Origin of the sequence: Streptomyces sp. NPDC102467 (assembly GCF_044765445.1) — a bacterium.
Taxonomy (GTDB): domain Bacteria; phylum Actinomycetota; class Actinomycetes; order Streptomycetales; family Streptomycetaceae; genus Streptomyces.
The window spans coordinates 1-56,255 of the sequence record NZ_JBIWKA010000007.1 but is presented as its reverse complement, the minus strand read 5'-3'; the positions used below and the strand labels follow the sequence as shown (position 1 = coordinate 56,255).

The window sequence follows — 56,255 nt, the reverse complement described above, 5'->3', positions numbered from 1 at the left end:
ACATCGGCTTTCTCGCGAACACTGGGATCACTTCGGAAATGATTCCGAAGAATGGTAGGGCGATGATGTACACCTCTGGATGGCCGAAGAACCAGAAGAGGTGTTGCCATAGCAGCGCGCCGCCGTTCGCGGCGTCGAACACATGGGCACCGAACTTGCGGTCCGCCTCCAGGGCGAACAGCGCGGCGGCAAGCACCGGGAAGGCCAGCAGGACCAGCACACCGGTCAGCAGCACGTTCCACACGAAGATCGGCATGCGGAACATCGTCATGCCAGGAGCGCGCATGCAGATGATGGTGGTGATGAAGTTGACCGAACCGAGGATCGTGCCGAAGCCGGAGAAGGCCAGACCCATGATCCACATGTCGGCGCCGATGCCCGGCGACCGGACGGCGTCCGAGAGCGGGCTGTAGGCGAACCAGCCGAAGTCGGCCGCACCCTGCGGGGTGAGGAAGCCACCGACCGCGATCAGCGAGCCGAACAGGTACAGCCAGTAGGCGAACATGTTCAGCCGCGGGAACGCGACGTCGGGGGCGCCGATCTGCAGCGGCATGATCCAGTTCGCGAAGCCCGCGAACAGCGGCGTCGCGAACATCAGCAGCATGATCGTGCCGTGCATCGTGAACGCCTGGTTGAACTGCTCGTTCGACATGATCTGCGTGCCGGGGCGGGCCAGTTCGGCGCGCATGAAGAGCGCCATGACTCCGCCGATGCAGAAGAACGCGAACGACGTGACCAGGTACATCGTGCCGATCGTCTTGTGGTCAGTGGTGGTCAGCCACTTGATCACAGTCGCGCCGGGGCTCTTGGGCCGAGCCGGCAGCTCTTTCTCGTACGAGTCAGCTGCCGCGGCACCCTTGGGATCGTTGAGGATGCTCACAGGTTGTTCGTCTCCCGGTTCTTCTCGTGGTCCGTCTGGGCGATGCCAGACGGGACGTAACCGGTCTGCCCCTTCTTGGCAAGGTCCTTGAGGTGCTGCTCGTAGCGCTCAGGAGAGACGACCTTCACGTTGAAGAGCATCCGGGAGTGGTCGACGCCGCACAGCTCGGCGCACTTGCCCAGGAAGGTCCCCTCCTTGTTGGGGGTCACCTCGAACGCGTTGGTGTGGCCCGGGATCACGTCCTGCTTCATGAGGAACGGCACCACCCAGAAGGAGTGGATGACGTCACGCGAAGTGAGGACGAAGCGGACCTTCTCGCCCTTGGGGAGCCAGAGCGTGGGGCCGGGGTTGTTGGTCTGCGGATTCCGCTCGCCAGGAGTACCGACCTCGTAGACACCGCCGGCGTTCGCCGGGAAGTCGTCCACGAAGCGCGACGGGATGCCCGCGAGCTCCTTGGACGTCTTCGCGTCGCCGCTGACACCGGGCACGTTCTCGACGTAGTTGAAGCCCCAGCTCCACTGGTAGCCGACCACGTTGATGGTGTGCGCCGGCTTGTCGTCGAGCTTGAGAAGCTTCGACTCGTCGCGCGCGGTGAAGTAGAAGAGGACCGACACGATGATCAGTGGAACAACCGTGTACAGGGCCTCGAGCGGCATGTTGTACCGCGTCTGCGTCGGAACCTCGATCTTGGTCCGGCTGCGCCGGTGGAAGATGATGCTCCACAGGATCAGCCCCCACACCAGCACGCCCGTGGCGAGCGCTGCCGCCCACGAGCCCTGCCAGAGGGAGAGGATCCGGGGGCCCTCTTCGGTAACCGGGGTGGGCATACCAAGACGAGGAAAGTCCTTGTATGTGCAACCTGTAGCGGTCACCAGGATCAGGCCCGCAGTCAGCACCTGCGGCAGCTTCCGCCGCATCGGGCGCCGCGACGAGCGGTCGGAGCCGTTGGGACTCACGTAGCGCCTTCCCGAGAGTCTCGCCCGCGCTGGTTGGCTACGGCCGTCTCGCTGGTCGCTCGCCGCCCTGGCACACGGGCAGGGGTTTGGATGTTTATGCGGACCAAACCCTACTGGACGCTATTTGGGGTCGCGCGGGGAGGGTGCCTAACGCGCCGCGGGTCACTCCGAAGGGTGGGATCCGGCCCGTTGGGGGTTTCTGACGGGGGGTCGGTGCGCCATGCGGGGTGGGGGATTCGTCGAGTGGCGGCTGCCGGTCCGTCGTGGTTGCTCGCGCCCGCGCGGCGGAGCCGCAGATCGATACGGCCCCGCGCCCCTTCGGGGGCGCTCCAGATGGGGCGCTTTAGCGTTGAGGCGTGGCTTACTTCGATGTGGCGTCGTCCGCTCCCCTTCATCCCGTTGCCCGGCAGGCGCTGCAGGCGTCCCTTGACGACGGGTGGGCCGATCCGTCCCGGCTCTACCGGGAAGGACGAAAAGCGCGGCTTCTCCTTGACGCCGCGCGCGAGGCGGCCGCGGAGGCGGTGGGATGCCGGCCCGACGAGCTCGTGTTCACCTCGTCGGGGACGCGGGCCGTGCACGAGGGAATCGCCGGCGCACTCGCGGGACGTCGGCGTGTCGGGCGCCACTTGGTGGTGTCGGCGGTGGAGCACTCGGCGGTACTCCATTCGGCGGCGGCCCTGGCCGGCAGCGGCGGCGCGGTGACCGAGGTGGGCGTGGGGCGGGAGGGCGCCGTGTCCGTTTCGTCGTACGCCGATGCCGTGCGGCCCGATACCGCTCTGGCCTGTCTGCAGTCGGCCAACCATGAGGTCGGGACGGTCCAGCCGGTCGCCGAGGTGGCCGAGGCGTGCCGGGCCGAGGGGGTGCCGCTGTTCGTGGACGCGGCGCAGTCGCTCGCCTGGGGGCCGGTCGAGGGCGGCTGGTCACTGCTGGCCGGGAGCGCCCATAAGTGGGGCGGCCCGGCCGGGGTCGGGGTGCTCGCCGTACGGAAAGGCGTGCGGTTCGCCCCGCAAGGGCCCGCGGACGAGCGGGAGTCCGGGCGGGCCGCCGGGTTCGAGAACATCCCGGGCGTGGTGGCCGCCGCCGCTTCGCTGCGGGCCGTACGTGCCGAGGCGGCCGAGGAGTCGGCGCGGCTGCGCGCGCTGACCGAACGGCTCCGGGCCCGGGTGCCCGAGCTCGTGCCGGATGTGGAGGTCGTCGGGGACCCGGTGCGACGGCTGCCGCACCTCATGACGTTCTCCTGCCTCTACGTCGACGGGGAGACGGTGCTGCACGAGTTGGACCGGGCCGGTTTCTCGGTGTCGTCCGGGTCGTCGTGCACCAGCAGCACGCTGACGCCCAGCCATGTGCTGCGCGCCATGGGGGTGGTGAGCGAGGGCAACGTACGGGTGTCGCTGCCGCTCGGGGTTCCGGAGGCGGAGGTCGAACGGTTCCTGGAGGTGTTGCCGGGCCTCGTGCGAGGGGTGCGGGAGAAACTCGGAGCACCCGTGGTGGGCGGGGACGGGGACGCCGAGGCGGTGACCGTCGACGCGGTCGGCATGACCTGCCCGCAGCCGGTCATCGAGCTGGCCCGCGCGATCGGCCGCGTCCGGGTCGGCGGCACGGTCACGGTCGTCGCCGATGACGAGGTAGCCGCCGTCGATATCCCGGCGTGGTGTTTTACGCAGGGGCACGAGTACGTGGGTTCCTCGCCCAGGCCTGACGGGGCCGTCGCTTATGAGGTGCGGAGGGGCTAATGAGGGACGCGGGGCTGTGTCGGTATGCGGCTCCGCCGCGGGGGCGCGACCGACCGACGAAAAGCCGCGGTCGCGTCTGCTCATGTACCGAGCAGACGCGACCGCGGCTTCGTTGTGGCTGAGCGCGCAGTTCCCCGCGCCCCTTACGGGGCTCTCTCAGCCGAGGTAGGACTCGACCTCGACCGCGGCCTCGTCGCCGTACTCCTTGCGGAAGCGGTCCATGAACGGCGCACGCTTCAACTCGTACTCCTGGGTGCCGAGAGTCTCGATGACCAGGGTCGCGAGCATGCAGCCGACCTGGGCGGCGCGCTCGTGGGAGACGCCCCAGACCAGCCCCGAGAGGAAACCGGCGCGGAACGCGTCGCCGACGCCGGTCGGGTCGACCTTGGCGTGCTCCTCCGGGCAGCCGACCTCGATCGGGTCCTCGCCGACCCGCTCGATTCGCACGCCGCGCGCGCCGAGGGTGGTGACGCGGTGGCCGACCTTGGCGAGGATCTCGGCCTCGGTCCAGCCGGTCTTCGACTCGATGAGGCCCTTCTCGTACTCGTTGGAGAAGAGGTAGGTGGCGCCGTCGAGCAGGAGGCGGATCTCGTCGCCGTCCATGCGCGCGATCTGCTGCGAGAAGTCGGCCGCGAAGGGAATGTTCCGGGAGCGGCACTCCTCGGTGTGGCGCTTCATCCCTTCCGGGTCGTCCGCGCCGATGAGCACCAGGTCGAGGCCGCCCACGCGGTCGGCGACGGTCTTCAGCTCGATGAGACGGGCCTCGCTCATCGCGCCCGTGTAGAAGGAGCCGATCTGGTTGTGGTCGGCGTCCGTGGTGCACACGAAGCGGGCCGTGTGCAGGGTCTCGGAGATACGGACCGAGGCGGTGTCCACGCCGTGGCGGTCCAGCCAGGCCCGGTACTCGTCGAAGTCGGAGCCGGCCGCGCCCACCAGGACGGGGCCGGTGCCGAGCTGTCCCATGCCGAAGGCGATGTTGGCGCCGACGCCGCCCCGGCGGACGTCGAGATTGTCGACGAGGAAGGAGAGGGAGACCGTGTGCAACTGGTCGGCGACGAGTTGGTCGGCGAAACGGCCGGGGAAGGTCATCAGGTGGTCGGTGGCGATGGATCCGGTGACTGCGATTCGCACGGCGAGGTCACGCTTCCTGAGGGGAAAGGGATTGACAGTTCACGCTATCGGGTCGGACGGCCTGCTCTGAAGTGCGAAAACTACCCGATAGTAGGGCTTTTTTCGTACGACCTGTCGTGCCTACGGTGCGGCCATGACGTACGACGTGTCCTTCATGGTTCAGGACGGACTCGCCGCGCTGCGCGGCGACTGTGCCCGGATGGTTCCGCACTGGGTGCTGCCGCGCGCACCCTGGGAGTTGGACAGGCCGGTGTCCGTGGCCGATGCATCCGGCATCCACGGCGTCGTCGTGCCCGCCGCGTCCGCCCGGCTCATCGACGCCATGGCAGATTTCGGCGACTGACGGCGCCCGGAAGGGAACCGCACGCCCCCTCGTCACGTCCCATCGCTGTCCCTGTAGTTGTCCCTCATAGAGGGGATGCGGGATACGACGCGGCAGCGAAGGAGCGATGCGGTGAGCACCGAAGAGCAGACACAGGATCAGCGCCGGCGGCGGCGCACGCTGGCCGTCGCCTCGGTCGCGGCGGCTGTGCTGCTCGCCGGTGGCGGTGGAGCGTACCTCGCGACGAATGCGTCGGGGGGCGGCGAGGACCGCGCCGGTGGGCCCAGCGGCGACGGCACTCCCCCGCCGCTCGCCCTGGACGGGTACGCGCAGGGCGGCAGTCCTGGCACGACGAACGGGATCGCGCCGGGTGAGCCCGACCCGAACGGCACGCGCTATCGGGCCTCCGGTGCTCTGCCGGACGGTCCGGGCGAGGCTCCCGTCTACCGGGCGGAAGGCGAGGTGACCGCCGCCGAGGTGGCCACGCTCGGCAAAGTTCTCGACGTCGGCGGCACGCCACAACTGAAGGACGGCGCCTGGCGGTTGGGCCCGGCCAAGGACGGTTCGGGGCCCTCGCTCCAGGTGAACCGGAAGACGCCGGGGACCTGGACGTACGCCCGGTACGCGCCGTCGGCCGGCGCCAAGTGCGGCAGCGGGACGAAGTGCGCGGACCCGGCGGGCGACGGCAGCGGAAAGGACGCGGTGAGCGAGGCCGTCGCGAAGAAGACCGCGGCGCCGGTCCTCAAGGCCCTCGGCCAGGACGACGCCAAGCTGGACGCGACGCAGCTCATGGGCGCCATCCGGGTGGTGAACGCCGACCCGACGGTGGGCGGGCTGCCGACGTACGGCTGGTCGACCGGGATCCAGATCGGCTCGGACGGTCAAGTGGTGGGCGGCAGCGGCCAGTTGAAGTCGCCGGTCAAGAGTGACACGTATCCGACGATCGGGGCGAAGGAGACGATCGGGCGGCTGAACAGTACGGCCGCGGGTGATCGCGGGTCGGTCGGCGGGTGCGCGAGCGCGGAACCGCTGGGCTCGGGCACCCCGGACGCGAAGCAGGGCGCGGAGCAGGGCACCAAGCAGGGCGCCGGGTGTACGCCGTCGTCGCCTCGGCCGCCCGCGTCCGCGACGGTCGCCGTCAGGGAGGCCACGTTCGGGCTCGCCGCCCACTTCGTGGAGGGGCAGCAGGCGTTGGTGCCGTCGTGGCTGTTCCGGGTGAAGCCGGGCGGGGCCGGGCAGGAGTTCACCGTGACGCATCCCGCGGTGGAGCCGAAGTTCCTGGTGGCGCCGGGGAGTTCGACGTCTCCCTCGGCATCCGCGTCGGCCTCGGCGTCGACGGGGGCCGGGGCGGACAAGCGCAATGTGCCGGTCGAGGGATACGGCGCCGACGGGCGGACACTGACGCTGCACTTCTCCGGGGGCGTGTGCGCGAAGTACGCGGCGTCCGCGGACGAGTCCGGGGGGCAGGTCACCGTGCGGGTGGCGTCCACCGAGAAGAAGGGCACGGTCTGCATCCAGCTGGCGAAGTTCTACACGCTGCCCGTCACGCTGGACTCGTCGCTGGGTGACCGCAAGGTCGTGGGGACGGACGGCTCCGCCGTGCCGCCCGCGCAGAAGAACGGGCCGGGCGGGGCCGCTCCGGCGCCGCGGGACTGAGACCCGCAACCGACACGGACCGGCACGACGAAGGGCGGCCACCCCTGGAGGGGTGGCCGCCCTTCGTTCGCGCTGTTTAGCTGAACGAGTCGCCGCAGGCGCAGGAGCCCGTGGCGTTCGGGTTGTCGATCGTGAAGCCCTGCTTCTCGATGGTGTCGACGAAGTCGATGGACGCGCCGCCCAGGTACGGGGCGGACATGCGGTCGGTGACGACCTTGACGCCACCGAAGTCCTTGACGACGTCACCGTCGAGCGAGCGCTCGTCGAAGAAGAGCTGGTAACGCAGGCCGGAGCAGCCGCCGGGCTGAACGGCCACCCGCAGAGCCAGGTCCTCGCGGCCTTCCTGCTCGAGCAGCGCCTTGACCTTGGCCGCGGCGTCGTCGCTCAGGATGATGCCGTCGCTGACGGTGGTGGTCTCGTCCGATACGGACATCTACATCTCTCCCGGGTTGTACGGAGACTGCTTGCCGACCATTGCAACCGGCAAAGGCCCGGATCCATTCCGGATCGTCGGGGCGTTTCGCGCTTCTCTTTCATGCTCGCACACCCGGGGCGAACAGGGCACGGGGTGGCCGGGGCGGATTGCGTCACATCGACGACATCCACGTCGTCAAACTGACATGAAGCGGCTATGATAGATAACGTCAATTCGACGAGAAGTCGCTCTGCTGGCAAGAAGCTGACAAGAAAGGGTGCGTGACGTGACCACGGCCCAGACCCCTCAGGCACCCGTTGACCTGGACGTTTCACCTACGCCGCTGGCGCTGCTGCTGCTCGGCCGGGAAGCCGACGCCGCGAGCGAGCGCGGTGTCGAGTGCCCCGGCGACCTGCCCTCCCCCTCCGACCCGGACCTGGTGGAGCGCGCTCGCGCGGCCAAGGAGAAGCTCGGCGACAAGGTGTTCGTGCTCGGGCACCACTACCAGCGCGACGAGGTCATCCAGTTCGCGGACGTCACCGGCGACTCCTTCAAGCTGGCACGGGACGCCGCCGCGCGGCCCGAGGCCGAGTACATCGTCTTCTGCGGTGTGCACTTCATGGCCGAGTCCGCCGACATCCTGACCGGGGACGAGCAGAAGGTCGTACTGCCGGACCTGGCCGCGGGCTGCTCGATGGCCGACATGGCCACCGCGGAGCAGGTCGCGGAGTGCTGGGACGTGCTGACCGACGCCGGGATCGCCGAGTCCGTGGTCCCCGTCTCGTACATGAACTCGTCCGCGGACATCAAGGCGTTCACGGGCAAGCACGGCGGCACGATCTGCACGTCGTCCAATGCCGAGCGGGCCCTGAACTGGGCGTTCGAGCAGGGCGACAAGGTGCTCTTCCTGCCCGACCAGCACCTGGGCCGCAACACCGCGGTGCGCGATCTGGGCCTGTCGCTCGACGACTGCGTGCTCTACAACCCGCACAAGCCGAACGGCGGCCTGACCGTCGAGGAACTGCGCGCCGCCAAGATGATCCTGTGGCGCGGGCACTGCTCGGTGCACGGGCGGTTCTCGCTGGAGTCGGTGAACGACGTGCGCGAGCGCATACCCGGCGTGAACGTGCTCGTGCACCCCGAGTGCAAGCACGAGGTCGTCGCCGCAGCGGACCAGGTCGGGTCGACCGAGTACATCATCAAGGCGCTGGAGGCCGCGCCCGCCGGGTCCAAGTGGGCCATCGGCACCGAGCTGAACCTCGTACGGCGTCTCGCCAACCGGTTCGCGCCGGAGGGCAAGGAGATCGTCTTCCTCGACAAGACGGTGTGCTTCTGCTCGACCATGAACCGGATCGACCTTCCGCACCTGGTCTGGACCCTGGAGTCGTTGGCGGACGGCAAGCTCGTGAACCGTATCGAGGTCGACCGCGAGACGGAACAGTTCGCCAAGCTGGCGCTTGAGCGCATGCTGGCTCTTCCGTAGCCCCGTAAGGGGCGCGGGGAACTGCGCGCCGCAGGACCACCGGGCCGCGGGCCGCGACGTACCTCAACCCGCCCGGCACCGGGGCGAGCGCCTGATCAAGCGCTCGCCCCGCGCTGGGGTGCCGCCTTGCCCACCCGCCGCCCATGGCGGCAGATCGCCCAAGGCGGGGGGGCGTCAGACCCCGGCCGGCTCCGACTCCTGGGAGACGGACTGGGCCGGAACCCCGGCCTTGCGCTCCCGCTTCGCCGCGCGCTTGGCGGCCCGCCGCTCCTTGCGGAGCTCCAGCATCGCGTAGAGCGTGGGCACCAGGAGCAGCGTGAGCAGCGTCGACGTGATCAGGCCGCCGATCACGACCACCGCGAGCGGCTGCGCGATGAAGCCGCCCTCGCCGGTGACGCCGAGCGCCATCGGGAGCAGGGCGAAGATCGTGGCCAGGGCCGTCATGAGGATCGGCCGGAGACGGTGGCGACCGCCCTCGACCACGGCCTCGACCACGCCGAACCCCTGCGCGCGGTACTGGTTGATCAGGTCGATCAGGACGATCGCGTTCGTCACGACGATGCCGATGAGCATCAGCATGCCGATCATCGCGGGGACACCCATCGCGGTGCCCGTGATGACGAGCAGTCCGATCGCGCCGGTCGCCGCGAACGGGATCGAGACCAGCAGGATCAGCGGCTGGGCCAGCGAGCGGAACGTCGCCACCAGGAGGATGAAGACGATCGCGATGGCCGCGAGCATCGCCAGGGCCAGGTTCTTGAACGCGCTGTCCTGGTCGGAGGTGACACCGCCGATCGTGGCCGTGGCGCCGGCCGGCAGATCCAGCTTGTCGATCTTCGACTGGAGGTCGGTGCTGACCGCACCCGTGTTGTCACCGGTCGGCTTGGCCGTGATGGTGGCCGCGCGGGCGCCGTCGATCCGGGTCATCGAGACCGGACCGTCGACCAGCCGCACCGTGGCGATGTCGCCGAGCTTCACGCCGCCCGGACCCATCGGCAGCTTCTTCAGGCCGTCCATGGTCGTGGCCGGCTCGGCGGGCATCACGACGACATCGCGCTCGGTGTCGTCGAGGATCGCCTTGCCGCTGGTGGTGCCGCGCACCGCCTGGGCGACGGCGGCCCCCAGCGTGGTGTCGTCGAACCCGGCCGCGGCCGCCTTGGAATTGGCCCTGACCGAGATCCGCGGCACCGACTGCGACAGGTCGCTGGTGACGTCCGTGACGTCGTCGAGCCCGGCGACTGCCTTCTGGACCTGCTCCGAGGCCTTGTTCAGCACATCGCCGTCGGCGGCCTTCACGACCACGCTGAGGTCCTGGCTGCCGAAGCCGTCACCGGCCGAGATCGTCGTCGTGCCGGCGTCGGACAGCTTGTCGAGCTCGCGCTCGATGCGGTCCTGCGTGTCCTCGTAGGACGCCTTGTCCTTCAGCGTCACCTGGTACGAGGCCTGGTTGGTGTCGGTGCCGCCGCCGAAGGCCGCCATGAAGCCGGACGAGCCGATGGTGACCTGGTAGTCCTTGACCTCGTCGATGCCCTGGAGCACCTTCTCGACCTTGCGCGCGGAGGCGTCGGTGGCGGCCAGGCTGGTGCCGGGCTTCAACTCCTGCTTGATGGACAGGACTTCCTGCTCGCCCTGGTCGAAGAAGTTGGTCTTGAGCAGCGGCGCCATGCCGAACGTGCCGACGAGGACGACCACCGCGATGGCCAGGCTCGTGAGGCGGCGGCGCGTCGCGAAGCGCAGTACGGGAACGTAGATCCGCTGCAGCCAGGAACGGGCCTCCTTCTCCTCGGCCTTGCGGCGCGCCTCCTCCGGGTCGATGCCCTGGATCCCCTTGGGCGCCCGCAGGAACCAGAAGGAGAGGACCGGGACGACCGTGAGCGAGACGAGGAGGGAGGCGATGAGCGCGGCTGTCACGGTGATCGAGAACGAGCCGAACAGCTCGCCCACCATGCCGCCGACGAGGCCGATCGGGAGGAAGACCGCCACCGTGGTGAGGGTGGAGGAGGTGACCGCCCCGGCGACCTCGCGGACCGCCTTGAGGATCGCCTCGTGGCGTTCCTCGCCGTAGCCGAGATGGCGCTTGATGTTCTCCAGGACGACGATCGAGTCGTCCACGACGCGGCCGATCGCGATGGTCAGCGCGCCGAGCGTGAGCATGTTGAGCGACAGGTCGCCGATCCACAGGACGATCAGCGCGAGGACCACGGACAGCGGGATCGAGACCGCGGTGACGAGGGTCGAGCGCAGCGACGCCAGGAAGACCAGGATCACGATGACCGCGAAGAGCAGGCCGAGCGCGCCCTCCGTGGTCAGCCCCGAGATGGACTTCGAGACGGCCGGGCCCTGGTCGCTGACGACCGTCAGCTTCGCGCCGGAGCCGAGGTCCTTGCGCAGGTCGGGCAGCTTGTCCTTGACCGCGTTCGAGATGGAGACCGCGGAGCCGTCGTGGTCCATGGTGACCGCGACCGCGAGGCTGGGCCGTCCGTCGGTGCGGGTGATGGAGTCGGCCGTCGCGGGCCGCTGCTTCACCTCGGCGATCGCGCCGAGCCGCACGGGCTTCTTGACGCCCTGGCCGGTGACCATCAGGTCCTCGATCTGGCGGACCGAGGTGAAGCCGCCACCGACCTGGACCGTACGGTTCTTGCCGTCCTCGGCGAAGGAGCCCGCGGGCAGCGTGGCGCCGCCGGCCTGCAGGGACTGACTCAGCGTCTGGACGCCGACACCGGCCGCGGCCATCTTCTTGTCGTCGGGCGTGACGTCGACCTGGAGGTCGCGGACGCCGTCGACGCTGACCTGGCCGACGCCGTCGATGTCCTTGAGGGACGGGACGACGGTCTTGTCGAGCTGGTCGGCGAGCGCCTGCTGGTCCTTGTCGGACGTCACGGCGAGCACGACGGTCGGGATGTCGTCGGTGGAGCCCGCGACGACCTGCGGGTCGACGTCGTCGGGCAGTTGGGCGCGGGCCCGGTTGACGGCCTGCTGGACGTCGGCGACGAGCTGCTTGGAGTCGCTGCCGTTGCCGAAGTCGAACTGGGCCATCACCACCGCGTTGCCCTCGGAGGCCGTGGAGGTGATGCCGGAGATCCCGTCGACGGCGTCGATGGAGTTCTCCAGCGGCTCGACGACCTGCTTCTCCACCACGTCGGGGGACGCGCCCTGGTACGGGGCCAGGACGGAGACCATGGGCAGTTCGATGGTGGGCAGCAGCTGCTGCTTGAGCTGGGGTATCGCGATGGCGCCGAAGGCGATGGCGATGATCGACACCAGCCCGATCAGGGCGCGCTGAGCGAGGCTGAATTTCGACAGCCAGGACATGGGCTGGGGTTCTCCAGGGCGTCTAGCGGTGGTTGACGGCCCATGACGCGGACATGCGCAGGGGCCCGCTCACACCCTCGCCCACGGGACCCGTCGAATGCGTCGCTCCCAGGTCCCGTTCTTATACGGCGCCTACTGCGGCCGTAGTACGTACGGCGGTGGGATCACTCCACCCTTGGACGGACCAGGCCCGATTCGTAGGCGATGACGACGAGTTGGGCGCGGTCGCGGGCGCCGAGCTTGGCCATGGCGCGGTTCACGTGGGTCTTCACGGTGAGCGGGCTGACCTCCAGGCGCTCGGCGATCTCGTCGTTCGAGAGGCCGCCTGCGACCTGGACCAGGACCTCGCGCTCGCGTCCTGTGAGCGCGGCGAGCCGCTCCGCGTGGCCGCCGCCGACGCGCGCCGCGTCGTCCGAACCGTCGCCCTGCGCGAGGAACTTGGCGATCAGGCCCTTGGTCGCGACGGGCGAGAGCAGGGCGTCCCCCGCGGCCGCGATGCGCACGGCGCCGAGGAGTTCCTCGGGTTCGGCGCCCTTGCCGAGGAAGCCGGAGGCGCCGGCCCGCAGCGACTGCACCACGTACTCGTCGACCTCGAACGTCGTGAGCATCACGACGCGTACGTGGGCGAGTTCGGGGTCGGCGCTGATCTCACGGGTCGCGGCGAGGCCGTCGGTGCCGGGCATCCGGATGTCCATGAGGACGACGTCGGGCCGCTCGGAGCGGGCGAGGCGGACCGCCTCCGCGCCGTCGGACGCCTCCCCCACCACCTGCATGTCGGACTCGGAGTCGACCAGCACACGGAAGGCGCTGCGCAGCAGGGCCTGGTCGTCGGCGAGGAGCACCCTGATCGTGCTGATGGTGCCGGTCGTCATGGTGTGGCATCCCCTGAGGTGGTGGTGCGGGCGTCGACCGGAAGGATCGCATGGACGCGGAAACCGCCGCCGTAGCGCGGTCCCGCGGTGAGGGTGCCGCCGAGTGCGGTGACCCGCTCGCGCATGCCGAGCAGGCCGTGGCCGCCGTTCTCGTCGAGCCGGTCGGGGGGAGTGGGGGTGGCGCCGGGTCCGTTGTCGAGGATCGTGACCTCCACGTCGCGCCCTACGCGTACGACGCTGACCTCGGCCTTCGCGTCGGGGCCCGCGTGCTTCTGTACGTTCGTGAGCGCTTCCTGCACGACGCGGAAGGCGGCCAGGTCGACGGCGGCGGGCAGCGCCGGGGCCGACTCGGTGCGGGCCACCTCGACGGGCAGGCCCGCGTGCCGGAACGTGGCGACGAGGTCGTCGAGGCGGACCAGCCCGGGGGCCGGTTCCGTCGGGGCCTCGGGGTCGCCGGTCTGGCGCAACAGGCCGACGGTGGCGCGGAGTTCGTTGAGCGCGGAGCGGCTGGCCTCGCGGACGTGCGAGAGCGCTTCCTTGGCCTGGTCGGGCCGCTTGTCCATGACGTGCGCGGCGACCCCGGCCTGGACGTTGACGAGCGCGATGTGGTGGGCGACGACGTCGTGCAGATCGCGGGCGATGCGCAGCCGCTCCTCGGCGACGCGCCGCCTGGCCTCTTCCTCGCGCGTGCGCTCGGCCCGCTCGGCGCGCTCCCTGATGGCGTCGACGAAGGCACGCCGGGAGCGGACCGCGTCCCCGGCGGCCGCGGCCATGCCGGTCCACGCGAAGATGCCGAGGTTCTCCTGGGCGTACCAGGGCAGCGGGCCGACGAACATGGCGATGCCGGTGAGCACGGCCATGGTGGCGAGGCCCACGCGCCAGGTGGTGGGGCGGTCGGTGCGGGCGGCGACGGTGAAGAGCGCGATGACGGCGGACATCACGACGGGGGCGCGGGGTTCGCCGGTGACGAGTTCGACGATGGAGACGGCCGAGGTCGCGCCCAGTACGTACATGGGGGCGATCCGCCGGAAGATCAGCGCGGCGGCGCCGAGCACCATCAGGAGGAGGCTGAGGCCGTCCGGCGCGTGGGCGCCCCAGATGTACGCGCCGTCGGGGCCGTGCGGGTCGACGAAGGAGCCGGCGACCATGGCGATGAGGACGCCGAGGGCGACGATGGCGTCCAGGGCCAGGGGGTGCGCCCTGGCCCACCGTACGAGGGGGGTCACCGGGCTCACCGTAGCCGCCCCCTTCGCCGCGGTGCTGATCAGCCCGGGATGAGGCCGTCGTCGCCGAGCATGGAGCGCACCTCTTCCAGGGTCGCGTCCGGCGCGGGGAGGATCAGTTCCGAGGGCTCCAGGGCGTCGTCGGGGAGCGGCTCGCCGAGGTGGCGGACGGCGTCGAGGAGTGCGGCGAGCGTGCGACGGAAGCCCGCTTCGTCGCCGCTCTCCATCTCGCCGAGCAGTTCGTCGTCCAGCGTGTTGAGCTCGGTGAAGTGGCTGTCGGCCAGCTTCACCTGGCCCTCCCCCATGATCCGTACGATCATGACGCCCTCCTCGGGGCTGTGGCTGCTACTGCTCGTCGAAGCTACTGCTTGTCGAAGCGCGGAGTGTCCTGCGGCTGCTGCGGCTGCTGACCCTGTCCGGCGCCGCCCTCGATCGCCTGCTGCGACGACGAGGAGCCTCCGGCCAGCTCGGCCTTCATGCGCTGCAGCTCCAGCTCTACATCCGTACCACCGGAGAGGCGATCGAGCTCGCTCTGGATGTCGTCCTTGGCGAGGCCGGAGGAGTCGTCGAGGGCGCCGGACGCGAGCAGCTCGTCGATGGCGCCGGCCCGCGCCTGCAGCTGGGCCGTCTTGTCCTCGGCCCGCTGGATCGCCATGCCGACGTCGCCCATCTCCTCGGAGATGCCGGAGAACGCCTCGCCGATCCGGGTCTGCGCCTGCGCCGCGGTGTAGGTCGCCTTGATGGTCTCCTTCTTCGTACGGAAGGCGTCCACCTTGGCCTGCAGCCGCTGCGCCGCGAGGGTGAGCTTCTCCTCCTCGCCCTGCAACGTCTGGTGCTGCGTCTCCAGGTCCGTGACCTGCTGCTGGAGTGCCGCGCGGCGCGAGAGCGCCTCACGGGCCAGGTCCTCACGGCCGAGCGCGAGCGCCTTGCGGCCCTGGTCCTCCAGCTTCGAGGACTGGCCCTGCAACTGGTTCAGCTGCAGTTCCAGGCGCTTGCGGCTCGTCGCCACGTCGGCGACGCCGCGGCGCACCTTCTGCAGGAGCTCCAGCTGCTTCTGGTACGAGTAATCAAGGGTCTCGCGCGGGTCCTCGGCCCGGTCAAGGGCCTTGTTCGCCTTCGCGCGGAAGATCATCCCCATACGCTTCATGACACCGCTCATGGGCTTCGCGCGCCCCCTTCTGACAGTTCCGACCGGCCGTTCAAGCTCCAGCACTGCGACAGAATCCACAGTACGGGTCCTGCATCTATTACCGCACTGTTCAGGTGCGGATGCGCTCATCCCCAAGGACGACTGCGTCCGGCTCCGCTCCGGCGTAAGGAGTAGGTGTGCCCCTATGTGCACCGATGGATGTGCCCCTGGATGTGCCCCTATGGACGCGCGGTGTTGCCGGATCGTTCCCCACGGGCCTGTGGTCCATGCACGACCACCGCGTACCCTTGGCTTTTGTGTTCCGTAGCCGATCCAAGGATGACAAGGCCCCCGCCGCCAAGGCCCCGGTGACCTCCTCCTCCACGCAGACCCGTGACCCGCAGGCGCCCAAGGGCCGCCCCACGCCCAAGCGCAGCGCGGCTCAGTCGCAGCGCCGCAGCGTGGCCAACACCAAGATGTCGCCGAAGGAGGCCCGCTCCCGGCAGCGCGACGAGCGCCGCACCGCGATGGAGCGCCAGCGCACCGCGCTGGCCAACGGTGACGAGCGTTATCTGCCGGCCCGCGACAAGGGCCCCGTGCGCAAGTACGCGCGCGACTTCGTCGACTCGCGTTTCTGCATCGCCGAGTACTTCCTGCCGATGGCGGTGATCATCCTCGTCCTGAGCATGGTCCGCGTCGGCTCGCTGCAGAACATCGCGCTGCTGCTGTGGCTGTTCGTGATCGTGGCGATCGTGATCGACTCGGTCATCACCGCCTTCCGCCTGAAGAAGCTGCTGGCGGAGAAGTTCCCGAACGAGCGCCGCAAGGGTGCCGTCGCGTACGCCCTGATGCGCACGCTCCAGATGAAGCGCCTTCGTCTGCCCAAGCCGCAGGTCAAGCGCGGGGAGCGGCCCTGAGCACCGAGGCCTTCGCCGGCGACGCGCCGAGAGCCTGGCTGGCGAAGCTGGACGGCGTTCGCAACGTCGTCCGGCAGGAGCTGGTGGCCCGGCAGCTCGACGAGCAGATAGCCGGGCGGTTTCCCGTCGGGCAGCGGCTGCGGGTGCTCGACGTGGGCATGGGCCAGGGCACGCAGGCGCTGCGCCTTGCCCGCGCCGGGCACAAGGTGACCGGCGTCGAGCAGGACCCGGGCATGGTTTCCGCGGCCCGGCAGGCGCTGGCCGCGGAGCCCGAGGGAGTACGCGAGCGGGTGCGGGTCGTCGAGGGCGACGGCCGGGACACCGGGGTCCACTTCCTGCCCGGCAGTTTCGACGTCGTGCTGTGCCACGGCGTCCTGATGTACGTCGAGGACCCGGACGCGCTGCTCGCGGGCCTGGCGCGGATGCTGGCCCCGGGCGGCCTGCTCTCGCTGCTCGTACGGAACGCGGACGCGCTCGCCATGCGGCCCGGTCTGGCCGGCGACTGGGTCACCGCGCTCGGCGCCTTCGACTCGACGAAGTACCACAACCGCCTCGGGCTCGATGTACGGGCGGACCGCCTCGACACCCTGACGGCGACGCTCGCCGGGATCGGCGCGCCGCTGCACGCCTGGTACGGGGTGCGGGTCTTCACGGACCAGGCGGGTGACGGAACCGAGCCGCCGGAGCGTGGGGAGCTGCAGACGCTGCTCGCCGCGGAGGAGCGGGCCGGGCGTACCGAGCCGTACCGGCGGGTGGCGGCGTTGATGCACCTGTGCGGAGTGCGCGGCTGATGTGCGGAGTGCGCGGCTGACGCCTGTTCGGCGGCGCAGGGCGGGCGACCGTCCTGCGCGAACGTGACAATCCGGGCATGAATGTCTCCTCCCCGCGTGTTCGCCGCACCCCCTTTGTCTTCCCGGCCGCCGCGCTGTGTGCCGCGGCGCTCGTATCCGGCTGCTCGGGCTCCGGTGCGTCCGGTCCGCCCGACACCACTACGCAGGCCGCGCCCGCGGCGGCCGACAGCCTTCAGGACGACTACCAGAAGGTGATCAAGGAAGTCCTGCCGTCGGTCGTCCAGATCCAGGCCTCCTCCGATCTCGGCTCCGGGGTCGTCTACGACGATCAGGGGCGCATCGTGACGAACGCGCACGTGGTCGGCGACGAGAAGACGTTCAAGGTCACCACGTCCAACAGCACGGACGAACTCACGGCGAAACTCGTCTACGCGTATCCGGAGCAGGACCTCGCCGTCATCAAGCTGGACAAGGTGCCGGACGGGCTGAGGGCCGCGAAGTTCGGGGACTCCTCGAAGGTGGAGGTCGGGCAGATCACGCTGGCGATGGGGTCGCCGCTCGGGCTCTCCTCCAGCGTCACCCAGGGCATCGTCTCGGCGACCGGCAGGACCGTGAGCGAGGGCCGGTCCGGCGGCGGCACCGGGGCCACCATCGCCAACATGGTGCAGACGTCCGCCGCGATCAACCCGGGCAACAGCGGTGGCGCGCTGGTGAACCTGGACGGTCAGGTCATCGGCATCCCGACACTCGCGGCGACCGACCCCGGCCTGGGCAACAGCGCGGCGCCCGGCATCGGCTTCGCCATTCCCGCGTCCATGGCCACGACCGTCGCCGACCAGGTGATCAAGGACGGCAAGGTGACGGACTCGGGGCGGGCCGCGCTCGGCATCACGGGGCGCACGGTGCTCGACGACGGCTACCGGTCGGCCGGGGTCGCCGTGGTCTCCGTGACGGACGGCGGCGGCGCGAAAGAGGCGGGGATCGAGGCCGGGGACATCATCACCCGGTTCGGCTCCACCGACGTGTCGACGATGCAGTCGCTGTCCGAGGCGCTGGCCGCGAAAAAGCCGGGCGACAAGGTGTCGGTGACGTACACCCGGGACGGGACGCGCAAGCAGGCGGACGTCACGCTCGGCAAGATCTGAGGCCCGCGCACGATCCGAGGCCGGCCGGAACAGGCGGCGGGGTCTCCCCCGCCCCCGCCCGACCCGCTCCCGCCCTGAATGCGCGTCAGCTCTCCGCGGCCGTGTCTGCTGCGTCTTCCGCGTGCAGGCTCATCGGGCCGTAGATCACCGTGCTGTCCTCGGACAGGGTGACCTGGTCCGCGCCGCCCTCCACCAGTTCCTTCCACTGCTCGCCGATCCAGGACTCGGCGTCGCCCTGCGTCGTGAACTCCTCCGGCTGCACCGCCGGAGACACCTCTGTCCCGTCGGACTTCTCGAACCGCCACGTCCATGCCGCCATGTCAGTCAGCCTCCCGGTACCGGATGTCCTGCATGTCTCTGGAACCTGCATGTCTCTGGAAAGCCTAGCCGGGCGCGCGGCTCTCGCGGTGGCGCGGGAGGATCTTCCCGTGGAACTGACTCTGCTCGGAACCGGCGCCCCCGAAGGGCTGCCCCGCCCCGACTGCCCCTGCGCGGCCTGCGCGACCGCTCTCGGCCCGGACGCCCGCGCCGCGACGGCCCTGCTGATCGACGGGACCGTACTGCTCGACCTGACGCCGGGCGCCGCGTTCGCCGCCGCCCGCGCGGGGCACAGTCTCGGCGGCGTACGGCAGGTGCTGCTCTCGCATCCGCACGACGGGCCCGCGGTGGAGGTGCCGGCCGGGCTGCCGCGGCCGGGGCGGGTGCCGGACGGGCGGGAGCTCGCGCTGCTCACCGGGCACCGGGTGCGGGCGCTGGCCCTGGACGCGCCGGGCACCGGGTACGAGGTGACGGGGCCCGAGGGCGGGCGGCTGCTGTATCTGCCGCCGGGTGCCGCGCCCGCGGGGCTCGAAGGCGTGCGGGCGCCGTACGAGATGGTCGTCCTGGACGTCATCGGGCGGCCCGACGCGCTGGCGCGGCTGCGGTCCGTGGGCGCGGTCGGGCCGACCACCGACGTGGTGGCCGTGCACCTGGACCACGACGTGCCGCCGGGCCCCGAGCTGGCCCGACGCCTTGCGGCCGCGGGCGCGCGGGCCGTGCCGGACGGGACCACCCTGACCGTGGGGGTGTACGAGGACGTGCCCGATGTACCGCGCAGGACGCTGGTGCTCGGCGGGGCGCGGTCCGGGAAGTCCGTGGAGGCGGAGCGGCGCCTGGAGGCCTTCCCCGATGTGCTGTACGTGGCCACCGGCGGGACGCGCGGCGGGGACTCGGAGTGGGCGCACCGGGTCTCCGCGCACCGCGAGCGGCGGCCCGGGTCGTGGCGCACGGCCGAGACCTGCGATCTTCTGCCGCTGCTGGCCGACGGGACGGACCCGGCTCCGCTGCTCGTCGACTGCCTGTCGCTCTGGCTGACGTACGCGATGGACGAGGTGGGGGCATGGGACGACGCCGAGTGGGCCGGCGGGGGCGAGAAGGCGCTGCGCGCGAAGGTGGCCGAGCTCGTCGACGGCGCCCGGCACACCCGGCGGGTCCTCGTCGCCGTCTCGAACGAGGTCGGCTCCGGGATCGTGCCCGCCACCGCGTCCGGGCGCCGCTACCGCGACGAACTCGGCCGGCTGAACGCCGCGTTCGCGGGCGAGTGCGAGCAGGTGCTGCTCGTCGTCGCCGGACAGGCGCTCGCGCTGCGCGGCTGACGGCGGGGCGGCGGGGGGTTCAGGAGGCGTCCGGGTTGCGGCGCGCGATGACCCGGTACGCGTTGGAGAAGCGGGTGCGGCTGAGCAGCGGGGCCAGCACTTGGTCGGCGGCGTAGCACGCGACGAAGGCGGGGGCCGCCAGGTACATCAGCGCCTGGCGCAGCCTGCGCCGGACGCGGCCCGGGGCCTTGGTGCGCCACGGGTCGTCGGCGTCGGGCAGGCAGTGGCCGAGGAGCAGGGCGCAGGCGGCCGACAGGTCCAGCGGGAGGTGCGGTTCGCGGCGGTCGACGGCGACGACCGTGTAGCCGAGCGCCGTCAGCTCGGTGCGCAGGTTGGCCAGCGGGATGAGATGCAGGTGCTGCGGCTGGAAGTACGAGACCCACCACTTGCCGAGCAGCTTCGCGTAACGGCTCTCCGGGTCGGGGACCTCGATCATCAGGTGGCCGCCGGGGCGCAGGACGCGGTGGGCCGCCTTCAGTTCCTCGCGCGGATCGACGGAGTGCTCCAGGTGGTGGAACATGCTCATCGCGTCGTAGCGGCCGGCCAGTTCGGTGGCCAGGTCCGGCAGCGTGCCGCGGTGGGCCTCCTCGACGCGGCCCCGTCTGCGGCCCTCCTCGACGCCCGGGCCGATGTCGAGGCCGTCGAACGCCGTGTAGGGCAGCACCTCCTTGGCGACCGCGGGGAAGTGCGCCCGGCCGGTGCCGACGTCCAGCCAGCTCTCCGGCTCGATGAACGCGCTCAGGGCGCGGGCGGCCCGCAGATAGCGCTTGGTGGAGCTCTGCGGGCCGAAGATCTTCTCGGCCTGGTCGGCGCAGAGCCCGTCGTAGAAGTCGCGGTAGTAGAAGTCCAGGCCCTCGGGGGTGAGCCGCGGGTTCTGGAACGAGTGGGCGCAGGACCGGCACTGGTCGATGGTGAAGGTGCCCGGCTTGTGCTGGAGCAGGTCGGTAGTGCGCAGCCGGGTGCGCAGCCTCGTGGAGCCGCACCAGGGGCAGTCGCGGCGACGGGGCTCGTGGAAGCGCTCGGTGCCGCGGGCGAGTTCGGTGAGGTAGCCGGGGCGCCGATCGGCCACGGCCTGGTCCTTCGGGGACATTTCTTCGTCAACTCCTGGTACCGCGTGGGAGGTTCGGTGCTGGGCGCGGGCAGCACCGGGCACCGACAACTCCCCGCCGCGACCGCCGCGATCACCGTTGAACGACCATCCGAATGAGTACGACAATCCGATACAAACACGAATACAAGGGACCATCGGCGCCCTCGCCATGACGCTCCGGAGTCGGTGCACCGCATGGCGTAACGGAGCGTCAGAAAGCGGTCCGGGCGGGGCCGTAGTGACGGACGGGACGGCAGGGGCCGGCCGTCGTCGCGGCCGGTACTGTTCGACGAATGAGCTCGCTTAATCTCGACGACTTCACCGACCTGATCGAGCGCCCCGACGGCGGGACCCGCCGCGACGCCGAGGAGCGCAGGGCCCGGCTCGCCGTGCCGCCCGGCGCCCTCGGCCGCCTCGACGAACTGGGCGAGTGGCTCTCCGCCGCCCAGGGGTCCGTGCCCGTGCGGCCGGTCGCGCGGCCGCGCGTGATCCTTTTCGCCGGCGACCACGGTGTCGCCGAGCTCGGTGTGTCGAAGCGGGCCGCGGGCTCCGCGGCCGCGCTGGTCCGCGAGGCCGCCGAGGGCGCGAGCACCGGCGCGGTGCTCGCCCGCCGGCTCGGCGTCGGCGTCCGGGTCGTCGACATGGCGCTGGACTGCGAGCCGGACGAGGTGCCGGGGGATGTCGCGGGCCACCGGGTGCGGCGCGGCTCGGGGCGCATCGACATCGAGGACGCGCTGACACCGCAGGAGGCCGAGGCGGCGTTCCGCGCCGGTATGGCGATCGCCGACGAGGAGGCCGACTCGGGTACGGACCTGGTGGTGCTCGGCGACCTCAGCGTGGGCGGCACCACGGCGGCGGCCACCCTCATCGCGGCGCTGTGCGGTACGGACGCCTCCGTCGTCACCGGGCGCGGCGGCGACCCCATCGACGACCTGGCCTGGATGCGCAAGTGTGCGGCGGTGCGGGACGCGCTGCGCCGGGCCCGGCCGGTCCTGGGCGACCAGTTGCAGCTCCTCGCCACGGTGGGCGGCGCGGATCTCGCGGCCGCGACCGGGTTCCTGCTCCAGTCCGCGGTACGCCGTACGCCGGTGATCCTGGACGGCGTCGTGTCGGCGGCCTGCGCGCTGGTCGCACAGCGGGTCGCGTTCCGCGCGCCGGACTGGTGGCTGGCCGCGCACGTCAGCGGCGAACCCGCGCAGGCCAAGGCGCTGGACCGGATGGCCATGGAGCCGCTGCTCGACCAGGGCGTGCAGGTGGGTGGCGGCACGGGCGGGCTGCTCGCGCTGCCGATGGTGCAGGCCGCCGCGTCCCTGGCCGCGGAGCTTCCCGAGGCGGCACAGCCGAAGGACGACAGCAGTGACATTGACAGAGACGGCGACGGCGACGGCGACGAGGGCAGCGACAGCAAGAGCGGCGGCGTGACGGAGTAGAGACCGCCGCGCCGGGTCGGTGCCGCTCCGCACGGCGACGCCGACCCCCTATCGCCCCAAATCGCCCATATGCTCCCTGCCATGGGCGATACACGGACAAGCACACCGACCTCACGGCGCGCCGCGGGCTTTACCGTCTGGTATCTCCGGATCGTCACGTTCATCAACCTGCTGAGCGCCGTGTGGGTCTCGTTCGGCCAGGACCTGCGCCGCCACAACGCGGAGAACTACTTCACCCCGTACCTGCTCGCCGCGGGCTTCTCCTCCGCCGTCGTCACCTGGTTCCTGGCGATCACGATGCGCCGCCGCAAGCGCGCGGCCTGGATCCTCAACCTCGTCCTGAGCGGCCTGTTCCTGCTGCTGTTCGCCTTCGTGATGTGCTTCCCGGAGGTCCGGCAGTACGCGCAGAACTGGATCTCGCTCGTCCTGACCGCCGCGTTCGTCGCGGCCCTGCTCGTCGGCCGCCGGGAGTTCTACGCGAAGGGCGACCGCTCGAACCCGAAACGGGCGGCGGCGGTCGCGGTCGGCGGCCTCCTCGTCACCTCGCTCTTCGCGACGTTCCTGGTCACGGTCACCAACCACGCCCACGACGAGCACCGTTCGACCTTCCTGGACCGCTGGCGCTACGGCACCCTGCGCCTCATCTCGGTCGCCACGAACGACTCCCACTACCCCGGCATCACGACCCCGAACTGGGTCAACGTCGTCATCAACATCCTCTCGACGGCCCTGCTGATCGCCGTCGTCTACGTCGCGTTCCGCTCCCGCAGGGCCGTCGACTCCCTCTCCCCCGAGGACGAGTCGAAGCTGCGCGGCCTGCTCGACAAGGGGGGCGAGCGCGACTCGCTCGGCTACTTCGCGCTGCGCCGCGAGAAGAGCGCCGTGTGGTCCCCGACGGGCAAGGCCGCGGTGACGTACCGGGTGATCGGCGGGGTCTCGCTGGCCTCAGGCGACCCGATCGGCGATCCGGAGGCCTGGGGCGGCGCCATCGAACCCTGGCTCGCCGAGGCACGGGTGCACGGCTGGATCCCGGCCGTGATGGGCGCGAGCGAGGAAGCGGGCACGATCTACGCGCGGCACGGACTCGACGCCCTCGAACTCGGCGACGAGGCCATCGTGGAGACAGCCGACTTCACGATGGAGGGGCGGGCGATGCGTACGGTCCGGCAGGCCTACAACCGCGTCAAGCGCGCGGGGTACACGGTCCGCATCCGCCGCCACGAGGACATTCCCGAGGACGAGATGACGTACCTTCTCCAGCGCGCCGACGACTGGCGCGACGGAGCCACCGAGCGCGGCTTCTCGATGGCGCTCGGCCGGCTCGGCGACCCGGCCGACGGACAGTGCGTGATGCTCGAATGCAGCGCTGGGGAGGGCGAGTTGAGAGCAGTACTCTCGTTCGTCCCCTGGGGGCCGCGGGGTCTCTCCCTCGACCTGATGCGGCGTGACCGGGACTCCGAGAACGGGCTGATGGAGTTCATGGTCATCGAACTCCTGCAGCGCGCCCCTGAGATCGGGATCACACAGGTCTCGCTCAACTTCGCGATGTTCCGCTCCGTCTTCGAACGCGGCTCGCGACTCGGCGCGGGCCCGGTGCTGCGCCTGTGGCGCTCGCTGCTCAGCTTCTTCTCCCGGTGGTGGCAGATCGAATCGCTGTACCGGGCCAACGCCAAGTACCGGCCCATCTGGGAACCCCGCTTCCTGCTCTTCGAGAAGAGCGCCGATCTGCCGCGCATCGGCATCGCGTCGGCCCGCGCCGAGGGCTTCCTCGACGTACCGGGCCTGCCGAAATGGCTGCGCCGCAGACGTCTGAACCCCCGCTGATGAGCGGCGCCGTACGCGCCTGGGCGCGCGAGGAATGGGGGTCGCTGTACGGCGTCGTACGCGAGCGGCTGCGCGCGCGCAGCTGGCGGGCGATCCCGCTGACCCTGGCCGCCGTGTGCCTGACGGCGGTGTTCCAGTACGTGCAGAACCAGCCCTGGGGCTACCGGTTCGTGCAGGACATCGGCTCGGTGCGGGCCGAGGACCCGCTGTGGCTCGCGCTGCTGCGCACGCCCCTCTCCCTCTTCGTCCCCGCGCTCGACCTGCCCGTGTGGGGCGCGCTCGCGCAGATCCTGCTCGTGTTCGGCATCGCGGAACTCTGCCTGGGCCGCTGGCGCACCCTCGTCATCGCCTACGTGGTCACGCTCGCCGGGACGCTGTACGCGCGGCTCGGCATCGCCCTCGGCCCGGACGGCCCGCTGGGCCTGCCGGCGTCCGACGCGCGGGTCGTGGACACCGGCCCGTCGGCGGCGGTCGTCGGGCTCGCGGTGTACGTGTGCTGGCGCCACCGGGCGTGGTGCACGGGCGCGCTGGTCGTCGCGACGATGGTCGTCGAGTGCGTGGTCGAGCCGAACCTCGCGGGCAAGGAGCACCTGGCCGCGATCGGCGCGGCCCTTGCCCTGTGCGCCCTCACGGCGCTACGTCACCGGCGCGGCCCCGTGCGGTTCGGGGCCCCGCCGACGAGATCCTGAAAGCCGCGGGCGATCCGGTTCCAGCGGCGCGCGTGCCGGTACGCCCGCAGGCTCGCCCTGGCCCGGGCCCGGTGCCGCCGCTTGTAGAACCTGCGCGCCCAGTACGAGCTGGGGCGCGCGAGCCGGACGGCGCCGAACAGCGCCACGAACGGCACCAGCACGCCGATGACCGCGAGCCGCGGTTTCCCCTTGAGCAGCGCCACGAGCACGAACGAGAAGTTGGCGAGGAGCGTCGAGATGAGCGTGGCCCGGTCGTGCTGTTCCTGGGCCGTCATGTCGTTGACGCCGAGCGGTGAGAAACCGCCGATGACGAGCAGGCCGAGCGCCCCCGCGAGCACCACCACCTCGACGCTGCGCCGGCCCTGCTCGGTCCAGTACACGTCGTCCAGGTGCAGGATCAGCGCGAACTCGTCGAGCACCAGACCCGCGCCGACCCCGAAGACGACGGCGCAGACGCCGGCCGTGACACCGTGCCGGCCGCTGCCGACCGCCCCGAACCCGCCGACGACCGTGAGCACGATGCCTGGCACGACGTGGTGGATGTGCAGGCCGCCCGGGCTGATGTCGCGGAAGGGACCGCGGCCCGCGCGGATCAGCCGCGTGACGGTGCGCGTGATCAGGAACGTGGCCAGGAAGGACACCAGGGCGAGGAGCAGGGGCAGCTTGCCCGGCTCCGCGATGTTCCGGTGCCACCAGTCGCCCATGGGCCCATCCTGGGGTCGGCGCACGGGCCCCGCCCGTCGACGCGTCCACCCCGGGTAACCTCCCCCGGTGTCCGCAACAAGCTCCCGCGCCTCCCTGACCGACGGCATGCGTTTCGCCTTCGGCACCCTCACCGTCCTGCACGTGACCGTCACCCGGTGGGACCGGGACGCCGCCCGCGCCGGCATGCTGTGCGCCCCGCTCGCCGGCCTGGTCGTCGGGCTCGCCGCGGCCGCGCTCGGCGGGGCGCTCACCTTGCTCGGCGCGGGCGCGCTCCTCGCGGCGGTCGCCTCCGTCACCGTGCCGGCCGTACTCACCCGGGGCCTGCACCTCGACGGGCTGGCGGACGTGGCGGACGGCCTGGGCAGCGGCAAGCCCGCCGAGGACGCGCTGCGGATCATGAAGCAGTCGGACATCGGCCCGTTCGGGGTCGTCACCCTGGTGCTGGCACTGCTCACGCAGATCGCGGTACTGGCCCAGCTCTACGCGGAATCCTGGTGGCGGGGCGCGCTCGCGGCGACGGTGTGCGCGGTGACCGCACGTCTCGCGCTCACCCTCGCCTCCCGCGCGAACGTCCCGGCAGCCCGCCCGGAGGGTCTCGGCGCCGCGGTCGCCGGGACCGTACCGCGGCGGTCGGCGCTGATCGCGGGCGCGGTGGTCGTGGCGGTGGCGGCGGCGTTCTCACCGCAGGCCGCGCTCGCCGTCGTCCTGGGCTGCGGCGCGGCCGAATTGCTCCTGCGGCACTGCCGCGCACGGTTCGGCGGAGTGACGGGCGACGTGTTCGGAGCCCTGGCGGAAACGGCGGCGACAGCAACCCTGCTGACCCTGGCCATCCTCTGAGCGATCAAGCCCCTCCGGCGATCGAGGAGCGGGGTCCGGGGCAGAGCCCCGTGACAGCACCTCAACGGGGCTCACGCCACACCACCGGCGTAGGCTCAAGCCGGGCTCACCAAACCCCGCAACACGAAAGAGGGACCTCACCACAGTGACTGCTCTGACTCTCAGCACCGCCGCGGCCACCGGCCTGCGCGCCGACGCGATCGTCGTCGGTGTCGCCAAGGGCGAGAAGGGCCTCGTCGTCGCGCCCGGCGCGGAGGCCGTGGACAAGGCGTACGACGGCAAGCTCGCCTCCGTCCTGGAGGCGCTCGGCGCCACCGGCGGCGAGGGTGAGGCGACCAAGCTCCCCGCGCCCTCCGGCTCCAAGGCGCCGGTCGTGCTGGCGGTCGGTCTTGGTGCGCTGCCCGAGAAGGATGAGGTGTTCGACGGCGAGACGCTGCGCCGCGCCGCGGGTGTCGCCGCCCGCGCGCTCGCCGGTTCGAAGAAGGCCGCGTTCGCGCTGCCGATCGAGGACGCCGAGGACGCCGGTGTGATCGCGGAGGGCGCACTGCTGGGCGCGTACTCCTTCGACGCCTACAAGGAGTCCGCCAAGGACCCGAAGAACGGCAAGGCGCCCCTCGCCGAGATCGCCCTGCTCGGCGGCAAGCCGCGCGACAAGGCGTACAAGGCGGAGATCGAGCGTGCCTCCGCGCTGGCCGAGGAGCTCAACCGTGCCCGCGACCTGATCAACACCCCGCCGAACGACCTCAACCCCGAGGCCTTCGCCGCCGTCGCCCAGGCCGCGGCCAAGGAACACGGCATCAAGGTGCAGATCCTCGACGAGAAGGCGCTCACCAAGGGCGGCTTCGGCGGCATCCTCGGCGTCGGCGCCGGTTCCTCGTCGGCCCCGCGGCTGGTGAAGCTCTCGTACACGAGCTCCAAGGCAGACAAGAACACGAAGCACCTCGCCTTCGTCGGCAAGGGCATCACGTACGACTCGGGCGGCATCTCGCTGAAGCCCGCCGGTCACAACGAGACGATGAAGTGCGACATGGCCGGCGCCGCCGCCGTGTTCGCCGCCGTCGTGACCGCGGCCCGGCTGAAGCTCGACGTGAACGTCACCGGCTGGCTGGCGCTCGCCGAGAACATGCCGTCCGGCTCCGCCACCCGCCCCGGTGACGTGCTGCGCATGTACTCGGGCAAGACGGTCGAGGTGCTCAACACGGACGCCGAGGGCCGCCTGGTCCTGGCCGACGCCCTCGCGAAGGCCTCGGAGGAGAAGCCGGACGCGATCATCGACGTGGCGACGCTGACCGGCGCGATGGTCCTCGCGCTCGGCAACCGCACGTACGGGATCATGGCCAACGACGACGCTTTCCGTACGTCGGTCCACGAGATCGCGGAGGAGGTCGGCGAGCCGTCCTGGCCGATGCCGCTCCCCGCCGACCTGCGCAAGGGCATGGACTCGCCCACCGCCGACATCGCCAACATGGGCGAGCGGATGGGCGGCGGCCTGGTCGCCGGTCTGTTCCTCCAGGAGTTCGTCGGCGAGGGCATCACGTGGGCCCACCTCGACATCGCGGGCCCGGCCTTCAACGAGGGCGGCCCGTTCGGTTACACGCCCAAGGGCGGCACCGGTTCCGCGGTCCGTACGCTGGTCCGCCTCGCGGAGCGCACGGCCGCGGGCGACCTCGGCTGACCCGCGCACGACGGTGACGGACGGCCCCGGTGCACGGCACCCGGGGCCGTTCGCTTTCGACGGAATCCGCAGGATCTGTCGCATCTGCCACACCTGATTCCGGTGTAACCGCGGTCTCAGAGCCCGGCCCGACGTCCCGCATGCCTTCGACAAGTGCGAGGATGGGGGGCGGCAGGACAGGGCCCCCACCACAGGGCCGAATAACGAGCGGCCGAATACCAGCCGCCGCCCGGTCGCAGGAGACCGGCGTACGGCGCACATGCATGGAGGACGTGACGTGGCGAACGACGCCAGCACCGTTTTCGACCTAGTGATCCTCGGCGGTGGCAGCGGCGGTTACGCCGCGGCTCTGCGTGCCTCGCAGCTGGGACTCGACGTCGCCCTGATCGAGAAGGGCAAGGTCGGCGGCACCTGCCTGCACAACGGCTGCATCCCGACGAAGGCCCTGCTGCACGCGGGCGAGATCGCCGACCAGGCCCGCGAGAGCGAGCAGTTCGGCGTCAAGGCGACCTTCGAGGGCATCGACATCGAGGCCGTCCACAAGTACAAGGACGACGTCATCTCGGGCCTGTACAAGGGCCTGCAGGGGCTGATCGCCTCCCGCAAGGTGACGTACATCGAGGGTGAGGGCAAGCTCTCCTCCCCGACGTCCGTCGACGTGAACGGCCAGCGTGTCCAGGGCCGCCACGTCCTCCTCGCGACCGGCTCCGTGCCGAAGTCGCTGCCGGGCCTGGAGATCGACGGCAACCGCATCATCTCCTCGGACCACGCGCTGAAGCTGGACCGCGTCCCGCAGTCCGCGATCGTGCTGGGCGGCGGCGTCATCGGCGTCGAGTTCGCCTCCGCGTGGAAGTCCTTCGGCACGGAGATCACCATCGTCGAGGGCCTCAAGCACCTCGTGCCCGTCGAGGACGAGAACAGCTCCAAGCTTCTTGAGCGCGCGTTCCGCAAGCGCGGCATCAAGTTCAACCTCGGCACCTTCTTCGACAAGGCCGAGTACACGCAGGACGGCGTCCGCGTGACCCTCGCCGACGGCAAGACCTTCGAGGCCGAGGTGCTGCTGGTCGCCATCGGCCGCGGCCCGGTCTCCCAGGGCCTCGGCTACGAGGAGCAGGGCGTCGCGATGGACCGCGGCTACGTCCTGGTCGACGAGTACATGCAGACCAATGTGCCCACGATCTCGGCCGTCGGTGACCTCGTCCCGACGCTCCAGCTCGCGCACGTCGGCTTCGCCGAGGGCATCCTGGTGGCGGAGCGTCTGGCCGGTCTGAAGACCGTTCCGATCGACTACGACGGCGTGCCGAAGGTGACGTACTGCCACCCCGAGGTCGCCTCCGTGGGCATCACCGAGGCCAAGGCCAAGGAGATCTACGGTGCGGACAAGGTCGTCGCTCTGAAGTACAGCCTTGCGGGCAACGGCAAGAGCAAGATCCTGAAGACCTCGGGCGAGATCAAGCTCGTCCAGGTCAAGGATGGTGCCGTGGTCGGCGTCCACATGGTCGGCGACCGTATGGGCGAGCAGGTCGGCGAAGCCCAGTTGATCTACAACTGGGAAGCGCTGCCCGCCGAGGTCGCCCAGCTCATCCACGCCCACCCGACGCAGAACGAGGCCATGGGCGAGGCCCACCTCGCCCTTGCGGGCAAGCCGCTGCACTCGCACGACTGAGCAGCGTCCGCACCCGCGTCACCTGCGTCGCACATGGGCGCGACGACCGACCGACCACAGACTTCCGCAACTCGGCACCCGTAGTTGCGTATTCGTAAGGAGCAACAGAAACCATGTCGGTTTCCGTATCCCTTCCGGCGCTCGGTGAGAGCGTCACCGAGGGCACTGTCACCCGCTGGCTGAAGGCGGAGGGCGAGCGCGTCGAGGTCGACGAGCCGCTGCTCGAGGTCTCGACCGACAAGGTCGACACCGAGATCCCCTCGCCCGCCGCCGGTGTCCTGGCCTCCATCAAGGTCGCCGAGGACGAGACCGTCGAGGTCGGCGCAGAGCTGGCCGTCATCGACGACGGCTCCGGCGCCCCGGCCGCGCAGGAGGCGCCGCAGGAGCAGGCCGCTCCGGCCGCCGAGCCGGCCCAGCCGGCCGAGGCCGCGCCGTCCACCGAGGCCGAGGCTCCCGCCCCGGCCCCCACCGCCGACGCGGCCGCCGGTTCCGGCTCCGCCTCCGGCACCGACGTGACGCTGCCCGCCCTGGGCGAGTCCGTCACCGAGGGCACCGTCACCCGTTGGCTGAAGGAGGTCGGCGAGGAGGTCGCGGAGGACGAGCCCCTCCTCGAGGTCTCCACCGACAAGGTCGACACCGAGATCCCCTCCCCCGTCGCCGGTGTGCTCCTGGAGATCACTGTCGCCGAGGACGAGACCGCCGAGGTCGGCGCCAAGCTCGCCGTCATCGGTGCGCCCGGTGCCGCTCCGGCCGCCGCGCCCGCGCAGCCCGCCGCCCCCGCTCAGGAGGCCCCGGCGCCGCAGCAGGCCGCTCCGGCCAAGGAGGCTCCGGCCGCTCCGGCTCCGCAGGCCCCCTCGGCCCCGGCCCCGCAGCAGCAGACCGCCCCGGCGCCCGACCCGGTCCCCTCGGAGCCGGTCCCGGCGCCCGCGCCGGCCAAGGCCGAGGCTCCGAAGGCTCCGGCCGCTGCCGCCGCCCCGGCGGACGACGGTGCCTACGTGACCCCGCTGGTGCGCAAGCTCGCCGCCGAGAACAACGTGGACCTGTCCACGGTCAAGGGCTCCGGCGTCGGCGGCCGTATCCGCAAGCAGGACGTCACGGCCGCGGCCGAGGCAGCCAAGGCACAGCAGGCTCCGGCCGCTGCCGCCCCGGCCGCCGCGCCGAAGTCCCCGGCCCTGGAGGTCTCTCCCCTCCGTGGCCAGACGGTCAAGCTGCCGCGCATCCGCAAGGCCATCGCGGACAACATGACCAAGGCGCTGCACGAGCAGGCGCAGCTGTCCTCGGTCATCGAGGTCGACATCACGAAGCTGATGAAGCTCCGTGCCAAGGCCAAGGACGGCTTCGCCGCCCGCGAGGGCGTCAAGCTCTCCCCGATGCCGTTCTTCGTCAAGGCCGCCGTCCAGGCGCTGAAGGCCCACCCGGTCATCAACGCCCGCCTGAACTACGACGAGGGCACGATCACCTACTTCGACTCCGAGAACGTCGGCATCGCCGTCGACTCGGAGAAGGGCCTGATGACCCCGGTCATCAAGGGCGCGGGTGACCTGAACATCGCGGGCATCTCCAAGAAGACCGCGGAGCTGGCCGGCAAGGTCCGTACGAACAAGATCGCCCCGGACGACCTGTCGGGCGCCACCTTCACGATCTCCAACACGGGATCGCGCGGCGCGCTCTTCGACACGGTCATCGTCCCGCCGAACCAGGTCGCCATCCTGGGCATCGGTGCCACGGTGAAGCGGCCTGTCGTCATCTCCGACCCGGAGCTCGGCGACACCATCGCCGTACGCGACATGACGTACGTGACGCTCTCCTACGACCACCGTCTGGTGGACGGCGCCGACGCGGCCCGCTACCTGACGACGGTCAAGCAGATCCTCGAGGCCGGCGAGTTCACCGCCGAGCTGGGTCTGTAAGCAGTACGACCAAGCGGTACGACATGAGGCCCCCGCCCGGAGTTCACCTCCGGGCGGGGGCCTCTGTCCGGAGGGCCGCGGCCACCCGGACAGCATGCTTGCGCATCCACGCGGGCACCTCTCTGTAACAGGCATCACCCGCGGCGGGAGGAGCCCTGCCCCTTCTGTCCTGGGCCGCAGCCGTATTGTCTAAGGGTCCCGCCGACCCCCGGGTCCGCACCTGCCGAGGAGCCCCCATGACCACGCCCGTCGTCCACTCGCTGCGCGAGCAGATCCGCGAGCACATCGTGGAGGGGATCGTCAGCGGTCGCTGGAAGCCGGGTGAGCGGATCGTGGAGCGGCGGATCGCCACCGAGCTTGAGGTCAGCCAGACGCCCGTGCGGGAGGCGCTGCGCGAGCTGGAGTCGCTGCGGCTGATCGAGTCGGCGCCCAACAAGGGCGTGCGGGTGCGCAACCTCTCGGCGGCGGACCTGGAGGAGAGCTACCCGGTCAGGGCCGGGCTGGAGGCCATCGCCGCGGAGCTGGCCGCCGTACGGCTCGCCGGGGACTGCTCGGCTCTGGAGCCGCACGTCGCGGCGCTGTACCGGGCCGACAGAGACGCCGACGGGACCGCGCAGGTGCGCCACACCGTCGGTTTCCACCGGGAGCTGGTGCGGGCGGCCGACAACTCCGTGCTGCTGCACACCTGGGAGGGGCTCGGCATCGAGGTCTTCACCGCGCTGTCGATCCGCTGGCTGGGGACCGTGCAGCAGTCGTACGCGGAGGAGCACGAGGAGCTGGTCGCGGCGTTCCGGCGGCGGGATCCCTCGATCGCGGAGCTGGTCAAGGCGCATGTCCTGGGGTGCGCGCCACGTCCTGGCGAGCGTGAGCTGCGTCTCACCGCGGACGGCCTTTGAGGGCACTGGGTGCCCCGGGGCGCCCGGTTACCGGTCAATTGACGGGCACCCTGTGCCTACTTTCTTGATCTGAAGAGGTTTTGCACTTCAACCCTTTGATCGATCATCGATCACGGAGTTATTGTCGCTGTCGGGTCCCCACCGGGACCCTCGCCCTGTCCTGCCAAAGACCAAGGGCACTTACCCCACCCCCTTCGACTCAGGAAGGCGTGCGGCGACTATGACCGACCCCATGCGCATCCAGCCGAGCGAGCTCGACCAGCTCCCGGACCGCGACCCCGAGGAGACCGCCGAATGGCAGGCCTCCCTGGACGCCGTTACCAAGGCGGCCGGGCCGCACCGCGCCGCGCAGCTGATGCGCCGCACGCTGGAGCGCGGCGAGGCCGGCGGCCTGCCGCTGCCCAAGCTCCTGTCGACCGAGTACATCAACTCGATCCCCACCTCCGCCGAGCCGGACTTCCCCGGTGACATGGAGATGGAAGCCAAGATCACCGCGTACAACCGGTGGAACGCGGCGGCGATGGTGACGCGCGGCAGCAAACACGGCGTCGGCGGCCACATCGCCACCTTCGCCTCGGCCGCCTGGCTGTACGAGACCGGCTTCAACCACTTCTTCCGCGGGAAGGAGGGCGACGGCTCCGGCGACCAGCTGTACATCCAGGGCCACGCCTCCCCCGGCATCTACGCCCGCGCCTTCCTCGACGGCCGCCTCTCCGAGGCCCAGCTGGACAACTTCCGCCGCGAGGCCGGGGGGAACGGCCTGCCGTCGTACCCGCACCCGCGCCGTCTGCCGTGGCTGTGGGAGTTCCCGACCGTATCGATGGGCCTCGGCCCGCTGTCGGCCATCTACCAGGCGCGGTTCAACCGCTACCTGGCCGCGCGGAACATCAAGGACACCTCGAACTCCCACGTCTGGGCCTTCCTCGGCGACGGCGAGATGGACGAGCCCGAGTCGACCTCGGCGCTCACCCTCGCGGCCCGTGAGGGTCTCGACAACCTGACGTTCGTCATCAACTGCAACCTGCAGCGCCTGGACGGCCCGGTCCGCCCGAACTTCCGCGTCGTGCAGGAGCTCGAGGCGCAGTTCCGCGGCTCCGGCTGGAACGTCATCAAGTCGATGTGGGGCAACGCGTGGGACGAGCTGTTCCAGCTCGACACCACCGGCGCGCTCCAGGAGCGGCTCCGTGAGGTCCCGGACGCCCAGTTCCAGACGTACCAGACGCGCGATGTCGCCTACATCCGCGAGAACTTCTTCGGTACGAGCCCGGCGCTCGTCGAGCTCGCGAAGGTCCTGTCCGACGACAAGATCTCCGAGTGCTTCCACGTCTCGCGCGGCGGACACGAGCCCCGCAAGGTGTACGCGGCGTACAGGGCGGCCGTCGAGCACAAGGGCGCGCCGACGGTCATCCTGACGCAGACGGTGAAGGGCTTCACGCTCGGCAAGGGCTTCGAGTCCAAGAACGCCAACCACCAGATGAAGAAGCTGACGATCGACGAGTTCAAGGACATGCGTGACCTCCTTGACCTGCCGATCCCGGACAGCCGCTTCGAGGACGGTGTCGTTCCGTACGCGCGTCCCGCCGAGGGCTCTCCCGAGCTGCGCTATCTCGCCGAGCGCCGTGCCGCCCTCGGCGGCCCGGCCCCGGCCCGCCGTACGCAGCCGCTGGCGCCGCTGCCCGCGCCCGCCGACAAGGCCTTCGCCTCGTTCGACAAGGGCTCCGGCACCCAGTCCATGGCCTCGACGATGGCGCTCGTACGGCTCCTGAAGGACCTCGTACGGGACAAGACGTCCGGCAAGCGCTGGGTGCCGATCATCCCCGACGAGGCGCGCACCTTCGGCATGGAGTCGCTGTTCCCGTCGCTCGGCCTGTACTCGCCCAAGGGGCAGACGTACGACCCGGTCGACCGTGACCAGCTCATGTACTACAAGGAGTCCGAGTCGGGCCAGATCCTCAACGAGGGGATCAACGAGGCGGGTTCGCTCGCCGACTTCATCGCCGCGGCCACGTCGTACTCGACGCACGGCGAGCAGATGATCCCGCTGTACATCTTCTACTCGATGTTCGGCTGGCAGCGCACCGGCGACCAATTCTGGCAGCTCGCCGACCAGATGGGCCGCGGCTTCGTCGTCGGCGCCACCGCCGGTCGTACGACGCTGACGGGTGAGGGTCTGCAGCACGCGGACGGCCACTCGCCGATGATCGCGGCGACGAACCCGGCCGCCCTGTCGTACGACCCGGCCTTCGCCTACGAGATCGCCACGATCATGAAGGAGGGCCTGCGCCGTATGTACGGCGAGGCCAAGCCGGGCGAGGACCAGGACGTCTTCTACTACCTGACCGTCTACAACGAGCCGATGCCGCAGCCGGCGAAGCCGACCGTGGCCGGTCTGGACGAGGCGATCATCAAGGGCCTCTACCGGTTCAACACGGCGGAGTCCGCAGGTGTGGACGTGGCGGCCGCGAACGCCCCGCGCCTCAACCTCATCGGTTCCGGTACGGCCATCCACTGGACGCTCCAGGCGCAGAAGCTGCTCGCCGAGGAGTGGGGCGTGGCCGCCGACGTGTGGTCCGCGACGTCCTGGACGGAGCTGCGCCGCGACGCGCTGGAGGCGGACGCCGCCATCCTGCGCGGCGAGGAGCGGGTGCCGTTCGTCCGTCAGGCGCTCGAAGGCGCGCAGGGCCCGGTCCTGGCCGTGTCCGACTACATGCGCCAGGTCCCGGACCAGATCGCGCAGTGGGTCGAGCAGGACTGGTCCTCGCTCGGCGCGGACGGCTTCGGTCTCTCCGACACCCGTGAGGACGCCCGCCGTCACTTCGGCGTCGACGCGCAGTCGATCGTCGTCGCGGCGCTCGCCCAGCTCGCCCGCCGCGGTGAGGTCAAGGCGACGGCCGTGAAGGAGGCGCGCGAGCGCTACGGCCTGTAGTCGTCCTGTGTGCGTGCCCCGTCCCGATTGCCGGGGCGGGGCACGCGTGCGTGAATGGACGGGTCCGCCGAGGGGGGCGCTCCCGGGAGGCATTCGCGTGCAGATCTCCAAGACCCCCTCCGCGCCCTGCTGGGCCGATCTGTCCACCACGGACACGGACGCGGCCCGGCTCTTCTACGAGGCGCTGTTCGGCTGGCGCTCGCGGCCGGTGGCGGAGCCGGGCTCCGACGGGTACAGCATGTTCGCGCTGGACGCCGAGGACGGGCACCTGGTCGCCGGGGTCGGCCCGGTGGCGGACCCGCGGCAGCCCGCGGCCTGGCTGCCGTACTTCCAGTCCAGCGGGACCGACGCGGTCACCGCGCGCGTGAGCGGCAACGGCGGCCGGGTCGTCGCCGGTCCGATGCCCGTCCTGGAGCAGGGCAGGCTGACGGTCTGCCAGGACCCGGCGGGCGCCGCGTTCGGCCTGTGGGAGCCGCGCGCGCACGCGGGCTTCGAGGCGGTGAACGTGCCGAGCAGCTTCTGCTGGTTCGAGCTGCTCACCCGCGACGGAGCGCGCGCGGTGGACTTCTACCAGTCGGTGCTCGGCTGGGGCACACGGCAGCGGCCCTTCGGGAACGACGGGCGGGCCGTATACACCGAGTGGACGGTCGCCGACGAGGCGTTCGGCGGCATGGTCGACATGTCGGCCGGGGAGTTCCCGCCCGAGGTGCCCTCGCACTGGAACCTGTACGTCGCCGTGGACGCCCCGGACGCCACCGCCGCACGCTGCCAGGAGCTGGGCGGGCGGGTCCTTGTCGAGCCGACGACGATTCCCACCGGCCGCTTCGCGATCCTCGCGGACCCGCAGGGCGCGGCGTTCTCGGTCATGCACTTCACGGAGCCCGCAGGCGGGTTCTGAGGGCGCTGTCAGTGGGACGGTCCATGATGGCGGCATGCGTGCTGCCCGCCTGATCAAGATGGTGCTGCTCCTCCAGTCCCGGCCGTCGATGACCGCGGCCGAGCTGGCGCGCGAGCTGGAGGTGTCCGAGCGGACGGTGACGCGGGACGCGCAGGCGCTGTCGGAGGCGGGTGTGCCGGTCTACGCGGACCGGGGGCGGGCCGGCGGGTACCGGCTGATCGGCGGCTACCGGACCCGGCTGACGGGGCTCGCCCGAGGCGAGGCGGAGGCGCTGTTCCTCTCCGGGGTGCCGGGGGCGCTGCGCGAGATGGGACTGGACGACGCGGCGTCGGCGGCGCGCCTGAAGGTGTCGGCGGCGCTGCTGCCGTCCCTGCGGGACGCGTCCCGGACGGCGGCGCAGCGGTTCCATCTGGACGCGCCGGGCTGGTTCAGGGAGCCGCGGACGCCCGAGCTGCTGCCCGCGATCGCGGAGGCGGTGTGGGACGACCGGGTGCTCCGGGTCGAGTACCGGCGCCGGGATCGCCAAGAGGACCCGGTGGAACGGGAGTTGGAGCCGTACGGGCTCGTGCTCAAGGCGGGCGTCTGGTATCTGGCGGCGGCCGTGCGCGGCGGGGACGGGACCCGGGTGTACCGCGTCGACCGGTTCACGTCCGTGGCGTCGGCGGGGGACGACCGGTTCGTCCGGGACGAGGAGTTCGATCTGCCCGCGTTCTGGGAGGAGCGGGCGGCGCAGTTCGCGCGGGCGATCCTGCGGGCCGAGGTGGTCGTACGGCTGACGGCCGACGGCGTACGACAGCTGCCGTACGCCACCGATCCCGCGTCCGCGCGGGAGGCCATGGAGTCGGCGGGGGCCGCGGACACCGACGGGCGGGTGACGGTGACGCTGCCGGTCGAGTCGGAGGAGGTCGCGTACACGCAGCTCATGGCGCTCGGGCCGGAGGCGGAGGTGGTGGCTCCGGAGGCGCTGCGCGAGCGGTTCGCGCTGGCGGCGGGGCGGATGCGGGCCTGGTACGGATGAGTGCGCTCGCGGGGCGCGTGCCCTTCGCGGGGTGCCCTGGGCATGTGCGCGCGTAACGAAGTGAAGCAGCTGGGGCGCTCGGCGTGCGCCCCCTGGGTCCAGGGCCGATGCTTGTCCCGTGATGGACGAGACCGAGTTCTGGGAGATCGTGGACAGCACCCGCGAGGCCGCCGAGGGCGACCCCGAGGACCACGCCGAGCTGCTCGTCGACAGACTGCTGCGCGCCGACCCCGACTCGGTGCTCGACTTCGCCCGGCACTTCGAGGTCCGCTACAACCGGGCCTACCGGTGGGATCTGTGGGGTGCCGCGTGGGTGCTCCTCGGCGGGGCGAGCGATGACGCGTTCGACTTCTTCCGGTGCTGGCTGATCGGCCAGGGCCGGGAGGTCTTCGAGGGCGCGCTGCACGATCCGGACTCGCTGGCGGAGTCGCTCCGTGACTTCGACGAGGAGGTCGACGGGGACGGTGAGGAGCTCGGGTACGCGGCGGACGAGGCGTACGAGGAGCTGACCGGTGCGGTCGCCACCGACCTGGGCATCCCTCCGGCCCCGACGGAGCCGGAGGGGACGCCGGTGGATTTCGAGGACGCGGAGGCCCTGGCCGGGCTTTATCCGCGATTGACGGAACGGTTCGGCTAGCGCGGGGCGCTGGGCGCGGGGCCGGTAGGTGTGTATCTCGCGTGCGGCCCGGTGGGGGCTGGTCGCGCAGTTCCCCGCGCCCCTGAAAGCTGCGGCTTCGCCGCGCTTTTTCCCTGGACCCCCACCAGGCCCGCGGATCACGCTGCGCGGATCGCCTGTTCGACGCTCGGGAACGCGAACTCGAAGCCTGATTCCAGGAGGCGGGTGGGGACCGCCCGGGTCGAGCCCAGCACGTCCCCCGCCATCTCCCCCAGCGCCAGCTTGAGCGCGGGCGCCGGGGCGGTGAAGAGGGTCGGGCGGTGCAGGACCCGGCCCATCGCGGCGGTGACCTCGCGGTTCGTCGCCGGGTGCGGCGCCGTCAGGTTGACCGGGCCGGTAAGGCTCTCGGTGTCCAGGATGTGGCGCAGCGCCGCGACGTGGTCGTGCAGCGCGATGTACGACCAGTACTGGCGGCCGTCGCCCATGCGCCCGCCGAGCCCCGCCTTGAAGAGCGGGAACAGCTTCGCCCAGGCCCCGCCGTCCCGGGAGACGACCAGTCCGGTGCGGGCCAGGACCGTGCGGACGCCTGCCTGGTGCGCGGGGGCCGTGGCCGCTTCCCACTCCACGCACAGGGACGGCAGGAAGCCGTCGCCCGCCGGGGCCGACTCGTCGACCGCGCGGCTGCCCGTGTCGCCGTAGTAGCCGACCGCGCTGCCGTTGAGGAGGACGCGTGGCCGGGTGTCGAGGGCGGCGGCCGCCTCGGCGAGGACGGTGGTGCCCAGGACGCGGCTGTCGTGGATCTCCCGCTTGTAGGCGTCGGTCCACCGGTGGTCGCCGACCCCGGCCCCGGCGAGGTTGACGATCGCCTCGCAGCCTTGGAGCCGGTCCGTGTCGACGGCACTCTTCTTCGGGTCCCAGCGGACCTCGTCCGCCGCGCGTGGAGCCCGGCGCACCAGCCGGAGCACGTCGTGCCCGTCGGCGGTCAGGGAACGGACGAGGGCCGAGCCGATGAGTCCGGAGGCGCCCGCTACCGCGATACGTGTCATGGCTCCATCCTGCCGGTCGTACAGTGACCCGCATGTCGCTGTCGCAGCCCCTCATACGTTTCGCCGTCCCGGACGACGACGAGGCCCTGAGCCGCCTGGACCGGGACACCTGGTCCTACCTGCACGCGGTCAAGCCGCGGGAGCAGCCGCCCTACCGGCCGTTCTTCACCGACCGGTTCGGCCCGCGCGACCATCTCGTCGCCGAGCTCGACGGCCGCGTCGTGGGCTACATCCGGCTCGGCTACCCCACCGCGCTGCCCGCGACCGCGCACGTCCGGCAGATACAGGGCCTCGCCGTCGCCGACTCCGCGCGCGGGCACGGCCTCGGCCGGACCCTGGTGCGGGCCGCGGTCGACCGGGCCAGAGAGCAGGGCGCCCGGCGGATCACGCTGCGCGTCCTCGGGCACAACACCCCGGCCCGCAAGCTGTACGAGGCCGAGGGCTTCGTCGTCGAGGGCGTGCTGCCCGGGGAGTTCCTGCTGGACGGGGCGTACGTGGACGACGTGCTGATGGGGCAGGCGCTCGGGCCCGGGGTGTGGCGGAATGCGGCGGCCCGCGACTCGTAGCAGGGTTGAGCCGTACGCCCGTCGCGAAGGGAGCCCCGCCGGCATGACCTGGCCCGTGGCCCGCCGACGTGACGGGGAGGAGCGTGCCTGGCTGCGCGGGGCGCCGCCGCCGCGCTGGGTGCGCTGGCTGCCGATCGTGCTGCTCGTCGGCCTCGGCGTGCTGCAGGTCGCCACCGAGCAGGACCTCGAACTGGGTTTTCTGCTCGCCGCCATCCCGCCGCTCGCCGCACTGTCGTACGGGCCCGCGGCCACGGCGCTGCTGGGCGGTGTCGTCGTCCTGATCCTGGATCTTCCCTCGGCGGGGTTCGGCCGTCCGGGCAACAGCGACGTGCTGACCGTGGCGTTCGTCTCGGTGCTGAGCGTGCTGATCGCGTGGGTGCGCAGCCGCCGCGACGAGCAGCTGGTCACCGTGCGCACGGTCGCGGAGGCCGCCCAGTTCGCGGTGCTGCCGCCGCTTCCGGAGCGGGTCGGCTCGGTGCGCTGCGCGGGTCTGTACCGGGCGGCACAGCGCGGGGCACTGGTCGGCGGCGACTTCTTCGACGTGCGGCGCGGCCCGGACGGGGTGGTGCGGGCGGTCGTCGGGGACGTACAGGGGCACGGTCTCGCGGCGGTGGGCACGGTGGCGGGGCTGCTCGGCGCGTTCCGGGAGGCGGTGCTCGACCAGCCGGACCTGGAGGGCGTCGCGGCGCGGCTCGACCGGCGCCTTGTGGTGGACTCGGCGCAGGACGAGCATCCGGAGCTGTTCGCGACGGCGGTGCTCCTGGAGTTCCCGGACGACTTTCCCGTGGTCCGGGTCGTCAGCTGCGGCCATCCGTATCCGCTGCTGCTGCGCGCCGGGCAGGTGACGGAGGTGCCCGTGCCGTCGGGGGCGCCGCTGGGCCTGGGCCTCGCGGGGCTCGAACCGCCCGAGCGGCTGACGCTGGAGCTGCGGGCCGGGGACCGGCTGCTCGCGCTGACCGACGGGGTGACGGAGGCGCGGGACACGTCGGGCCGCTTCTATCCGCTGACGGCCCGTCTGCCGGGGTACGACTGCGAGGATCCCGCGGCGCTGACCGACGCGTTGTGGCGGGACGTGGTGCGGTTCGCGGGGACCGTACGGGACGATCTGACGCTGCTCGTCTTCGCTCCGGACGCCCCGGGCGTGCCGGGCGGAACGCGAGGTGTGAACGTAGGGCCATGAAATACCTGGGACTCCCGCGCCGCCCGGGGCGTCGCCGTACCGCGACCGCCGCTTCCGTACTGCTGCTGCCTCTGACGTTGTCGTCGCTGTCGGTGCTGACCGCCTGTTCCGATGACGACGACACGGCCACGCCTCCGGTGGCGTCCCCCGCCGCGACCGCGAGCGGCGCGCGGTGCGAGACGGATCCGCCCGCCCCGGACAGGGGCGCGGACGCGGCGCCGGCCGCGACCGGCGCGTACACGCTGGAGAGCGGCGACGAGGCGGCGCCGCGGAAGACCCGCTTCAAGGCGAAGAAGGACGACGAGTCGGCGCTGCTCGTGTCCGGTTCGGGGAAGCTGTCGACGCGCGACTCGTCCCTCGGCAAGCGGGGTGACACCTCGTCCGTGGACGCGTCCGGCGGCCACGGTCTGAACGCGGCGGCGCTCGCCCGCGACGGTGGCGAACTGTCGCTGTCCGGCGGCCGGTTCATCACCAAGGGGAAGGGCGCGACGGCCGTGTTCGCGTCGGGGAAGGGGGCGCGGGCGACGCTCAGCGCGAACTCCGTCAGGACCAAGGGCGCGTCCGCGCGGGGCGTGATGGCGTCGTACGGAGGCCGGCTCGACCTGACGTACACGGAGATCGACACGGCCGGCGCGCAGGCCGCGCCGGTCGCGACCGGTCCCGGCGGGGCGAAGGTGACGCTGTCCGGCGGCACGATGACGTCGGCGGGCTGCGGTTCGCCCGGGGTGCAGACGAGCGGTGATGTCTCGGTCACCGGGACGCTGTTCGATCTGGCGAACTCGGAGGCGTTCACCGTGGAGTCCGGCGGGTCGCTGTCCCTGAAGGACGTGCGGGCCACCGCGGCCGCGGGCGGGGTGGTGCTGCGGGGCGGCGACGAGACGTCGTTCTCGATGTCGGACGGGTCGATCCAGGCGGCGGAGGGCGACATCTTCTCGGTCGAGCAGGCGGTCGCGGACATCAAGGTGACCGGCGGCGCGGAGCTCAAGACGAAGGACGGCGTGCTGCTGCGGGTCCGCGACAAGGGGGTGGCGACCTTCGCGGCGGACAACGAGAGACTGAACGGCGACGTGATCGTCTCCAACGGCTCGGCCGTCCTGGACCTGAGCGGATCGACGACGCTGGACGGGGCGGTCGCGGGGGCGACGATGACGCTCGGCGCCCGTGCCAAGTGGTCGGTGTCCGGCGATTCGTGGGTCAAGGGCCTCGAACTGGGCTCCGGGGCACGCGTCTCCGACGTGATCGACGGGAACGGGTACTCGGTGACGTACGACCGGGCCACCAGCCCGGGGCTCGGCGGGAAGACGTACCGGCTGAACGGGGGCGGGACGCTGCGGCCGGGAAAGTCATAGGGCCCTTCTGACGGATCTCCGTGAGAGGGGGCCTAGGAGCGTTTCTGCAGGCGGGCGGCGTGTTCGCGGATCGCGGGGAGGTCGCTCATCAGGGCCAGGCCGGGGCAGGAGGTCTCGTAGCCGTCGCGGTGCCCGGAGATCGCGCGGAAGTCGGCGGCGGTGCCCTCCTCGAACCGGCTGTTGCTGTTGCTCGACACCAGTCGCACGGTGGAGCGCGGGTCGACGCCCGACAGGCCGAGTTTCCACGCGGCGAGGGCGGCGATCGCGTCGGTCAGCGGCGTCGGCGTCGGCATGCCCTGGGTGTACGTGCCGATCGCGGCGATCCCGGCGGTGTTCCGGTTGAAGCCCTGGGTGTGGGCGCCGACGACGGCCCGCTCGACGCCCCCGGCCCGGCCCTCGTAGACGGTGCCGCAGCGGTCGACGAGGAAGTTGTAGCCGATGTCGTCCCACTCCTTGGTGCCGGCCTGGCCCGTGTAGAGGTCGCGGATGATGCGCGGGGTGTCGGCGCAGTCGTAGCCGTTCGGCGTGTCGGTGTGATGGATGAAGACGGCTTCGACGCGGTCCGCGTACCGGACGGGGTCCCGGTGGTAGGTGGCCGAGCCCGCCAGCCAGCGGGCGCGCGGCACGATGTGCGGTGCCTCGGCGGAGTGCGCTGCGCCGTCGTCGGCGCGGCGCACCGGTACGGCCGCGGCCGGCAGTACGGCGGCCCGCGCCGTGCTCCCGGAATCCGACGGCCCGGGGCGGTCGATCATGACGGCGCACAGCACGAGGAGCCCGAGGGCCAGGGCCCCGGGCACACAGCGCAACACCGCCCGTACGACACGCACGCCTCCCACTCTCCGGCCACTCTCGGGCCGTCGCGCGCTGTGCGGTCGGCCACATGTCGGCCGGTTGGCGGAACCAGCCCGGGGCTCCGGGTCGTTTGTTACCGATATGGACCCGCACATACATGTCCTCGACGTCGCGCTGATCGTGCTGGCGCTCGCCTACGCCGTGTCCGGCTACCGGCGGGGGCTGCTGGCCGGCTGTGTCTCGCTGGCCGGGTTCGTCGGCGGCGCCGTCATCGGCGTCTGGCTGCTGCCGTTCGCGATGGACGCGGTCACGACCGGTACGTCGACGGCCACGGTGGTCGCCGTGCTCACGGTGCTGCTGCCCGCGATCATCGGGCAGACGCTGGCCGGGCGGCTCGCGGTGCGGGTGCGCGGCGGGATGGACCGGGCGCCGGGCCCCCTGCGGGTGGCGGACGGGGTCGGCGGCGCCGCCGCGAGCGCGGTGGCCGTGCTGGTCGTGGCCTGGGTGGCGGGCAGCGTCCTCGCGGCGTCGTCGTCGGCGGGCCTGAACCAGGCGATCCGCGGCTCGACCGTGCTCGGCTCGGTCCAGGACACGATGCCGTCGGCGACACCGGCCTGGTTCTCGCGGGCCACCGGGGCGCTCACCTCCGCGGGCTTCCCGCAGGTCTTCGACCCGTTCGCGAACGAGCCGTCGGCCGAGGTCGCGAAGCCCTCGGGGGACAACGTGACGCCGGCCGCCACGCGTGCTGCGCAGCGCAGCACGGTGAAGATCGAGGGTGCGGCGGGCTCCCAGGGCCGCGAGGGCAGCGGTTTCGTGTACGGGCCCGAGCACGTCATGACCAACGCCCACGTGGTCGCGGGCATCGACGACCCGTCGGTCCGGATCGGCGGGGTCGGCCGCTCGTACGCCGCGAAGGTGGTCCTGTTCGACCCCGACAAGGACGTGGCGGTGCTGTACGTGCCGGACCTCGAGGCCCCGACCCTGTCCCTCGACGACAGCGCCTCGCGCGGTGACGCGGCGGTCGTCGCGGGGTACCCGCAGGACGGCGGCCTCGACCTCCAGGCGGCCACGGTCGCCGACACCATCCGCGCGGGCGGCCAGAACATCTACGGCTCAGGGAACGTCACGCGCGAGATCTACTCGATCCGCTCCACGGTGCTGCCCGGCAACTCGGGCGGTCCCCTGCTGACGAAGGACGGACGGGTGTACGGGGTGGTGTTCGCGCGGTCCACGACGGACGCGGGGACGGGGTACGTGCTGACGGCCGACGAGGTCTCGGGCGACGCGCGGCGGGCGGCGACCGCGACGACACCGGTCGACACGGGCGCGCTGGTCTCGTCCTAGGACCAGGTCCGCGGAACTGTCCGTTCCCGGGTCCGCGGGCGCGTCCGTGCGGCCTGGGGGGCGCACTCCGTGCCGCCCGCGTGCGCCGATGCAGCCCCGCCGCGCGGGCCCCTTTCACGGCAGCCACACCTACCCTCGACGCCAACTCAGGTATTTCGGGAGCGTGTTGGGGGCATGCCGTTCCCAGCCGTCAGCCGCCCAACCGCCGCCGGAGGCACACGTGCTGGAGCCCGCAGACACGGGATCAGGGGTTGTCGTCGTCGTGGGCGCCGGCGTCGCCGGGCTCTCGGCCGCCCAACACCTGACCAGGGCGGGCGTGCGGGTGCTGGTCCTGGAGGCCGCCGGTGGCGTCGGGGGCCGGATGTCCACGGAGAAGGTCGACGGGTTCCGCCTGGACCGGATCGGGCAGCCGCTCTCCACCTCCTACCCCGAACTGCGCAGAACGCCCGGCCTGGACGGTCTGGTGCTGCGTCTCTTCGCGCCCGGCGTCCTGGTGCACAGCGGGGGGCGTCGTTTCCGGGCGGGCGAACCGGCCGACCCCCGGCGCGCGAGGGGCGCACTGAGAGCGGCCCGCGCCCTGGCGAGCACCCCACGGCCGCCACGCGGTGTCCGGCCCCCGCTCGGCGGCCCCCTGGACCACGCACGGCTCGGCGCGGGGCTCGCCCGGCTCGCCGCCACCGAGCCCGCCCACCTCCTCGCCCGCCCCGAACTCCCCATCGGCAGCGCGCTGACGGCCCGCGGCCTGCCCGCCAGAACCCTGCACGGTTTCGTACGACCTCTGCTGTCGGCCCTGTTGTGCGACCCGGAGCTGACGACGTCCAGCCGGTGTGCCGATCTCGCGTTGCACGCGTACGCGGCGGGCCGGCTCGCCGTGCCCGAGGGCGGCGCGGACACGCTCCCCGAGCTGCTCGCGGCCACCCTGCCGCCCGGCTCCCTGCATACCGGCGTCCGGGTCACCGCCGTCTCCACGAACGCGGTGACCACCGCCGAACACGGCGAAGTGCCGTGCCACGCCGTGGTGTTGGCGACCGACGCGAGAACCGCCGCCGGGCTGCTGCCCGGCCTGCGGGTGCCCGCCTTCCATCCGGTGACCGTCGTGCACCACACCGCGCCCGAGGCGCCGCTCACCGAGCCCGCGCTGCTGCTCGACGCCGACCGGCGCGGGCCCGTCGCCCACACCTGCGTCATCAGCCAGGTCGACCCGACCCGCGCCCCGGCCGGGCGCGCGCTCGTCTCCTCGACGGTGCTCGGGGCGCCGCCGTCCGACCACGAGCTGCGGGCCCACCTCGCCGCCCTCTACGGCACGTCGACGAGCGACTGGGAGACCCTCGCCGTCCACCACGACCCGCGCGCCGTGCCCGCGATGCCCGCACCGCACGACGCGCGCCGCCCGGTCCGGCTCCTCGACGGTCTCTACGTGTGCGGGGACCACCGGAACACGAGCTCCGTGCAGGGCGCCCTCCACTCGGGCCGACGCGCGGCGCGTGCCGCCCTGGCAGACCTGGGGGCACCCTGGGCCGCCGCCTCCGTTCCGGAGTCCGCCCAGGAGGCGCACGCGGGCGAGGCGGCCTGAGGGCGCCCCGCGACCACCCAAGAGCCGCGTCCGCCTCCGTGGCACATTCCGGGGGCGGACGCACCCCACCTCAGCCGAGCGCGGCGACCCGCTCCCGGTACCCCCGGACGGGCCCCGCGTCGCGGTACGGCTCCAACCGCCGCTCGAACTCCCGCACATACTCGTGCGCCCGCACCGACCGCATGTCCGCGGCGGCGGCGGCCGCCTCCGCGCCGAGCGCGCAGGCCGAGTCCAGCTCGCCGAGGCCGAGGCGCGCGGAGGCCAGCACGACCCGGCAGAACAGCCGACTGCGCGCGAACCCCGGCGCCCTCAACTGCAACGACCGCTCCGCGTGCTGCGCCGCGGCCCGGTACTGCTGCAGATCCCGGTGGCAGTGCCCGAACTCGTCCGCCAGCTGCGCCTCGTCGAAGAGCCGCGCCCAGTGCGGCACATCGTCCCCGGCCCGCGCCGCTTCCAGCGCCCGCTCGGCCCGCACCAGCGAGGACGTACAGGCGCGCACCTCGCCGAGCACGCCGTGCCCGCGCGCCTCCACGGCGTGCAGCAGCGCCTGCAGCACGGCCGGGGCCGCCGCCCCGACGCCCTGCTGCGCGACCCGGGCCAGCTGTACCGCCTCCCGGCCGTGGCCGAGGTAGACGGCCTGCCGGCTCATGGTGACCAGGACGTACGAGCCGTACATCCGGTCCCCCGCGGCCTGGGTGAGCCGCAGCGCCTGCACGAAGTACCGCTGCGCGAGCCCGTGCGCCGCGATGTCGTACGAGGTCCAGCCGGCAAGGCGGGTCAGATCGGCGACGGCCCCGAAGAGCCGCCGCCCGGTCTGCTCGCCGTACGTGCCGCGCAGCATGGACTCGGCCTCGTGCTCCAGGTACCGCACCAGCGCCTGCCGGGCGTGCCCGCCGCCATAGGCGTGGTCGAGCGCGCGGAACAGCTCGCCGACCGAGCGCAGCGCCGCGATGTCGCCGCCGGTCACCCGGTGGCCCGGGCCGCGCTCGGTCTGGGTGCGCTGGCGCGGCACGGCGGGTCTGCCCTGCGCCGGGACGCGGTGCGCGGCCTCGCCCCGGGCGACCCGGTCGTCGGCGCGGCCGATCAGCCAGTCGCGGCTGGGCACGACGAGCCCGGCCGGGGTGAACGCGATCTTGCGCAGCTCGGCGTGGCTGCCGGAGTCCTTGCGCCACAGGCCGCTGACGATGTCGACGGCCTCCTCGGGCGAGCCCGCGAATTCCAGGCCCGCGTAGACCGGAGCACAGGCGTCGAGCCCGAGGTCCTGCGCGGAGAGTCTGCGGCCGAGGCGGCGGGTGAACACTTCGGCGATCAGCGCGGGGGTCGTGCCGCGCGGCTGCTGTCCGCGCAGCCATCTGGTCACCGATGTCTTGTCGTAACGCAGGTCCAGGCCGTGTTCGAGCCCGAGCTGGTCCACGCGGCGCGCGAGACCAGCGTTGGAGAAACCGGCCTCCGCGATGAGCGCGGCGAGCTGGCGGTTCGGTGTGCGCTGCGGAGGTCGTTCCGTCATCAGCTGTGCGCTCTCCTGCCTTCCGGGCCGGGGTGCAGCCCTCATGGAACGGCGCGAATGTAGCGGCGATATCCGCCCTCCACGGGGCCTTCGCGGCGCCTTCATCCGATCGTGTGACGAACTCCGTGAGGAGTGGACAAAAAGGGGCCGGAGCGAGGACAGAGCGAGGACGGGACGATGACAGGACGGAGACAGGACGGAGACAGGACGGGGCGGTCCGGAGGCACCCTCCGTTCGGCCATACGATGAGTGTGCGCTACACCCGGAAGTACCCGGGGAAGTACCCGGAAGGTTTTGTCCCGTGCCTCATATCGTCATCGACCACTCCGACGGCCTCGCCGGCACGGTCGACGTCCCCGCCCTCGTGGCGGAACTCCATCCCCTCGTCGTCGAGCACGTGCGCTCGGTCGGCGTCGGCAAAACGTTCGCCCGTCCCTCCGCCACCTATGTGGACGGAGTCGCGGCGCTCTTCCTGCACGTGGAGGTCGGCCTGTTGCCCGGCCGCCCCCGCTCGGTGAAGGCCGCACTCTCCGAGGACGTACTGGCCCTGCTGGACAAACACACGTCGGCGACCCCGGGCGTCACGTGCTCGGTCGAGGTCAGGGATCTCGACGAGTCCTACCGCCTGTTCCCCACGCACTGAGCGCGGATCCGGGCGCCGTACAGTGGTTCGGGGCGCGATATTTGCACGGTGAAGCCTGTGGTCAGGCTCGTAAGGGAGGCACGTGCCGTGAGTGAGTTCCGGTTCGTCCGCATGGGGTTCGGTGCGGACATGGTCGAGTACCAGGTCGCCTGGGACGAGCAGCGCCGCGTGCACGCCGCCCGTTTCGCGGACGAGGTGCCCGACACCTGTCTGCTCCTGGAGCACCCGGCGGTCTACACCGCGGGCCGCCGCACCGCGCCCGAGGAGCGCCCGCTGGACGGCACCCCCGTGATCGACGTGGACCGCGGCGGCAAGATCACCTGGCACGGCCCGGGGCAGCTCGTCGGCTACCCGATCCAGAAACTGCCCCGCCCGGTGGACGTGGTCGCGCACCTGCGCCGCCTGGAGGACGCCATGATCGCGCTCTGCGCGGAGTTCGGCATCGAGACCTCGCGGGTCGAGGGCCGGGCCGGCGTCTGGGTTCTCGGGGACTCCGCTGACACCGCCGACACCGCCGGGCAGCGTCCCGAGCTCGGCGGGCTCACCCTCGACTTCGATCCACGCGCGGCCGACCCGGAGTTCGACCCGCGGCTCAACGGCCCGGAGTACGCCCCCTCGAACGCGGGCCAGCGCCGCGAGGACCGCAAGATCTGCGCCATGGGCATCCGCGTCGCCAAGGGCGTCACGATGCACGGCTTCGCGTTGAACGTGAACCCGGACACCTCGAACTTCGACAAGATCATCCCGTGCGGCATCCGTGACGCGGGTGTCACCTCGCTCTCGTACGAGCTGGGCCGCGAGGTCACGATCGACGAGGTACTGCCGGTCGCCGAGAAACACCTGCGGGCCGTCCTGGGCAACGCGGACCTGCGCCCGCGCCTCGTCGAGAAAGTCACGGCGTAGCGGCCCCCGGTAAAGCTGCGGGGAATGCACCCCGATGGCCAGAGGTTGGCCATCCGTAAGGGCATGAACATCACGGGCGTACCCTGATGTACGCCGAGGAATCAAAGCTTTAGGGAGCCGGTCGTGTCCGCAGTCGCACCCGACGGACGCAAGATGCTGCGCCTGGAGGTCCGTAACGCCCAGACCCCCATCGAGCGCAAGCCCGAGTGGATCAAGACCCGGGCGAAAATGGGCCCCGAGTACACGAAGATGCAGAACCTCGTGAAGTCCGAGGGCCTGCACACCGTCTGCCAGGAAGCGGGCTGTCCCAACATCTACGAGTGCTGGGAGGACCGCGAGGCCACGTTCCTCATCGGCGGCGACCAGTGCACGCGGCGTTGCGACTTCTGCCAGATCGACACCGGCAAGCCCGAGGCCCTCGACCGCGACGAGCCGCGCCGCGTCGGCGAGTCCGTCGTCACGATGGACCTGAACTACGCCACGATCACCGGCGTCGCCCGCGACGACCTGGAGGACGGCGGCGCCTGGCTGTACGCGGAGACGGTCCGCCAGATCCACGCGCAGACCGCGGACCGCGCCGACGGCCGGACCAAGGTCGAGCTCCTGGCCCCCGACTTCAACGCGGTGCCCGAGCAGCTGGCCGAGGTCTTCTCGTCCCGCCCCGAGGTCTTCGCGCACAACGTCGAGACGGTGCCGCGGATCTTCAAGCGCATCCGCCCCGGCTTCCGCTACGACCGCTCGCTCAAGGTCATCACCGAGGCCCGCGAGTTCGGCCTCGTGACGAAGTCGAACCTGATCCTCGGCATGGGCGAGGAGCGCGCCGAGGTCAGCGAGGCGCTGCGCCAACTGCACGAGGCCGGCTGCGAGTTGATCACCATCACGCAGTACCTGCGGCCCTCCGTGCGGCACCACCCCGTCGAGCGCTGGGTCAAGCCGCACGAGTTCGTGGAACTGAAGGAGGAGGCCGAGCAGATCGGTTTCTCCGGTGTCATGTCGGGCCCGTTGGTCCGCTCCTCGTACCGGGCCGGGCGGCTGTTCCAGATGGCCACCGACCTGCGCCAGTCGGCCGCACGCGTGTGAATTCACGCACAAGCGACTACCGGCCGGTATAGGCCGAGAAGGCGCGGTCCCGACCGTCCCCGCAGTTGAGGGCGACCGTCAGGGCCGCGCCTGCGTTTGAGCCGCGACCGTCAAGGCTTCATCACGGTTTGACCGTCCGGTCACGCCCTGGTAACACCAATCAGTGACGCTGTACTCACGCCTCGTACACCTTTCACCCAAGCCGTGATCCGACTTCGAGGGGGGACCTCACCCATGCAGGCCGCGCCCGTACGCGCCACCGCGATCCCGACATTCACCGACGCTCTGCGCGCCGTCGAGTCGCTGCTGATGAGCAGCGGCCAGCGCACCGCACGCCGTAATGCCTGGACCTCCGTCCTGGAGGACCGCCGCCGCGCCAAGGACCGGGTCGAGGCCCAGCGCGTCCTCGAAGCGGTCAGCTCCAGGGGCTGACCCGCCTCGGGGCCGGTGCTGCTGTTCATCGGCGGCTCCCGGCCACGTAGACTTCGAACATGGCGAGGAAGGAACCCGCAGCGGACGCTGCGAATCAGGGGCGACTCAAGCAGATCGCTCTGACCTACAAGATGACCCGCAAGGCCGACTCGAAGATCGGTCTTGTACTCGCGGCTGTGGGAATCGTCACCTTCGGTGTCTTCCTCGCGATCGGTTTCTTGATCGGTCACCCCATTTATCTCGGAATTCTCGGGCTCCTGCTCGCCTTCCTCGCGATGGCGATCATCTTCGGGCGCCGTGCCGAGCGAGCGGCCTTCGGGCAGATGGAGGGCCAGCCCGGCGCGGCGGCCGCGGTGCTCGACAACATCGGGCGCGGCTGGGCGACGACCCCCGCGGTCGCGATGAACCGCAGCCAGGACGTCGTGCACCGCGCGGTCGGCAAAGCGGGCATCGTGCTGGTCGCCGAGGGCAACCCGAACCGGGTGAAGACGCTGCTGGCGGCCGAGAAGAAGAAGATGGCCCGCATCGTGTCGGACGTGCCGGTCCACGACCTGCTCGTGGGCAACGGCGAGGGCCAGGTGCCGCTGAAGAAGCTCCGCACCACCATGCTGAAGCTGCCCCGCGTCCTCACCGGCCCCCAGGTGACGTCGACCAACGACCGGTTGCGCGCGATGGGCGACCTGATGGCGAACATGCCGCTGCCGAAGGGCCCGATGCCCAAGGGGATGCGGATGCCCAAGGGTGGCGGCAAGATGCGGTGACGCTGCCGCTGGGTCTACGTGACTGAAGGGCGCCCCGGGACTTTGTGTCCCGGGGCGCCCTTTCGTCTGCGTGGTGTTGGTGCGTCGGCGAGTGCCGCTCTCGTCGTGGTTGCTCGCGCCGTTCCCCGCGCCCCTGGAGCATGCGGCTGCACGCCGCAGCCCCATGTCCCGAGATGGCGCACGTAGTGCGCATCTCAGGGGCGCGGGGAACGGCGCGAGAAGTCCCCACCGGCTCGCGCACGAAGAACAACTCAGCGGCGCGGGGCACGGCGAACCAGCCCGATCAACTCGCGGCCGGCGACACGCTCAGATGCGGACCTCGACCGACTTGGCCAAACGGTCGTGCAGCCCCCTGCCATCCCGGTCCCAGATCAACGCGGGGACGGCCAGACACAGAAGCACGGTACGGACGACGACCCGGCCGAGTCCCAGGCGCCCACCCGCCTCGGAAACAACCCGCAACCCGAAAAGCCGCTTACCCGGCGTGCAGCCGATCGTGCCGACGGTGAGAACACCGAGGGCGAGGAAGACGAGCAGCGCCCAGTTTCCCGTCGCCTGGTTGTAGCCGTGCGTGAGCAGGCCGTATGCGATCAGCATGCAGAGCGCCCAGTCGACGACGAGGGCTCCGACGCGCCGACCGGGGCGGGCGATGGAACCGGGGCCATGCTCCGGCAGCCCGAGCTGTTCTCCGCGGTATCCGAAGTCCGCGCCCGACTGTTCCATGGCCTCGCGGGGCCCGGAGAGCCACGATCCCATTGCTTCCCTGTTGTCCACCCGTCCACGGTACTGCGCCTCGCGCCTCACACCGTCTCGCCCCCTGGTCCGGTTAACTTCGGCGAAACAAATGGGTCATGCTTGAGAAACCACGTCTGCCTAAGGTCAGGTCCAGCGTGTGCCACCGCACTGGCCCCACGACCGAGCTGCAAACCCCGCCTTTCCCGGTGGGAGTAGGAGGAGTTGGATGTTCCAGAACGCCGATGACGCCAAGAAGTTCATCGCGGACGAGGACGTCAAGTTCGTAGACGTCCGCTTCTGCGACCTGCCGGGTGTGATGCAGCACTTCACGGTCCCGGCTGCGGCGTTCGACCCGACCGAGGAGCTTGCCTTCGACGGTTCCTCGATCCGCGGCTTCCAGGCCATCCACGAGTCCGACATGGCGCTCCGCGCCGACCTGACCACCGCGCGCGTCGACCCGTTCCGCCGCGACAAGACGGTCAACATCAACTTCTTCATCCACGACCCGATCACGGGCGAGCAGTACTCCCGTGACCCGCGCAACGTGGCGAAGAAGGCCGAGGCCTACCTCGCGTCGACCGGCATCGCCGACACCGCGTACTTCGGCCCCGAGGCCGAGTTCTACGTGTTCGACTCGGTCCGCTTCGAGACCTCCGCCAACCGCTCGCTCTACGAGATCGACTCGGAGGCGGGCGCCTGGAACACCGGGTCGACGGAGAACAACCGCGGCTACAAGGTCCGTTACAAGGGCGGCTACTTCCCGACTCCGCCGGTCGACCACTTCGCCGACCTGCGCGCCGAGATCTCCCTGGAACTGGACAAGCAGGGCCTGCAGGTCGAGCGCCAGCACCACGAGGTCGGCACGGCCGGCCAGGCCGAGATCAACTACAAGTTCAACACGCTGCTCGCCGCGGCCGACGACCTGATGCTCTTCAAGTACATCGTGAAGAACGTCGCCTGGCGCAACAACAAGACCGCGACGTTCATGCCGAAGCCGATCTTCGGTGACAACGGCTCGGGCATGCACGTCCACCAGTCGCTGTGGGCCGGCGGCGACCCGCTGTTCTACGACGAGCAGGGCTACGCGGGCCTCTCGGACATGGCCCGCTACTACATCGGCGGCATCCTCAAGCACGCCCCGTCGCTCCTCGCCTTCACGAACCCGACGGTGAACTCCTACCACCGCCTGGTCCCCGGCTTCGAGGCCCCGGTCAACATGGTCTATTCGCAGCGCAACCGCTCCGCGGCCATGCGTATCCCGATCACGGGCTCGAACCCGAAGGCCAAGCGCGTCGAGTTCCGCGCGCCCGACCCGTCCTCGAACCCGTACCTCGCCTTCTCGGCGCTGCTCATGGCGGGCCTCGACGGCGTGAAGAACAAGATCGAGCCGGCCGAGCCGATCGACAAGGACCTCTACGAGCTGGCTCCCGAGGAGCACGCGAACGTCCAGCAGGTCCCGACCTCGCTCCCCGCGGTCCTCGACGCCCTCGAGGCGGACCACGACTACCTCCTGGCCGGCGGCGTCTTCACCCCCGACCTGATCGAGACGTGGATCGACTACAAGCGCACGAACGAAATCGCCCCGATCCAGCTGCGCCCGCACCCGCACGAGTTCGAGCTGTACTTCGACATCTAAAGATCAGGTCCGGGCGACCTGGGCGGGAATCTTGAAACTTGCGTTGACCTGCGAAAACACTGCTCATCGGTTCTCGCTGATCCCGCTTGTTTTCCGCCCTCTGGTGCACCGCGTGTGCACCGCTCGGTTGATTCACTGACGTAACGTCAGCAACAGTGAGGCCGTCACTCCGATCGGGGTGGCGGCCTCACTTGTTCTATGGCGCGACCCTGCGTGTGTCGCTCGCACACACACGTTCATTCGCCTTGAACCCACGACCTCTTCGTCCCGAAGCAACTGGGGACGCTCGCTGTCCTTGGGCTGCTGCGCCTGTCACCTGCGCTGACGGTCCGCTGACGTCCACGGTTGTTCGCGGGTGTGCGTCGCGGTTGTCACGCAGTTAGACACTCACCCGAGACGTGCCCAGTTGCACTCGTCAGCTCTGGAAGTGACGCTCCCATGCAGCCTTCATCTGCTCTCCCTGCTCGGCCGTGATGACCCCCGCGTCTACCGCCACGGCCGCGAGCTCGGTGCCAGTCGCCAGCTTCATTGCGTTCATGGCTTCGCTAATGCGGTCTGAGTTTCGAGGTGTCCCGACGTGCCCAGGCTCCAGGTCATCGGGGAGGAAGTTGGCCACCTCTCCGTCGTTGCGCTCGAACGCGGCTTTGTCCATCGTTACGTGGACCCGCTTCGTGCCGATCGTGACGACGGTCCCGTGCGACCCGTTGTGGTACGTGGGCCTATCACTTGGCCCTCTGACCGTGACCTTGTCTCCCACCTTGAAGCTGCTCAAGGTCTTTCCGCTGCCGAACATGTGAGTCCCCCCTCTAGGACATGGATCAAGAGGCCCTACCTACTGGGCCCGTCCTATTTGTACACCGATGGTCTACGAAGCTCGGCTGGTTTAGCCTTCAAGGCCACAGTGGTTGATCCATCAGAGAACGCTCTGAGCTTGGGAAGCTCGGGTGATCTAGGGGGAGTTGGTTCTCTGGCCTGCGGGGGAGCGGTCTAACGGCCCCTCGACGCGGCCGACTTCGTGCCTGCCGTTCCCCGTGGTTCCCCGGTCGACCTGGCACGGCTGTGGCACGACGCTTCTTCGCGCAGAGAGGGGGTGGCGGTGGATCGGGCCGGACTTCCGATCCCCCCTCGCAGTGAGGAGCTGCTGACGGACCAGCTCAACTCACTGCACCCCCTGTTGGCGACTCCGGCGGGGGCTGGCGGGTACATGGACCATAGCGGGCCGGGTTTCTTGATCACCATTTTTTGGGGTGGCCAACTTCGCTGAGTTGAGCGCCGACTCCCTGGCATCGGGACCACCATCAGCCTCCCCTGGCCCGGGCTGATTGTCAGTGCCGTGCCGCAGACTCGCCAGAGGAGTCCACGAGGGAGTCATGATGGGTATTTGGGTAACGGCCACATTCGCATTGATCGGTGTCATCACCGGCGCTGTCTTGGGGCCATGGGCTACACGACGGCAGGCATGGGTTTCGTCCAGACGTGAGGCGATAGATAGAGCCATCGTGGCGACCAAGAAGGCGAAGTTGCGCCTCAACTATTTGAGGGGCACAGCAAGAGATCAGTTGTTGCCGGTGCAGGTAGGAGATCCCACAGTCGATTACTGGCCGTCGCTGACAGACGAGCAACTGGCTCGCGCTCACGATGCGTACGCCCAGCTACCGCTCGATGGTTTTACTGAGTTCCGAAGTGCCGTTGTTGAGATGCGTGACGCTCTCGCCATGGTGGAGCCGTACGCGGATCTTGATTGGAACTCGGAGAGCGAGTGGCTGCCTGGCCCAGATACGTTCACGTCTTTGCTCGTCCAGTTGAAGCGCGTGCGTGACCATGGCGGCATTTCGCACCGCGTACGTTCTGCTGTCCGGCGGCGGCGCTCCCTGCCGTAACCCACCACCCAACCCCAGCTCCCATCCCGTCCGCCGTCGACCCACACAACGTGGAGCGGGCGTGGTTCATGGCGTCCAGGTGGAGCGCGCCACTGTACGAACGACCTGGACGCCATGAACCACGTCTGCTCGGCTTTGCCTGGGTCGACGGCGGACGGGATGGGAGCCCTTCACGCAACCAACGACGTGCCCGCACTCGGCAGCGCGACCCCGGCCCCCGGTGCCGGTCGATCCCCCGCCGGAGGCATCGTCTTTGACCGCGACCAGTGACCTTGGCCCCTCTCACCTCATCGGGCACTCGTGTCACTGTGGATGCATGAACATGAACGGCCCAATCCAGAGCCACGACAGGTGGACCCGCCCACAAGTCGCTGCCCTTGCTGTGGTGTGCGCGCTCGGGGCCGCGATTGTGGTCTGGAAGCTGGGCGGCACCGACTCCGGCTTCGGGGCCGTGGTAGCCGGGATCCTGGGCTTCATCGGCGGCGGTTGGATCGGCACACGGCTCTTCCCCGGCTACGACGACGACGAAGACGGGTAGCCGCGAAGACAGGTTCCCCGCCTTCACCCGCATCGCACGCAGGCGCGCCGCCGTGCGCGGGTCTTGATGAAGTAGCCGCACCCACGGCCCGAACGCCGCCGCCTCGGTCCTCGACGGCCTCATCATGGGCCTCGCCGCCCCCGCCGTATTCTTCCTCGCCCTGGCACTCGCGCTCCCCTCGCTCGGGCTGTTCGTGTTCGCCGTGGCCGCGATCGCCGCACTCGCCACCCAGGCTGCGACCATGTTCGCGATCCCCAGCGACGACACCGGCAGCACCGCGACCGTGCCGTCCCACTGACACCGGGCCGCCAGCCCATCAGCTCGTCGCCCCTATGAGGCTCGGACCCACAAACCAATGGATCAAAAGTGTCCGCGATCTTCTGCTGGATGATCGCGGGGGCTGATCCGTTATCCAGCTAGTGTCCCGCGTCGGAGATCCGTCGTTAGTTTGTGTATGACTGCTTCTGCGGATGTGCCGGTGCCTCGTCGTGGTCCGAAGTTGGAACCGTTG

Annotated in this window: 51 protein-coding genes (1 of these 51 running past the window's edge); 34 read left to right on the top strand and 17 right to left on the bottom strand. The window is 70.9% G+C overall.

What is annotated here, in order from left to right:
• Together ctaD and coxB are read right to left on the bottom strand one after the other, a co-directional pair.
• A protein-coding gene (gene ctaD, locus ACIREE_RS15620; protein WP_404151348.1) for a cytochrome c oxidase subunit I crosses the window boundary here: on the bottom strand, positions 1-880 show its 5' portion. Its footprint begins 863 nt before the window's first position; 880 of the gene's 1,743 nt are visible here — the first part of the coding sequence; its start codon is at positions 878-880; its stop codon lies beyond the left edge, outside the window.
• Positions 877-1,836 carry a cytochrome c oxidase subunit II gene (gene coxB / locus ACIREE_RS15615; protein WP_404151346.1) on the bottom strand — a complete coding sequence of 320 codons (960 nt, stop codon included), beginning with the start codon at positions 1,834-1,836 and terminating at the stop codon, positions 877-879. The genes ctaD and coxB overlap by 4 nt, the downstream gene beginning before the upstream one ends.
• A 356-nt stretch (positions 1,837-2,192) precedes the next feature.
• On the opposite strand from coxB, the gene ACIREE_RS15610 reads away from it, so the two are divergent.
• Entirely contained in the window at positions 2,193-3,569 is a 1,377-nt protein-coding gene (locus ACIREE_RS15610) for a cysteine desulfurase/sulfurtransferase TusA family protein (protein WP_404151344.1), read from the top strand.
• Between the two features lie 156 nt (positions 3,570-3,725).
• Here the strand turns inward: ACIREE_RS15610 and ACIREE_RS15605 are convergent, their stop codons facing one another.
• On the bottom strand, positions 3,726-4,700 hold the full coding sequence (locus ACIREE_RS15605) for a carbohydrate kinase family protein (protein WP_404151342.1): 975 nt from the start codon (positions 4,698-4,700) through the stop codon (positions 3,726-3,728).
• Positions 4,701-4,833: 133 nt separating this feature from the next.
• Here ACIREE_RS15605 and ACIREE_RS15600 point away from each other — a divergent pair, with 133 nt between their 5' ends.
• Both ACIREE_RS15600 and ACIREE_RS15595 read left to right on the top strand, forming a co-directional pair.
• A complete protein-coding gene (locus tag ACIREE_RS15600; protein ID WP_404151340.1) occupies positions 4,834-5,043 on the top strand; it encodes a hypothetical protein in 210 nt (69 codons plus the stop codon).
• 111 nt (positions 5,044-5,154) lie between these two features.
• Positions 5,155-6,678, top strand: coding sequence for a hypothetical protein (locus tag ACIREE_RS15595; protein ID WP_404151338.1), 1,524 nt, complete (start codon positions 5,155-5,157; stop codon positions 6,676-6,678).
• A 76-nt stretch (positions 6,679-6,754) separates the two neighbouring features.
• Here ACIREE_RS15595 and ACIREE_RS15590 read toward each other — a convergent pair whose 3' ends face one another.
• A complete protein-coding gene (locus ACIREE_RS15590) occupies positions 6,755-7,111 on the bottom strand; it encodes an iron-sulfur cluster assembly accessory protein (RefSeq protein WP_363191223.1) in 357 nt (118 codons plus the stop codon).
• A gap of 268 nt (positions 7,112-7,379) precedes the next feature.
• Between ACIREE_RS15590 and nadA the strand changes: the two genes are divergently transcribed.
• Complete coding sequence (gene nadA, locus ACIREE_RS15585) at positions 7,380-8,576, top strand: quinolinate synthase NadA (protein WP_404151336.1); 1,197 nt, start codon at positions 7,380-7,382, stop codon at positions 8,574-8,576.
• A 174-nt stretch (positions 8,577-8,750) separates the two neighbouring features.
• On the opposite strand, the gene ACIREE_RS15580 is transcribed toward nadA, so the two are convergent.
• The 5 genes from ACIREE_RS15580 to ACIREE_RS15560 all read right to left on the bottom strand — a co-directional run bounded on the left by ACIREE_RS15580 (position 8,751) and on the right by ACIREE_RS15560 (position 15,142).
• Positions 8,751-11,888 (bottom strand): efflux RND transporter permease subunit, encoded by a 3,138-nt coding sequence (locus ACIREE_RS15580; protein ID WP_404151334.1) that lies wholly within the window; start codon positions 11,886-11,888, stop codon positions 8,751-8,753.
• A gap of 164 nt (positions 11,889-12,052) precedes the next feature.
• On the bottom strand, positions 12,053-12,760 hold the full coding sequence (locus ACIREE_RS15575; RefSeq protein ID WP_404151332.1) for a response regulator: 708 nt from the start codon (positions 12,758-12,760) through the stop codon (positions 12,053-12,055).
• Complete coding sequence (locus ACIREE_RS15570) at positions 12,757-13,986, bottom strand: sensor histidine kinase (protein ID WP_404151330.1); 1,230 nt, start codon at positions 13,984-13,986, stop codon at positions 12,757-12,759. Before ACIREE_RS15570 ends, ACIREE_RS15575 begins: the two co-directional genes overlap by 4 nt.
• A gap of 38 nt (positions 13,987-14,024) precedes the next feature.
• Positions 14,025-14,303, bottom strand: a complete 279-nt coding sequence (locus ACIREE_RS15565) for a hypothetical protein (RefSeq protein ID WP_404151328.1) — start codon at positions 14,301-14,303, stop codon at positions 14,025-14,027.
• Positions 14,304-14,344: 41 nt separating this feature from the next.
• A complete protein-coding gene (locus tag ACIREE_RS15560; RefSeq protein ID WP_404151326.1) occupies positions 14,345-15,142 on the bottom strand; it encodes a PspA/IM30 family protein in 798 nt (265 codons plus the stop codon).
• Positions 15,143-15,399: 257 nt separating this feature from the next.
• Here ACIREE_RS15560 and ACIREE_RS15555 point away from each other — a divergent pair, with 257 nt between their 5' ends.
• The 3 genes from ACIREE_RS15555 to ACIREE_RS15545 all read left to right on the top strand — a co-directional run bounded on the left by ACIREE_RS15555 (position 15,400) and on the right by ACIREE_RS15545 (position 17,965).
• A complete protein-coding gene (locus ACIREE_RS15555) occupies positions 15,400-16,029 on the top strand; it encodes a DUF3043 domain-containing protein (protein ID WP_404152290.1) in 630 nt (209 codons plus the stop codon).
• Between the two features lie 83 nt (positions 16,030-16,112).
• A complete protein-coding gene (locus ACIREE_RS15550) occupies positions 16,113-16,820 on the top strand; it encodes a class I SAM-dependent methyltransferase (protein WP_404151324.1) in 708 nt (235 codons plus the stop codon).
• A gap of 77 nt (positions 16,821-16,897) precedes the next feature.
• Complete coding sequence (locus ACIREE_RS15545; RefSeq protein WP_404151322.1) at positions 16,898-17,965, top strand: S1C family serine protease; 1,068 nt, start codon at positions 16,898-16,900, stop codon at positions 17,963-17,965.
• Positions 17,966-18,050: 85 nt separating this feature from the next.
• On the opposite strand, the gene ACIREE_RS15540 is transcribed toward ACIREE_RS15545, so the two are convergent.
• Positions 18,051-18,284: a hypothetical protein gene (locus ACIREE_RS15540; protein ID WP_404151320.1), complete on the bottom strand. Its 234-nt coding sequence runs from the start codon at positions 18,282-18,284 to the stop codon at positions 18,051-18,053.
• Positions 18,285-18,393: 109 nt separating this feature from the next.
• Between ACIREE_RS15540 and ACIREE_RS15535 the strand changes: the two genes are divergently transcribed.
• Complete coding sequence (locus ACIREE_RS15535; protein WP_404151318.1) at positions 18,394-19,599, top strand: bifunctional adenosylcobinamide kinase/adenosylcobinamide-phosphate guanylyltransferase; 1,206 nt, start codon at positions 18,394-18,396, stop codon at positions 19,597-19,599.
• Positions 19,600-19,618: 19 nt separating this feature from the next.
• On the opposite strand, the gene ACIREE_RS15530 is transcribed toward ACIREE_RS15535, so the two are convergent.
• Positions 19,619-20,689, bottom strand: coding sequence for a class I SAM-dependent methyltransferase (locus ACIREE_RS15530; RefSeq protein ID WP_404151316.1), 1,071 nt, complete (start codon positions 20,687-20,689; stop codon positions 19,619-19,621).
• Between the two features lie 293 nt (positions 20,690-20,982).
• On the opposite strand from ACIREE_RS15530, the gene cobT reads away from it, so the two are divergent.
• The 3 genes from cobT to ACIREE_RS15515 all read left to right on the top strand — a co-directional run bounded on the left by cobT (position 20,983) and on the right by ACIREE_RS15515 (position 24,632).
• Positions 20,983-22,119: a nicotinate-nucleotide--dimethylbenzimidazole phosphoribosyltransferase gene (gene cobT, locus ACIREE_RS15525; protein ID WP_404151314.1), complete on the top strand. Its 1,137-nt coding sequence runs from the start codon at positions 20,983-20,985 to the stop codon at positions 22,117-22,119.
• A gap of 81 nt (positions 22,120-22,200) precedes the next feature.
• A complete protein-coding gene (locus ACIREE_RS15520) occupies positions 22,201-23,943 on the top strand; it encodes a phosphatidylglycerol lysyltransferase domain-containing protein (RefSeq protein ID WP_404151312.1) in 1,743 nt (580 codons plus the stop codon).
• A complete protein-coding gene (locus ACIREE_RS15515; protein WP_404151310.1) occupies positions 23,943-24,632 on the top strand; it encodes a hypothetical protein in 690 nt (229 codons plus the stop codon). The genes ACIREE_RS15520 and ACIREE_RS15515 overlap by 1 nt, the downstream gene beginning before the upstream one ends.
• Here ACIREE_RS15515 and ACIREE_RS15510 read toward each other — a convergent pair.
• A complete protein-coding gene (locus ACIREE_RS15510; protein WP_404151308.1) occupies positions 24,584-25,336 on the bottom strand; it encodes a hypothetical protein in 753 nt (250 codons plus the stop codon). The genes ACIREE_RS15515 and ACIREE_RS15510 overlap by 49 nt on opposite strands.
• Positions 25,337-25,403: 67 nt before the next feature.
• On the opposite strand from ACIREE_RS15510, the gene cobS reads away from it, so the two are divergent.
• From cobS to ACIREE_RS15465, 9 genes are all read left to right on the top strand, one after another.
• Entirely contained in the window at positions 25,404-26,174 is a 771-nt protein-coding gene (gene cobS / locus ACIREE_RS15505) for an adenosylcobinamide-GDP ribazoletransferase (RefSeq protein ID WP_404151306.1), read from the top strand.
• Positions 26,175-26,319: 145 nt separating this feature from the next.
• Positions 26,320-27,849: a leucyl aminopeptidase gene (locus tag ACIREE_RS15500; RefSeq protein WP_404151304.1), complete on the top strand. Its 1,530-nt coding sequence runs from the start codon at positions 26,320-26,322 to the stop codon at positions 27,847-27,849.
• Positions 27,850-28,126: 277 nt separating this feature from the next.
• Entirely contained in the window at positions 28,127-29,515 is a 1,389-nt protein-coding gene (gene lpdA, locus ACIREE_RS15495; RefSeq protein ID WP_404151302.1) for a dihydrolipoyl dehydrogenase, read from the top strand.
• 113 nt (positions 29,516-29,628) lie between these two features.
• Positions 29,629-31,425: a 2-oxoglutarate dehydrogenase, E2 component, dihydrolipoamide succinyltransferase gene (sucB, locus tag ACIREE_RS15490; protein ID WP_404151300.1), complete on the top strand. Its 1,797-nt coding sequence runs from the start codon at positions 29,629-29,631 to the stop codon at positions 31,423-31,425.
• 236 nt (positions 31,426-31,661) lie between these two features.
• Positions 31,662-32,321, top strand: a complete 660-nt coding sequence (locus tag ACIREE_RS15485; protein ID WP_404151298.1) for a GntR family transcriptional regulator — start codon at positions 31,662-31,664, stop codon at positions 32,319-32,321.
• A gap of 220 nt (positions 32,322-32,541) precedes the next feature.
• Complete coding sequence (gene aceE / locus ACIREE_RS15480) at positions 32,542-35,247, top strand: pyruvate dehydrogenase (acetyl-transferring), homodimeric type (RefSeq protein ID WP_404151296.1); 2,706 nt, start codon at positions 32,542-32,544, stop codon at positions 35,245-35,247.
• Between the two features lie 97 nt (positions 35,248-35,344).
• On the top strand, positions 35,345-36,145 hold the full coding sequence (locus ACIREE_RS15475) for a VOC family protein (RefSeq protein ID WP_404151294.1): 801 nt from the start codon (positions 35,345-35,347) through the stop codon (positions 36,143-36,145).
• A 34-nt stretch (positions 36,146-36,179) separates the two neighbouring features.
• The gene (locus ACIREE_RS15470; RefSeq protein WP_404151292.1) at positions 36,180-37,163 is read left to right on the top strand and encodes a helix-turn-helix transcriptional regulator; all 984 of its coding nucleotides are present in this window, start codon (positions 36,180-36,182) and stop codon (positions 37,161-37,163) included.
• A 121-nt stretch (positions 37,164-37,284) separates the two neighbouring features.
• The gene (locus ACIREE_RS15465) at positions 37,285-37,800 is read left to right on the top strand and encodes a DUF4240 domain-containing protein (protein WP_404152287.1); all 516 of its coding nucleotides are present in this window, start codon (positions 37,285-37,287) and stop codon (positions 37,798-37,800) included.
• A 137-nt stretch (positions 37,801-37,937) separates the two neighbouring features.
• Here the strand turns inward: ACIREE_RS15465 and ACIREE_RS15460 are convergent, their stop codons facing one another.
• Complete coding sequence (locus ACIREE_RS15460) at positions 37,938-38,825, bottom strand: TIGR01777 family oxidoreductase (RefSeq protein ID WP_404151290.1); 888 nt, start codon at positions 38,823-38,825, stop codon at positions 37,938-37,940.
• A 32-nt stretch (positions 38,826-38,857) separates the two neighbouring features.
• On the opposite strand from ACIREE_RS15460, the gene ACIREE_RS15455 reads away from it, so the two are divergent.
• From ACIREE_RS15455 to ACIREE_RS15445, 3 genes are read left to right on the top strand one after another with little or no spacing between them, the layout of a single operon-like run.
• On the top strand, positions 38,858-39,391 hold the full coding sequence (locus tag ACIREE_RS15455) for a GNAT family N-acetyltransferase (RefSeq protein ID WP_404151288.1): 534 nt from the start codon (positions 38,858-38,860) through the stop codon (positions 39,389-39,391).
• A 43-nt stretch (positions 39,392-39,434) separates the two neighbouring features.
• A complete protein-coding gene (locus tag ACIREE_RS15450) occupies positions 39,435-40,571 on the top strand; it encodes a PP2C family protein-serine/threonine phosphatase (RefSeq protein ID WP_404151286.1) in 1,137 nt (378 codons plus the stop codon).
• The gene (locus tag ACIREE_RS15445; protein ID WP_404151284.1) at positions 40,568-41,920 is read left to right on the top strand and encodes a hypothetical protein; all 1,353 of its coding nucleotides are present in this window, start codon (positions 40,568-40,570) and stop codon (positions 41,918-41,920) included. Before ACIREE_RS15450 ends, ACIREE_RS15445 begins: the two co-directional genes overlap by 4 nt.
• Before the next feature lie 32 nt (positions 41,921-41,952).
• Here ACIREE_RS15445 and ACIREE_RS15440 read toward each other — a convergent pair whose 3' ends face one another.
• Entirely contained in the window at positions 41,953-42,747 is a 795-nt protein-coding gene (locus tag ACIREE_RS15440) for a peptidoglycan recognition protein (protein WP_404151282.1), read from the bottom strand.
• A gap of 106 nt (positions 42,748-42,853) precedes the next feature.
• Here ACIREE_RS15440 and ACIREE_RS15435 point away from each other — a divergent pair, with 106 nt between their 5' ends.
• Together ACIREE_RS15435 and ACIREE_RS15430 are read left to right on the top strand one after the other, a co-directional pair.
• Positions 42,854-44,056 carry a MarP family serine protease gene (locus ACIREE_RS15435; RefSeq protein ID WP_404151280.1) on the top strand — a complete coding sequence of 401 codons (1,203 nt, stop codon included), beginning with the start codon at positions 42,854-42,856 and terminating at the stop codon, positions 44,054-44,056.
• A 220-nt stretch (positions 44,057-44,276) separates the two neighbouring features.
• On the top strand, positions 44,277-45,629 hold the full coding sequence (locus tag ACIREE_RS15430; RefSeq protein ID WP_404151278.1) for an NAD(P)/FAD-dependent oxidoreductase: 1,353 nt from the start codon (positions 44,277-44,279) through the stop codon (positions 45,627-45,629).
• 70 nt (positions 45,630-45,699) lie between these two features.
• Here ACIREE_RS15430 and ACIREE_RS15425 read toward each other — a convergent pair whose 3' ends face one another.
• Positions 45,700-47,136, bottom strand: a complete 1,437-nt coding sequence (locus ACIREE_RS15425) for a regulator (RefSeq protein WP_404151276.1) — start codon at positions 47,134-47,136, stop codon at positions 45,700-45,702.
• A 301-nt stretch (positions 47,137-47,437) separates the two neighbouring features.
• Here ACIREE_RS15425 and ACIREE_RS15420 point away from each other — a divergent pair, with 301 nt between their 5' ends.
• The 5 genes from ACIREE_RS15420 to ACIREE_RS15400 all read left to right on the top strand — a co-directional run bounded on the left by ACIREE_RS15420 (position 47,438) and on the right by ACIREE_RS15400 (position 50,955).
• Positions 47,438-47,779, top strand: a complete 342-nt coding sequence (locus ACIREE_RS15420) for a 5-carboxymethyl-2-hydroxymuconate Delta-isomerase (protein WP_404151274.1) — start codon at positions 47,438-47,440, stop codon at positions 47,777-47,779.
• 87 nt (positions 47,780-47,866) lie between these two features.
• The gene (gene lipB, locus ACIREE_RS15415) at positions 47,867-48,682 is read left to right on the top strand and encodes a lipoyl(octanoyl) transferase LipB (protein ID WP_404151272.1); all 816 of its coding nucleotides are present in this window, start codon (positions 47,867-47,869) and stop codon (positions 48,680-48,682) included.
• A gap of 123 nt (positions 48,683-48,805) precedes the next feature.
• The gene (lipA, locus tag ACIREE_RS15410) at positions 48,806-49,762 is read left to right on the top strand and encodes a lipoyl synthase (protein ID WP_404151270.1); all 957 of its coding nucleotides are present in this window, start codon (positions 48,806-48,808) and stop codon (positions 49,760-49,762) included.
• Positions 49,763-49,996: 234 nt separating this feature from the next.
• A complete protein-coding gene (locus ACIREE_RS15405; RefSeq protein WP_324766486.1) occupies positions 49,997-50,194 on the top strand; it encodes a hypothetical protein in 198 nt (65 codons plus the stop codon).
• A 59-nt stretch (positions 50,195-50,253) separates the two neighbouring features.
• The gene (locus tag ACIREE_RS15400) at positions 50,254-50,955 is read left to right on the top strand and encodes a DUF4191 domain-containing protein (RefSeq protein ID WP_404151268.1); all 702 of its coding nucleotides are present in this window, start codon (positions 50,254-50,256) and stop codon (positions 50,953-50,955) included.
• Positions 50,956-51,261: 306 nt separating this feature from the next.
• Here ACIREE_RS15400 and ACIREE_RS15395 read toward each other — a convergent pair whose 3' ends face one another.
• Entirely contained in the window at positions 51,262-51,729 is a 468-nt protein-coding gene (locus ACIREE_RS15395; protein WP_404151266.1) for an RDD family protein, read from the bottom strand.
• A 187-nt stretch (positions 51,730-51,916) separates the two neighbouring features.
• Between ACIREE_RS15395 and glnA the strand changes: the two genes are divergently transcribed.
• Positions 51,917-53,326 (top strand): type I glutamate--ammonia ligase, encoded by a 1,410-nt coding sequence (gene glnA, locus ACIREE_RS15390; protein WP_404151264.1) that lies wholly within the window; start codon positions 51,917-51,919, stop codon positions 53,324-53,326.
• A gap of 415 nt (positions 53,327-53,741) precedes the next feature.
• On the opposite strand, the gene ACIREE_RS15385 is transcribed toward glnA, so the two are convergent.
• Positions 53,742-54,119 carry a hypothetical protein gene (locus tag ACIREE_RS15385; protein ID WP_404151262.1) on the bottom strand — a complete coding sequence of 126 codons (378 nt, stop codon included), beginning with the start codon at positions 54,117-54,119 and terminating at the stop codon, positions 53,742-53,744.
• 706 nt (positions 54,120-54,825) lie between these two features.
• On the opposite strand from ACIREE_RS15385, the gene ACIREE_RS15380 reads away from it, so the two are divergent.
• From ACIREE_RS15380 to ACIREE_RS15370, 3 genes are all read left to right on the top strand, one after another.
• Entirely contained in the window at positions 54,826-55,206 is a 381-nt protein-coding gene (locus ACIREE_RS15380) for a hypothetical protein (RefSeq protein ID WP_404151260.1), read from the top strand.
• A 322-nt stretch (positions 55,207-55,528) separates the two neighbouring features.
• On the top strand, positions 55,529-55,744 hold the full coding sequence (locus tag ACIREE_RS15375; protein WP_404151258.1) for a hypothetical protein: 216 nt from the start codon (positions 55,529-55,531) through the stop codon (positions 55,742-55,744).
• 124 nt (positions 55,745-55,868) lie between these two features.
• Positions 55,869-56,042 carry a hypothetical protein gene (locus ACIREE_RS15370; RefSeq protein ID WP_404151256.1) on the top strand — a complete coding sequence of 58 codons (174 nt, stop codon included), beginning with the start codon at positions 55,869-55,871 and terminating at the stop codon, positions 56,040-56,042.
• The last annotated feature ends 213 nt before the right edge of the window (positions 56,043-56,255 follow it).

What these genes read in the sequence shown, in the direction of transcription:
- ACIREE_RS15510 (WP_404151308.1), bottom strand. Translation starts at nt 25,336, where the DNA reads ATGGGCGACTGGTGGCACCGGAACATCGCGGAGCCGGGCAAGCTGCCC.
- ACIREE_RS15485 (WP_404151298.1), top strand. Translation starts at nt 31,662, where the DNA reads ATGACCACGCCCGTCGTCCACTCGCTGCGCGAGCAGATCCGCGAGCAC.
- ACIREE_RS15540 (WP_404151320.1), bottom strand. Translation starts at nt 18,284, where the DNA reads ATGGCGGCATGGACGTGGCGGTTCGAGAAGTCCGACGGGACAGAGGTG.
- sucB (WP_404151300.1), top strand. Translation starts at nt 29,629, where the DNA reads ATGTCGGTTTCCGTATCCCTTCCGGCGCTCGGTGAGAGCGTCACCGAG.
- ACIREE_RS15530 (WP_404151316.1), bottom strand. Translation starts at nt 20,689, where the DNA reads ATGTCCCCGAAGGACCAGGCCGTGGCCGATCGGCGCCCCGGCTACCTC.
- ACIREE_RS15555 (WP_404152290.1), top strand. Translation starts at nt 15,400, where the DNA reads ATGCACGACCACCGCGTACCCTTGGCTTTTGTGTTCCGTAGCCGATCC.
- ACIREE_RS15465 (WP_404152287.1), top strand. Translation starts at nt 37,285, where the DNA reads ATGGACGAGACCGAGTTCTGGGAGATCGTGGACAGCACCCGCGAGGCC.
- ACIREE_RS15565 (WP_404151328.1), bottom strand. Translation starts at nt 14,303, where the DNA reads ATGATCGTACGGATCATGGGGGAGGGCCAGGTGAAGCTGGCCGACAGC.
- ACIREE_RS15515 (WP_404151310.1), top strand. Translation starts at nt 23,943, where the DNA reads ATGAGCGGCGCCGTACGCGCCTGGGCGCGCGAGGAATGGGGGTCGCTG.
- ACIREE_RS15600 (WP_404151340.1), top strand. Translation starts at nt 4,834, where the DNA reads ATGACGTACGACGTGTCCTTCATGGTTCAGGACGGACTCGCCGCGCTG.
- ACIREE_RS15370 (WP_404151256.1), top strand. Translation starts at nt 55,869, where the DNA reads ATGGGCCTCGCCGCCCCCGCCGTATTCTTCCTCGCCCTGGCACTCGCG.
- ACIREE_RS15560 (WP_404151326.1), bottom strand. Translation starts at nt 15,142, where the DNA reads ATGAGCGGTGTCATGAAGCGTATGGGGATGATCTTCCGCGCGAAGGCG.
- ACIREE_RS15405 (WP_324766486.1), top strand. Translation starts at nt 49,997, where the DNA reads ATGCAGGCCGCGCCCGTACGCGCCACCGCGATCCCGACATTCACCGAC.
- ACIREE_RS15425 (WP_404151276.1), bottom strand. Translation starts at nt 47,136, where the DNA reads ATGACGGAACGACCTCCGCAGCGCACACCGAACCGCCAGCTCGCCGCG.
- ACIREE_RS15545 (WP_404151322.1), top strand. Translation starts at nt 16,898, where the DNA reads ATGAATGTCTCCTCCCCGCGTGTTCGCCGCACCCCCTTTGTCTTCCCG.
- ACIREE_RS15435 (WP_404151280.1), top strand. Translation starts at nt 42,854, where the DNA reads ATGGACCCGCACATACATGTCCTCGACGTCGCGCTGATCGTGCTGGCG.
- aceE (WP_404151296.1), top strand. Translation starts at nt 32,542, where the DNA reads ATGACCGACCCCATGCGCATCCAGCCGAGCGAGCTCGACCAGCTCCCG.
- ACIREE_RS15460 (WP_404151290.1), bottom strand. Translation starts at nt 38,825, where the DNA reads ATGACACGTATCGCGGTAGCGGGCGCCTCCGGACTCATCGGCTCGGCC.
- ACIREE_RS15470 (WP_404151292.1), top strand. Translation starts at nt 36,180, where the DNA reads ATGCGTGCTGCCCGCCTGATCAAGATGGTGCTGCTCCTCCAGTCCCGG.
- ACIREE_RS15455 (WP_404151288.1), top strand. Translation starts at nt 38,858, where the DNA reads ATGTCGCTGTCGCAGCCCCTCATACGTTTCGCCGTCCCGGACGACGAC.
- ACIREE_RS15400 (WP_404151268.1), top strand. Translation starts at nt 50,254, where the DNA reads ATGGCGAGGAAGGAACCCGCAGCGGACGCTGCGAATCAGGGGCGACTC.
- ACIREE_RS15520 (WP_404151312.1), top strand. Translation starts at nt 22,201, where the DNA reads ATGGGCGATACACGGACAAGCACACCGACCTCACGGCGCGCCGCGGGC.
- ACIREE_RS15575 (WP_404151332.1), bottom strand. Translation starts at nt 12,760, where the DNA reads ATGACGACCGGCACCATCAGCACGATCAGGGTGCTCCTCGCCGACGAC.
- ACIREE_RS15375 (WP_404151258.1), top strand. Translation starts at nt 55,529, where the DNA reads ATGAACGGCCCAATCCAGAGCCACGACAGGTGGACCCGCCCACAAGTC.
- ACIREE_RS15385 (WP_404151262.1), bottom strand. Translation starts at nt 54,119, where the DNA reads ATGTTCGGCAGCGGAAAGACCTTGAGCAGCTTCAAGGTGGGAGACAAG.
- cobT (WP_404151314.1), top strand. Translation starts at nt 20,983, where the DNA reads ATGAGCTCGCTTAATCTCGACGACTTCACCGACCTGATCGAGCGCCCC.
- ACIREE_RS15590 (WP_363191223.1), bottom strand. Translation starts at nt 7,111, where the DNA reads ATGTCCGTATCGGACGAGACCACCACCGTCAGCGACGGCATCATCCTG.
- glnA (WP_404151264.1), top strand. Translation starts at nt 51,917, where the DNA reads ATGTTCCAGAACGCCGATGACGCCAAGAAGTTCATCGCGGACGAGGAC.
- ACIREE_RS15445 (WP_404151284.1), top strand. Translation starts at nt 40,568, where the DNA reads ATGAAATACCTGGGACTCCCGCGCCGCCCGGGGCGTCGCCGTACCGCG.
- ACIREE_RS15580 (WP_404151334.1), bottom strand. Translation starts at nt 11,888, where the DNA reads ATGTCCTGGCTGTCGAAATTCAGCCTCGCTCAGCGCGCCCTGATCGGG.
- ACIREE_RS15450 (WP_404151286.1), top strand. Translation starts at nt 39,435, where the DNA reads ATGACCTGGCCCGTGGCCCGCCGACGTGACGGGGAGGAGCGTGCCTGG.